The 55316-nt window shown below is 63.5% G+C and carries 56 protein-coding genes and 3 pseudogenes (2 of these 59 running past the window's edge); 28 read left to right on the forward strand and 31 right to left on the reverse strand.

What is annotated here, in order from left to right; all coding sequences use genetic code 11:
- Nucleotides 1–135, forward strand: the end of a protein-coding gene (locus tag GGD63_RS13760) for a LysR family transcriptional regulator (RefSeq protein ID WP_183242751.1). The gene continues 801 nt to the left of window position 1, outside the view; the window shows 135 of its 936 coding nt (coding positions 802–936); its start codon lies beyond the left edge, outside the window; it ends in the stop codon at nt 133–135.
- 116 nt (nt 136–251) lie between these two features.
- Here GGD63_RS13760 and GGD63_RS13765 read toward each other — a convergent pair whose 3' ends face one another.
- Nucleotides 252–509 (reverse strand): hypothetical protein, encoded by a 258-nt coding sequence (locus GGD63_RS13765; RefSeq protein WP_183242753.1) that lies wholly within the window; start codon nt 507–509, stop codon nt 252–254.
- Nucleotides 510–660: 151 nt separating this feature from the next.
- Here GGD63_RS13765 and GGD63_RS13770 point away from each other — a divergent pair, with 151 nt between their 5' ends.
- Nucleotides 661–1647, forward strand: a complete 987-nt coding sequence (locus tag GGD63_RS13770) for a tripartite tricarboxylate transporter substrate binding protein (RefSeq protein WP_183242755.1) — start codon at nt 661–663, stop codon at nt 1645–1647.
- Nucleotides 1648–1743: 96 nt separating this feature from the next.
- On the forward strand, nt 1744–2082 hold the full coding sequence (locus GGD63_RS13775; RefSeq protein ID WP_183242757.1) for a hypothetical protein: 339 nt from the start codon (nt 1744–1746) through the stop codon (nt 2080–2082).
- A gap of 6 nt (nt 2083–2088) precedes the next feature.
- On the opposite strand, the gene GGD63_RS13780 is transcribed toward GGD63_RS13775, so the two are convergent.
- The 8 genes from GGD63_RS13780 to GGD63_RS13815 all read right to left on the reverse strand — a co-directional run bounded on the left by GGD63_RS13780 (nt 2089) and on the right by GGD63_RS13815 (nt 11313).
- Complete coding sequence (locus GGD63_RS13780; protein ID WP_183242759.1) at nt 2089–2556, reverse strand: YbaK/EbsC family protein; 468 nt, start codon at nt 2554–2556, stop codon at nt 2089–2091.
- Between the two features lie 38 nt (nt 2557–2594).
- The gene (locus GGD63_RS13785) at nt 2595–3326 is read right to left on the reverse strand and encodes a haloacid dehalogenase type II (RefSeq protein WP_183242761.1); all 732 of its coding nucleotides are present in this window, start codon (nt 3324–3326) and stop codon (nt 2595–2597) included.
- A 136-nt stretch (nt 3327–3462) separates the two neighbouring features.
- A complete protein-coding gene (locus tag GGD63_RS13790; RefSeq protein WP_128943023.1) occupies nt 3463–3879 on the reverse strand; it encodes a RidA family protein in 417 nt (138 codons plus the stop codon).
- Between the two features lie 386 nt (nt 3880–4265).
- Entirely contained in the window at nt 4266–4493 is a 228-nt protein-coding gene (locus tag GGD63_RS13795; RefSeq protein ID WP_183242764.1) for a hypothetical protein, read from the reverse strand.
- 57 nt (nt 4494–4550) lie between these two features.
- A complete protein-coding gene (locus tag GGD63_RS13800; protein WP_183242766.1) occupies nt 4551–4730 on the reverse strand; it encodes a hypothetical protein in 180 nt (59 codons plus the stop codon).
- Between the two features lie 274 nt (nt 4731–5004).
- On the reverse strand, nt 5005–7893 hold the full coding sequence (locus tag GGD63_RS13805; protein WP_183242768.1) for an NHLP bacteriocin export ABC transporter permease/ATPase subunit: 2889 nt from the start codon (nt 7891–7893) through the stop codon (nt 5005–5007).
- Nucleotides 7890–10055, reverse strand: coding sequence for an NHLP family bacteriocin export ABC transporter peptidase/permease/ATPase subunit (locus GGD63_RS13810; protein WP_183242769.1), 2166 nt, complete (start codon nt 10053–10055; stop codon nt 7890–7892). Before GGD63_RS13810 ends, GGD63_RS13805 begins: the two co-directional genes overlap by 4 nt.
- Complete coding sequence (locus GGD63_RS13815; protein ID WP_183242771.1) at nt 10048–11313, reverse strand: NHLP bacteriocin system secretion protein; 1266 nt, start codon at nt 11311–11313, stop codon at nt 10048–10050. Before GGD63_RS13815 ends, GGD63_RS13810 begins: the two co-directional genes overlap by 8 nt.
- Nucleotides 11314–11553: 240 nt before the next feature.
- Between GGD63_RS13815 and GGD63_RS13820 the strand changes: the two genes are divergently transcribed.
- From GGD63_RS13820 to GGD63_RS13845, 6 genes and pseudogenes are all read left to right on the forward strand, one after another.
- Nucleotides 11554–12081: a hypothetical protein gene (locus GGD63_RS13820; protein WP_183242773.1), complete on the forward strand. Its 528-nt coding sequence runs from the start codon at nt 11554–11556 to the stop codon at nt 12079–12081.
- Nucleotides 12082–12285: 204 nt separating this feature from the next.
- Entirely contained in the window at nt 12286–12465 is a 180-nt protein-coding gene (locus tag GGD63_RS13825) for a hypothetical protein (RefSeq protein ID WP_183242775.1), read from the forward strand.
- A gap of 49 nt (nt 12466–12514) precedes the next feature.
- Nucleotides 12515–12742 (forward strand): hypothetical protein, encoded by a 228-nt coding sequence (locus tag GGD63_RS13830; RefSeq protein ID WP_183242777.1) that lies wholly within the window; start codon nt 12515–12517, stop codon nt 12740–12742.
- A gap of 132 nt (nt 12743–12874) precedes the next feature.
- A pseudogene (locus GGD63_RS13835) lies at nt 12875–13352 on the forward strand (cyclic nucleotide-binding domain-containing protein).
- 343 nt (nt 13353–13695) lie between these two features.
- Complete coding sequence (locus tag GGD63_RS13840) at nt 13696–14667, forward strand: dienelactone hydrolase family protein (protein WP_183242779.1); 972 nt, start codon at nt 13696–13698, stop codon at nt 14665–14667.
- A 357-nt stretch (nt 14668–15024) separates the two neighbouring features.
- The gene (locus GGD63_RS13845; RefSeq protein ID WP_183242781.1) at nt 15025–15768 is read left to right on the forward strand and encodes a protein-L-isoaspartate(D-aspartate) O-methyltransferase; all 744 of its coding nucleotides are present in this window, start codon (nt 15025–15027) and stop codon (nt 15766–15768) included.
- 215 nt (nt 15769–15983) lie between these two features.
- Here the strand turns inward: GGD63_RS13845 and GGD63_RS40585 are convergent, their stop codons facing one another.
- Nucleotides 15984–16259: a DUF1127 domain-containing protein gene (locus GGD63_RS40585; protein ID WP_312013244.1), complete on the reverse strand. Its 276-nt coding sequence runs from the start codon at nt 16257–16259 to the stop codon at nt 15984–15986.
- Between the two features lie 1001 nt (nt 16260–17260).
- Here GGD63_RS40585 and GGD63_RS13855 point away from each other — a divergent pair.
- Both GGD63_RS13855 and GGD63_RS13860 read left to right on the forward strand, forming a co-directional pair.
- The gene (locus GGD63_RS13855; protein WP_312013246.1) at nt 17261–17716 is read left to right on the forward strand and encodes an alpha/beta hydrolase; all 456 of its coding nucleotides are present in this window, start codon (nt 17261–17263) and stop codon (nt 17714–17716) included.
- A gap of 217 nt (nt 17717–17933) precedes the next feature.
- A complete protein-coding gene (locus tag GGD63_RS13860) occupies nt 17934–18860 on the forward strand; it encodes a dienelactone hydrolase family protein (protein WP_183242785.1) in 927 nt (308 codons plus the stop codon).
- A gap of 3 nt (nt 18861–18863) precedes the next feature.
- Here GGD63_RS13860 and GGD63_RS13865 read toward each other — a convergent pair.
- The 3 genes and pseudogenes from GGD63_RS13865 to GGD63_RS13875 all read right to left on the reverse strand — a co-directional run.
- Nucleotides 18864–19277, reverse strand: a pseudogene (locus GGD63_RS13865) (transposase); the annotation flags it as partial.
- Between the two features lie 39 nt (nt 19278–19316).
- Nucleotides 19317–19712: pseudogene (locus GGD63_RS13870) on the reverse strand (tyrosine-type recombinase/integrase); the annotation flags it as partial.
- Nucleotides 19713–19796: 84 nt separating this feature from the next.
- Nucleotides 19797–20678 carry a LysR family transcriptional regulator gene (locus GGD63_RS13875; RefSeq protein WP_183242787.1) on the reverse strand — a complete coding sequence of 294 codons (882 nt, stop codon included), beginning with the start codon at nt 20676–20678 and terminating at the stop codon, nt 19797–19799.
- Between the two features lie 150 nt (nt 20679–20828).
- On the opposite strand from GGD63_RS13875, the gene GGD63_RS13880 reads away from it, so the two are divergent.
- The gene (locus tag GGD63_RS13880; protein ID WP_183242789.1) at nt 20829–21476 is read left to right on the forward strand and encodes a hydrolase; all 648 of its coding nucleotides are present in this window, start codon (nt 20829–20831) and stop codon (nt 21474–21476) included.
- 417 nt (nt 21477–21893) lie between these two features.
- Here GGD63_RS13880 and GGD63_RS13885 read toward each other — a convergent pair whose 3' ends face one another.
- On the reverse strand, nt 21894–22265 hold the full coding sequence (locus tag GGD63_RS13885) for a helix-turn-helix domain-containing protein (RefSeq protein WP_183243079.1): 372 nt from the start codon (nt 22263–22265) through the stop codon (nt 21894–21896).
- A 148-nt stretch (nt 22266–22413) separates the two neighbouring features.
- On the opposite strand from GGD63_RS13885, the gene GGD63_RS13890 reads away from it, so the two are divergent.
- The gene (locus tag GGD63_RS13890) at nt 22414–23148 is read left to right on the forward strand and encodes an SDR family NAD(P)-dependent oxidoreductase (RefSeq protein WP_183242792.1); all 735 of its coding nucleotides are present in this window, start codon (nt 22414–22416) and stop codon (nt 23146–23148) included.
- Between the two features lie 65 nt (nt 23149–23213).
- Here the strand turns inward: GGD63_RS13890 and GGD63_RS13895 are convergent, their stop codons facing one another.
- A complete protein-coding gene (locus GGD63_RS13895; RefSeq protein ID WP_183242794.1) occupies nt 23214–24098 on the reverse strand; it encodes an amidohydrolase family protein in 885 nt (294 codons plus the stop codon).
- 342 nt (nt 24099–24440) lie between these two features.
- Here GGD63_RS13895 and ykgO point away from each other — a divergent pair, with 342 nt between their 5' ends.
- From ykgO to GGD63_RS13910, 3 genes are all read left to right on the forward strand, one after another.
- The gene (gene ykgO, locus GGD63_RS13900; RefSeq protein WP_006611362.1) at nt 24441–24566 is read left to right on the forward strand and encodes a type B 50S ribosomal protein L36; all 126 of its coding nucleotides are present in this window, start codon (nt 24441–24443) and stop codon (nt 24564–24566) included.
- 109 nt (nt 24567–24675) lie between these two features.
- The gene (locus tag GGD63_RS13905) at nt 24676–25317 is read left to right on the forward strand and encodes a tetratricopeptide repeat protein (protein WP_183242796.1); all 642 of its coding nucleotides are present in this window, start codon (nt 24676–24678) and stop codon (nt 25315–25317) included.
- A 123-nt stretch (nt 25318–25440) separates the two neighbouring features.
- The gene (locus tag GGD63_RS13910) at nt 25441–25707 is read left to right on the forward strand and encodes a hypothetical protein (RefSeq protein WP_183242798.1); all 267 of its coding nucleotides are present in this window, start codon (nt 25441–25443) and stop codon (nt 25705–25707) included.
- Here the strand turns inward: GGD63_RS13910 and GGD63_RS13915 are convergent.
- Nucleotides 25704–25886: a hypothetical protein gene (locus GGD63_RS13915; RefSeq protein WP_018648440.1), complete on the reverse strand. Its 183-nt coding sequence runs from the start codon at nt 25884–25886 to the stop codon at nt 25704–25706. The genes GGD63_RS13910 and GGD63_RS13915 overlap by 4 nt on opposite strands.
- A 328-nt stretch (nt 25887–26214) precedes the next feature.
- Between GGD63_RS13915 and GGD63_RS13920 the strand changes: the two genes are divergently transcribed.
- Nucleotides 26215–27171: an alpha/beta fold hydrolase gene (locus GGD63_RS13920; protein WP_183242800.1), complete on the forward strand. Its 957-nt coding sequence runs from the start codon at nt 26215–26217 to the stop codon at nt 27169–27171.
- 117 nt (nt 27172–27288) lie between these two features.
- Here the strand turns inward: GGD63_RS13920 and cycA are convergent, their stop codons facing one another.
- Nucleotides 27289–27699 carry a cytochrome c-550 CycA gene (gene cycA, locus GGD63_RS13925; protein WP_183242802.1) on the reverse strand — a complete coding sequence of 137 codons (411 nt, stop codon included), beginning with the start codon at nt 27697–27699 and terminating at the stop codon, nt 27289–27291.
- 229 nt (nt 27700–27928) lie between these two features.
- Between cycA and GGD63_RS13930 the strand changes: the two genes are divergently transcribed.
- Nucleotides 27929–29422: an FAD-linked oxidase C-terminal domain-containing protein gene (locus GGD63_RS13930; RefSeq protein ID WP_183242804.1), complete on the forward strand. Its 1494-nt coding sequence runs from the start codon at nt 27929–27931 to the stop codon at nt 29420–29422.
- Nucleotides 29423–29475: 53 nt separating this feature from the next.
- Here GGD63_RS13930 and GGD63_RS13935 read toward each other — a convergent pair whose 3' ends face one another.
- Complete coding sequence (locus GGD63_RS13935; protein WP_246785471.1) at nt 29476–29799, reverse strand: putative quinol monooxygenase; 324 nt, start codon at nt 29797–29799, stop codon at nt 29476–29478.
- 235 nt (nt 29800–30034) lie between these two features.
- Between GGD63_RS13935 and GGD63_RS13940 the strand changes: the two genes are divergently transcribed.
- From GGD63_RS13940 to GGD63_RS13955, 4 genes are all read left to right on the forward strand, one after another.
- On the forward strand, nt 30035–31273 hold the full coding sequence (locus GGD63_RS13940; RefSeq protein WP_183242808.1) for an FAD-binding protein: 1239 nt from the start codon (nt 30035–30037) through the stop codon (nt 31271–31273).
- Entirely contained in the window at nt 31270–32595 is a 1326-nt protein-coding gene (gene glcF / locus GGD63_RS13945; protein WP_183242810.1) for a glycolate oxidase subunit GlcF, read from the forward strand. The genes GGD63_RS13940 and glcF overlap by 4 nt, the downstream gene beginning before the upstream one ends.
- 84 nt (nt 32596–32679) lie before the next feature.
- Nucleotides 32680–33060 (forward strand): histone, encoded by a 381-nt coding sequence (locus GGD63_RS40125; protein WP_246785472.1) that lies wholly within the window; start codon nt 32680–32682, stop codon nt 33058–33060.
- Nucleotides 33061–33466: 406 nt separating this feature from the next.
- Nucleotides 33467–34480, forward strand: a complete 1014-nt coding sequence (locus GGD63_RS13955; RefSeq protein ID WP_183242814.1) for a TorF family putative porin — start codon at nt 33467–33469, stop codon at nt 34478–34480.
- A gap of 248 nt (nt 34481–34728) precedes the next feature.
- On the opposite strand, the gene GGD63_RS13960 is transcribed toward GGD63_RS13955, so the two are convergent.
- A complete protein-coding gene (locus tag GGD63_RS13960) occupies nt 34729–36492 on the reverse strand; it encodes an ABC transporter ATP-binding protein/permease (RefSeq protein WP_183242816.1) in 1764 nt (587 codons plus the stop codon).
- A 314-nt stretch (nt 36493–36806) separates the two neighbouring features.
- Here GGD63_RS13960 and GGD63_RS13965 point away from each other — a divergent pair, with 314 nt between their 5' ends.
- Together GGD63_RS13965 and GGD63_RS13970 are read left to right on the forward strand one after the other, a co-directional pair.
- Nucleotides 36807–38471, forward strand: a complete 1665-nt coding sequence (locus GGD63_RS13965) for an L-lactate permease (RefSeq protein WP_183242818.1) — start codon at nt 36807–36809, stop codon at nt 38469–38471.
- Nucleotides 38472–38610: 139 nt separating this feature from the next.
- Nucleotides 38611–39009, forward strand: a complete 399-nt coding sequence (locus GGD63_RS13970) for an META domain-containing protein (RefSeq protein WP_183242820.1) — start codon at nt 38611–38613, stop codon at nt 39007–39009.
- A gap of 125 nt (nt 39010–39134) precedes the next feature.
- On the opposite strand, the gene GGD63_RS13975 is transcribed toward GGD63_RS13970, so the two are convergent.
- The 3 genes from GGD63_RS13975 to groES all read right to left on the reverse strand — a co-directional run bounded on the left by GGD63_RS13975 (nt 39135) and on the right by groES (nt 42593).
- A complete protein-coding gene (locus GGD63_RS13975; RefSeq protein ID WP_183242822.1) occupies nt 39135–40346 on the reverse strand; it encodes a hypothetical protein in 1212 nt (403 codons plus the stop codon).
- A 199-nt stretch (nt 40347–40545) separates the two neighbouring features.
- Entirely contained in the window at nt 40546–42177 is a 1632-nt protein-coding gene (gene groL / locus GGD63_RS13980; RefSeq protein WP_183242824.1) for a chaperonin GroEL, read from the reverse strand.
- A 119-nt stretch (nt 42178–42296) separates the two neighbouring features.
- Nucleotides 42297–42593 carry a co-chaperone GroES gene (groES, locus tag GGD63_RS13985; RefSeq protein ID WP_025033779.1) on the reverse strand — a complete coding sequence of 99 codons (297 nt, stop codon included), beginning with the start codon at nt 42591–42593 and terminating at the stop codon, nt 42297–42299.
- Between the two features lie 315 nt (nt 42594–42908).
- Here groES and GGD63_RS13990 point away from each other — a divergent pair, with 315 nt between their 5' ends.
- Nucleotides 42909–43427, forward strand: a complete 519-nt coding sequence (locus GGD63_RS13990; protein ID WP_183242826.1) for a hypothetical protein — start codon at nt 42909–42911, stop codon at nt 43425–43427.
- 209 nt (nt 43428–43636) lie between these two features.
- On the opposite strand, the gene GGD63_RS13995 is transcribed toward GGD63_RS13990, so the two are convergent.
- Complete coding sequence (locus GGD63_RS13995; protein WP_183242828.1) at nt 43637–44422, reverse strand: protein phosphatase CheZ; 786 nt, start codon at nt 44420–44422, stop codon at nt 43637–43639.
- Between the two features lie 61 nt (nt 44423–44483).
- Nucleotides 44484–44699, reverse strand: a complete 216-nt coding sequence (locus GGD63_RS14000; RefSeq protein WP_183242830.1) for a hypothetical protein — start codon at nt 44697–44699, stop codon at nt 44484–44486.
- A gap of 39 nt (nt 44700–44738) precedes the next feature.
- Here GGD63_RS14000 and GGD63_RS14005 point away from each other — a divergent pair, with 39 nt between their 5' ends.
- Nucleotides 44739–45539 (forward strand): L,D-transpeptidase, encoded by an 801-nt coding sequence (locus GGD63_RS14005; protein WP_183242832.1) that lies wholly within the window; start codon nt 44739–44741, stop codon nt 45537–45539.
- 186 nt (nt 45540–45725) lie between these two features.
- Here the strand turns inward: GGD63_RS14005 and GGD63_RS14010 are convergent, their stop codons facing one another.
- The 6 genes from GGD63_RS14010 to GGD63_RS14035 form a co-directional block, all read right to left on the reverse strand.
- Complete coding sequence (locus GGD63_RS14010; RefSeq protein ID WP_183242834.1) at nt 45726–46550, reverse strand: DUF2076 domain-containing protein; 825 nt, start codon at nt 46548–46550, stop codon at nt 45726–45728.
- Nucleotides 46551–46687: 137 nt separating this feature from the next.
- On the reverse strand, nt 46688–47533 hold the full coding sequence (locus GGD63_RS14015; RefSeq protein WP_183242836.1) for a ChbG/HpnK family deacetylase: 846 nt from the start codon (nt 47531–47533) through the stop codon (nt 46688–46690).
- Nucleotides 47530–48591, reverse strand: coding sequence for a glycosyltransferase family 2 protein (locus tag GGD63_RS14020; RefSeq protein ID WP_183242838.1), 1062 nt, complete (start codon nt 48589–48591; stop codon nt 47530–47532). The genes GGD63_RS14015 and GGD63_RS14020 overlap by 4 nt, the downstream gene beginning before the upstream one ends.
- Before the next feature lie 87 nt (nt 48592–48678).
- Entirely contained in the window at nt 48679–49656 is a 978-nt protein-coding gene (gene hisG, locus GGD63_RS14025) for an ATP phosphoribosyltransferase (protein ID WP_183242840.1), read from the reverse strand.
- Nucleotides 49657–49659: 3 nt separating this feature from the next.
- Nucleotides 49660–50811 (reverse strand): ATP phosphoribosyltransferase regulatory subunit, encoded by a 1152-nt coding sequence (locus GGD63_RS14030; RefSeq protein WP_183242842.1) that lies wholly within the window; start codon nt 50809–50811, stop codon nt 49660–49662.
- Nucleotides 50812–50946: 135 nt separating this feature from the next.
- Entirely contained in the window at nt 50947–51702 is a 756-nt protein-coding gene (locus GGD63_RS14035) for a 16S rRNA (uracil(1498)-N(3))-methyltransferase (protein WP_183242844.1), read from the reverse strand.
- A gap of 211 nt (nt 51703–51913) precedes the next feature.
- Between GGD63_RS14035 and GGD63_RS14040 the strand changes: the two genes are divergently transcribed.
- Both GGD63_RS14040 and ubiA read left to right on the forward strand, forming a co-directional pair.
- Nucleotides 51914–52573 carry a hypothetical protein gene (locus GGD63_RS14040; RefSeq protein ID WP_183243081.1) on the forward strand — a complete coding sequence of 220 codons (660 nt, stop codon included), beginning with the start codon at nt 51914–51916 and terminating at the stop codon, nt 52571–52573.
- Nucleotides 52570–53502 carry a 4-hydroxybenzoate octaprenyltransferase gene (gene ubiA, locus GGD63_RS14045; RefSeq protein WP_183242846.1) on the forward strand — a complete coding sequence of 311 codons (933 nt, stop codon included), beginning with the start codon at nt 52570–52572 and terminating at the stop codon, nt 53500–53502. The genes GGD63_RS14040 and ubiA overlap by 4 nt, the downstream gene beginning before the upstream one ends.
- 30 nt (nt 53503–53532) lie before the next feature.
- On the opposite strand, the gene GGD63_RS14050 is transcribed toward ubiA, so the two are convergent.
- Nucleotides 53533–55316, reverse strand: partial view of a tetratricopeptide repeat protein gene (locus GGD63_RS14050; RefSeq protein ID WP_183242848.1) — the 3' portion only. It continues 1732 nt past the right edge of the window; 1784 of the gene's 3516 nt are visible here — the last part of the coding sequence; the start codon falls outside the window, past its right edge; the stop codon is at nt 53533–53535.

A 55316-nucleotide genomic window follows, 5' to 3' on the forward strand; every position in this document is an offset into this window, starting at 1 on the left:
GAGGGCGCCGTGCACCTGGTGACGCCGCCAGGCGGCCCGCGCCCCGCACGCGTCGAAGCGCTCGGCGATTTCCTCGCAGCAAAGCTGCCCGGCACGTGCAAGCGGCGGCCGCGCGGGAAGGTGAAGGGGGCGTAGAACGAGCTGTTTCAACAACCTCGTCATTGCGAGCATAGCGAAGCAATCCAGAGTATCACCGCGGAGGGATTCTGGATTGCTTCGTCGCAAGAGCTCCTCGCAATGACGGCGTTGGGCTACGACACCGTCACGCCGTCGATCGCAACGATGCGCAGGCTCGGCTTCAGGGTCCCTTCCAATCGCGCCTTCAATTCGTGGACCCGCGGGTCGGTCGAGTGGGCCGCGCAAACCGCGTATTGATGGACGGATTGCGCCAGGGCCCGCCGCGCTTCCGGTGTTCGCGTCACGTCCGGCTCCGAAAGCCGCAAGACGATCGCGGCGAGATTGACCAGCATCTCGTCCAGAGCGACGTCGATAGTCGCAAGGTTGCGCATCACTCCCTCCCGGGAAGGGCAACCCGCGGGTCCGCCGATGCGTTCCGCACCCGGGCCGGACATGGTTAAGACCTGGTAAACGACTTGTTCTTGCCGGTCGCCACGCTAGGCTGGGCAGCGAAACAAAGAAGATCAGGGGGAGGGCACCACCATGGATCGACGCGATCTCTTGCGCGCCGCTGCGGCATTGCCGTTGTTGCGGGCTGCCTGGCCGGACAAGGCCTTTGCGCAAGCCTATCCGGTGCGCAACATCACCATGATCGTGCCGTTTCCGGCCGGAGGCCAGGCCGATCTCGCGGCGCGCCCGGTGGCGATGGCACTGGAGCGGGTGCTCGGCAAGCCTGTCATCGTCGATAACCGCGCCGGCGGCGGCGGTGGATCGGTCGGCAATGCCGCCGCCGCGCGCGCCGAGCCCGACGGCTACACGCTGCTGATGACGCTGTCCTCGCTCGCGGTGCTACCCGAGGCCGACCGGCTGTTCGACCGCCCCGTTGCCTACGAGGTCTCGCAGTTCATGCCGATCGCGCGCGTGCTGGCCGATCCCACGCTGCTCGCGGTGCCGGCCTCGGCGCCATGGAAGACCGCGCAGGATTTCGTCGAGGATGCGAGGAAGCGGCCGGGCCAGATCACCTATGGCTCGTCCGGACCGTACGGCACGCTGCATGTGGCGATGGAGATGTTCGCAAACAGCGCCGGCATCAAGCTGCTGCACGTGCCGTTCCGCGGCGCAGGCCCCGCGCTCACCGCGCTGCTCAGCGGCACCGTGCAGGCGATCGCCGCCGCACCGGGAACGCTGAAGCCGCAGGTCGACGCCGGCAAGCTGCGCGTGCTCGGCAATTGCGGCGCGCAGCGCATCGCGAGCTTCCCTGACGTGCCGACCTTCCAGGAGCTCGGCTACAAGGACGTCGAGATGTACATCTGGGCCGGGCTCTTTGCGCAGAGCTCTCTGCCGGCGCCGATCGCGACCCGCTTGCGCGAGGCGATGGCGCAGGTGATGACGAGCCCCGACGTGCTCAAGACCTTCGAAACATCAGGCAGTCTCGTCGCCTATCAGGACGCGCCGGCCTTTTCCGAATTCGTGGCGGCCGACAGCGCGCGGCTGATCGCGGCGGTGAAGAAGATCGGCAAGGTGGAGTAGGTTCCAGCATCGCCTTCACATTTTGTTGTTGGTTCAGAACCTGCCCGCGTCTCATTGTTTGATGAGAATTCGAGAGGCTCGGGAAGGAATCGAAAGATGCGAACAGAGCGGATTGCGCTGGGTATGGCGCTTGCGATCGGCGGCATCGTCGCGCACAGCGCTGCCTCCGCCCAGGAATATCGCGGAACCATGGAACAGCAGATGGCCTGCACTCCGGATGTGTGGCGGCTGTGCAGCGATCAGATCCCGGACGTGAACCGTATCGTGGCCTGCTTGCAACAGAACACGCCGCAGCTCTCGAGCGGGTGTCGCGCTGTGTTCCAGTCGAACAACCAGGCTCAGCCGCAGCCGCCGAGCCCGCGCAATCGCATTGCGCCGCCCCCGCGCTACAATGCTCCGCCGCCTCCACCACGGCCTTACGACGAGGATGATTAGCGCCGCTCAGGGCCTGTGCTCGCAGACGTCGACCCATTCAGCCGCGGTCAGCTCGGCCATACGATCTGGCGTGATGCGCACGGCGCTGTGGGTCGAGCCCGCAGCCGGCACCACCACGTCGAACGCCTTCAGTGAGATGTCGCAATAGACGGGCAGCGGCGCCTTCAGCCCGAACGGACAGACGCCGCCGACCTCGTGGCCGGTGATCTCGGCGACCTCCTCCAGTCCCAGCATCTTCGGCTTGCCGCCGAACTGCGCCTTCACCTTCTTGTTGTCCATGCGCGAGGTGCCGGCGGCGACGATCAGGATGACGCGCTCGCCGATCCGCAACGACAGCGTCTTGGCGATCCGCCCCGGCTCGACACCATAGGCTTCGGCCGCCAGCGCCACGGTCGCGGAGCTGATCGGGGATTCGATGACGGAGATGTCGGGGGCGTTCTCGGCGAAGAAGGCGCGAACAGATTGCAGGCTCATTCCAGTCTCACGGGCGGGCGGCGATACCTGGATGACCCCTAGATGATACTCGGCAGCTCGGACAGCGCGCGGACGCGGTGGTCCGGCGCAAAGCCAAGCTCGTCCATCTGGGTGCGGATCGCCTTGAACATGGTCAGCGGTGCCACGAGTTCGTTCTCGACGCAAGCCAGCGCCATCGCTTCCGGCGTCACCCGCTCGATCCAGGCGACGTTGAGGCCGAACGATTTTGCGCCCGCGACGTCCCAGGGATTGGAGGAGACGAACAGCACCTCATCCGGTGCGGTGCCCAGCACCTCACCGATCAGCTCATAAGCCGCCGGGCTCGGCTTGAAGATCTTCTTCGCATCGACGCTGATGGTGGCATCGAGCAGGCTGTCGAGCCCGGAGTTGCGCACGAGCGCGTTCAGCATGTCCGGACTTCCGTTGGAGAGGATGGCGAGTTTCCGAGGCTTCAAGGCTCGGAGCGCTGCCGGTGCATCCGGATAGAGATCGAGATGCAGATACTTTTCGATCACGCGCTCGAATGCCTCGCTCTCATAGGCGAGCCCGAGCACACGCAGCGTATAGGCGAGCGAGTCGCGAGTGACCGCGCCAAAATCCTGGTAGCGCCGCATCAGCGAGCGCAACCAGGTGTATTCCAGCTGCTTGATGCGCCAGATCTGCGTGATGATCTCGCCATAGCCCGGAAACGCATCCTCGGTGATGTCAGCGACCGACTGGATGTCGTAGAGCGTACCGTAGGCGTCGAAGACGACGGCTTTGATGCTCATTGGTTGTCCTTCCGGGCCGTTGTGGTTCGCAAGAACTCCGATTGGGGAGTGCGCATGATCGTCAGCTTACCAGAGCAAAGCGGAAGTCTGCCACTGCAAGTGTGATCGGCGGCTTGTGACCCGCAAGAGACGCCACTCAGCTTCGGGCAACGAAGATAATTGACGGCTCAACCTCGATTAAGAATTCCTCTCGCGCTAGGCTCGGCACACCTATCCAAGTAGCACACGGTGGCCGGTCACCAAAGGTTTCCATCAGTGCATCGCTAATCGCCTTGCCTTGGTCGATATGGCTTTGCCGGATGTAAAGTCTTATTGCCCCGACTTGATCGAGCGTCGCGCCGACCGACGCCAACGCTGTGGCTAGATTCTCCAGACTTTTCTTCAGTTGAATGCCGATGTCATTCGCACCCACTATGTTGCGGTCCGCGTCCCAGGCTACCTGTCCCGAAACATGAACTGCATCGCCGAAGGGCGTGGGCACGATGGAGACCTGGGCGAACCCAAATGGCAGGCTATCGAATAGTGTTAGTGGAGACTGGACGGAACGTCCCATTGCATGTCCTGCGGTGTTGATTGATAGATGGCCTAGTTTAGCTCATACCCCAGCGCATTGTCCGTTTTTGGCCGAAGGCGGAGAGGCTCGGAAGCCGCCTTAGGTCCGGTCTCAAGGTCTCGACCGGATGTCGGTCTGGGCCGATCCGAACGGCGCTGTTGGACCCGAAGCTGACTTCAGTTTGTATCGGGGCTTGGAGTCTGAGCAGAGGCGCACAGTTTCCCAATTGAAGTGCCCTTGGGCAACATTGCGCACCTGCTCAGCTTCCAGACAACTGGAGCAACTCATCGGCAATCCAACCGACAGGTCTGGCGTCAGATGCGGACGGAGCTTTAGAGCCAAGCGGAAGAGGCCGCCGAACGCGGCGACCTCTTGGAAGAACTAGCTTACAAAGGCGGCTGCCCCGGCCCCGACCCCGGGCCAAACGGGCCGCGCAGGTTGCCCGGGCCCTGCAAGCCGCCAAAGATGAAGCCGCCGACCCACTGGACGGCGTCCTTGATGGCGCCGCCGATGGCGCGGAAGGCGTCGCCGAGCCAGTTGCCGCCGACGACTGTTTCGAGTTCCGCATCGTTCAGTTCGATGATTTCCGGTTTTGCATGTTCCAGGTTCAGCATGTTGGTCGCTCCTCTTCAGATCATGTATGTGATGAAAACGTTTGAACGTGTGGTTTCTCAGCGGTGGAAGATGCCACCAGGCAACCAGGGGTTCGGCCCCGCCGGCTGATGGGTCGTGATCTTTCCATCCACAATCCACGGACCGATGCAGCCTCCATCATTGATGAAGCCACCGCACACGGACTCCAATTCACGGTCGTCCAGCTCCTTACAGTCTCGATTGCTGCGCTCAGTCATTTGTGTCTCCCGCTTGCCAACGAGGGGCCATCCCCTCTCATCTGGTGGTCTCAGGAGTACTGCGGGCGGTTTGTTTAGGCTGTGATACCCATCACAGAGGCAAGCGGCTGCTTTTCTTCCGCGAAATGATGGCCAAGTTTCGCACCTGCACTGCGGTTCCAGAGCCTGTAGATAACGACTTAAGGTGCGGAAAACGTTCGATTTGAGCTAGCCTCCGAAGCCTAACCCGAGCTTGAGCTTTTTCTCGGAGCGAATGGATCGGGGGTTGCCGCCACTAGAGCATCTGCCGCTGCGCAAACGCCGAAAAAGCACCGGCAGCGGCGGTCAACTCCTCGAACGTGCCGCTTTCGACGATCTTGCCGTCGACCAGCACGATGATCCGATCCGCCCTCTTCACGGTGCTCAGCCGGTGAGCGATGACGATCCGAGTAACATTCAAATTTTCCAAGGCATCACTAACGATGGCTTGGGATCGATTGTCGAGCGAGCTCGTCGCCTCGTCGAACAGCAGGACGCGCGGGCGTCGCGCGATGGCGCGCGCGATCATGATGCGCTGACGTTGTCCTCCTGAAAGCGTACTGACGCCTTCGGATATCTGGGTCAACATGCCCATCGGCATGGCCTTGATGTCCTCTTCAATGCCGGCGAGCCGGGCGGCTTCCCAGACCTGATCGAGCGGCAGCCGAAGTCCGCCAGAGATATTCTCGTAGATGCTCCCGTTAGCCAGTCTGGCGCTCTGCAAGACAACACCAAGCTGGCGCCGCAAGGCGCTCGCATCCAGCGTCTCGATCGATTTTCCGTCGTAGAACACCGCGCCCGATTCCGGCCGCTCGAACCCCAGCAGCAGCCGGAACAGGGACGATTTGCCGCTTCCGGATGGACCGACGAGCGCGACGTATTCGCCCGGCGCGATCTTCAATGTGACGTTGTCGAGCACCAGAGGGCCGCTCGACAGATACCGGAACGACACGCGCGCAAGCTCGATCGAACCGGACAGTTCTCCCGGCGCCTTGCGCTCGTCTGAAATCTCCGTCGGGCTCGCGATCAGAGGCCGCAACCGGAGCAGCGGCGGTATTGCGATCAGCGCCTCACTCACACCGCTCGCCCAGGAGCCGACGGCCCCCATCGATTGCCCGAAGGCGGAAAAGAACGCGAAGAATGTGCCTAGATCCGTGAGCAGGTTGCTGTTCGAATAGGATGCGTAGGCAAAAATGATCAGTGTCGCGAGGGTTGGAAAGGCCGTCTCGAACGCGCCAAGGCCGTTGCTGGCAACTTGCGAGCAGACGAAATATTGCTTTTGCGTCGCGAACTGCTTCGACCAAATTCCGAGCGCGCGCCCGGTCGCTCCCGACACCCGCAACTTGCCGACACCCATCAGCAACTGGAGGACGAATCCGCTGACCTTGCCCTGCTGGGTGAAGTGCTTGTTCTCGTGATAGAGCCGCAGCAGGTTGGTGGAAATGATGGCGGCTGCCCTGACGAATGTCAGTCCAATCGCGAGCAAGGCCAGCTTCGGGCTGTAGTAGACCATCAAGCCGAGGCTGAAGATACAGAACAGGCCAGCGATCATGCCGCGCAACGCGTGGCCTGTCAGGGCACGCCGCGCGGCGTCGATGCCCATCGCGCGGTCGACCAGCTCGCCCGCCGTGAATTCCCGGAAGATCGCGGTGGGCAACCTGAGCAGGCGATCGATCAACGCCGACTGCAATCGCCAGTCGATCGTCGCTTCCATGCGGAGCATGACAAGCCCCTGCATGACTTGGACGCTGGCTACCGCCAGTGCCGTCAGGCCAAGCGCGAGAGCGCAGAAGACGAGCTGGTCGAGCTCCGATCTCGGGATGATCGAGCTGATCAGCAGGTTGGTGACAAAGGGAGTCACCAGCGACAGAAGCCCGATCACCACGACCGCCAATGCGATGCGCAGACCGCTGCCACGCGCATAGCGTAGGGCAAATTCAAGAAGATCCCTGAACTTCAGGGAGCGTGACGGCAGCGGCGGATAGAACATCGCCGCGTCCGGAGCGATCTGCGCCGCCACGGCGCGATTGACCGGCCAACGCGCTTTCGTCAGCGGATCGATCATGATGTAGCCGCGGCGCGGCTCGTAGACCAGGGCGACCGGGTCGCGCTTCTCGCCGAACCAGCCGACCAGTGGGCCGGCATCGGTTCGCCACCAGCGTGACCGCAGCAGAACCTGCCGCAGCCGAAGACGGGCATCGAGCGCGATTTGCGTCAGGCCAGCGAATTCCTGCCGGCTGCCGTCGATCCGACCGGAGACCGCAATAGGCGTGCGCATCGCGCTTCCGACAAGCTGGCAGGCGCCGGCCAGCCGGTCGGAATATGATGCATCGACCGCGTCATGATCAAAGCGACGCCCGATGATGCCGGACAGGCGGTCGAAAGCTTCCATGGACTGCGACGCCGCGAGAGCGTTCCGGCTCACCAGACGCTCGCTCTCGGCGAGCCTCTCATCCTCCAGAATGCGCTGGACGCAGGCGACGAAGCTCTGGTGGAGTTGATCGATTGCCGGCCAGACCGACGCCGGCGCAACGCTGGTTGCGATCACGCCGCAGCCTTCCGGGCCCGCCTCGACCCACAAGCCCGAGGTGAGCGGCAGCGGCCGGCTTCCGGCCGCATAAGAAAGGGCGACGCCCATCAGTCTGAGGTCGCCGCGCTCCACCGTCAGCCAGAGCAGCCCGCGCATGGGTCCCCGGGCGCATTCGTTCGGGGAAAATCGGGCTTCGCCCTCCGGCAACTCGGCCATCTGCCAGTGCGGCGCAGGTCCCGCGACGAAGCGCGCCAACCGCTCGATCCAGCGCGTGGCTTGAGCTGCCGACCTCAGATCCGACCTGGATCGCGCCGATGTGCGCGTGCCGTCGGTGCCGACTGCGATGAAGCTGATGCCGCGTCCTGCAGACGCCGCGAGCGCCGGGAGATCGGGGACAACATCGCCGCTTTCGATTCGAAACAGATGGTGTCTGCTTCCGTATTCGCCATCGTCGACGTCGACAGCGAAGATGTCGAGATGACCGGCGACAACCTCCAGCACATGGCCGTGGTGATCAAGCAGGACGGGCCTGCGACCATCGAGCGCCATGTCGACCGGAAGCTCCGCCGAGACGAGGCTCGCGCCCGACACAATGTTTTCAGCCGAACGGGTCATTCCTGGGACACCAGCCTTGCGTATTCGCCGTCAAGGGCGAGGAGGCTCTCGTGCGTCCCTCGCTCGACAACCTTGCCTTGCCGCAACACGATGATCTCGTCGCAATCCCTGATCGTGCTCAGACGATGCGCGATGATGATACAGGTGCAGCCGGATCGGCGCAGATTATCGTCGATCGTCTTCTCCGTGACCGGATCGAGCGCTGCCGTGGCTTCATCGAGAACGATGACGGAAGGGCGGCCGACGAGAGCACGCGCGATCTCGATGCGCTGACGCTGCCCGCCGCTGAAATTCGTTCCACCCTCGCTGACGTAAGTATCGTAATTGCCGGCCCTGATGGCGATCTCACCCTGGATCTGCCCGTCTTGCAGCGCCCTGGTCAGATCGACATCCGGCGTCGTCCGGTCCCAGAGCGTGAGATTGTCTCGCACCGTGCCCTCGAACAGGAAGATATCCTGGTCCACATAGGCTACGGAGTTGGCGAGGATTTCGGGCGGCACGTCCCCAAGCGGGGCTCCGTCGATCAGGATCTCCCCGGACCACGGCCTGTTGAGGCCGCAAATCAGGCGGCCAAGCGTCGATTTGCCACTTCCGGACGCGCCGACAATCGCCACCCGCGATCCCGGGCTGATGGCAATCGAAAGGTCGGAGATCAGCGGAGGCTCGAGCAGCGAATAGCCGAATTGTACATTCCTCAGTTCGACGCGTCCGATGAGCTTGGCGGGGAAACGCTTTTCGGATCCGCCATCCTTCGGCTTGTCGCCGAGCGGATAGTTGTAGACGTCTTCGAGGCGGTCGAGTGCGCCCCGGATCAATTGAAAGCCGCTGGCCTGATTGACGAGCGCCGAAACAGGCTCCGAGAAGCTTGCCATCAGCGCCTGGAACGCCACGAGGCTGCCGAGCGTCAGCGAGCCTTCAATTACCCGCAAGCCTCCAAAGCTGAGGATCGCCATCATGGTCAATCCGGAGATCAGCGTCGGGATCATGTCGAGCATGATCGACGACGAGGCGAGGTCGCGCTCTGCATTGAGAAGCTTGGCCTGAATGCCAGACCACTGCCCGAACGCCTCGTCCTCGAGGCCACTTGCCTTGATCGTCTCAATGCTCCTGACGATGCTGACCACCGCCCCCAGCGACTTTCCGCGCTCTTGCGAGAGCCCGCGGCTGAGATCCTCCCGGCGTCGGTGTGACAGGCGCAAGAACAGCACGTTGAGCAGCGACAAGGCAATACAGATCGCGGCAAGCCACAGATCGTAGACCGCCATGGCGAACGCAAAGAACACGACGGAGGTGAGGTTGAGCGCATTCGCAGCAATGCCGCCTGCAAGCAGTCGGGCAATCTGCTCGTTGGCAGCAACGCGCATCGCGATATCGCCGGCGTGGCGCTGGGTGAAGAACTCCATCGGCAATACCATCACCCGCCAGAGGAAGCGGCTGATCATCACCACCGACAGCTTCGTCTGCAGCCGCAGCAGCAGGGATTGCTGGAGCAACACCAGAATAGTTCGGATCAGTACGGTGGCGGCCATGCCGACCAGGAGAGGGCGCAACCATCCATCCAAATGCTGGATCAGGATGTCGTCGATGAAGATCTTCGAAAAGCTCGCGGCCACGAGCCCCGGAAGAACCATGACGAAGCTGAGCAGGAGAAGCAGCCCGACAGCTGCCTTCGATCCGCGCAGCTCACGGACCAGCAGGCGCACTCCGCCAGGCTTGCTTCCTTGCGCAACGAACCCGGCGGTCGGCTCCAAAACCAGTACGACGCCGGTGAAGCTCCTGTCGAGCTCGTCGAGCCCGATTCGCCTTCGCCCAAAGGCCGGGTCGTTGATGTAGGCAAACTTTCCATCGAGCCCCTCGAGAACGACGAAATGATTGAGGTTCCAGTGGATGATGCAGGGCGTGGGCGTCGCGCGCAGCGTCGTGACCTCCTGCCGAAAGCCCTTGGCGGACAGGCCGAAGCGGCGCGCCGCCCTGACGATGTTGCTCGCCTTGCTGCCATCGCGCGATACGCCGCATTCGACGCGCAACTGCTCGAGCGGCACCCACCGGCCATAATGCGCCAGCACCATGGCGAGACAGGCCGCGCCGCATTCCGCCGCTTCCATCTGCAGGACGGTGGGTGTCTTCTTGACCCCCGGAGCAGGCTTGGCAGGACTATCCATCGATCCCGGTCAGCTTCCTGATGAGAGGAACAACGAGATCCAGCGGACGCCGGTTTCGGGTGGTAATTTCGGCCTGGACGAGCGTGCCGCTGGTCAGATGAACCTCTGGTCCCTTGCCGACGGCCCATCGATAGCCGCTTGTCGTCGTCTCGTCCCGCTCCAGGGATACGGCGACGGCATAGGGCGCGCCGTCATGGGAGAACACCTTAACCAGCTGGTCGTTATGGAGCACCGCGGTCATGCCCTGCGGGGTGACGGGAAACTCCGACACGCTGGAGACGGTCCCGATCATCGTGCCGAACTCCTCGCGCTTGACAGTGCTGGGCGCGATGCGCACCTGCGAGCCCGGCTTGACGCTCTTGCCCTGCTCGGCGGGGATATAAACCACCGCCTCGAGCTTCGAGCCCTCGTCTTCAATCAGAACCACCGGGGTGCCGACGGCGAGCACCGAACCGGTCGATATCTTGATCTCGACCACGCGCCCCGCGATCGGACTGAGAATCTGCGAATTGCGCCCCAGGGTTCCGGCGAGTGCCTGCATCTCGCGGCGCGCATTGTTGGCCGCGAACTCGGCCTGCCGCAATTCACGCTCCCGCTGGGTTTGGAGATCGGATTTCTGTGCGTGCAGCTTGAGGATCTCGTTTTGCGAGTCCATCCGGCGCTGCTGCGCCTCGGTCAACTCGAGACGGCGATCATCCAGCGTCTTCCGCGTGGTCAGCCCCTTGGCCATGAGCTGCTCGAGATTCTTCACGTCGATATCCAGCGACTGAACGCGCTGCCCGGTCGCTTCGATGACCTTGTTGAAGGCGGCCTCGAGCTTTTCGAAATTGGAGGCCTTGGCCGCGAGCTCCGACCTGACGTTAGCGGCCATGTCGTCATGCTCGCGCTGACGCTCCTTGTAGGTCTCCACCGCATTTGCGTACTTCTGCTCGATGTCGGTCTGCGAGATCTGGGCAATCAACTGCCCGCGTTCGACATGATCGCCGACGGAAATGCTGAGCGAAGCGAGCCGTCCTTCCGCGGCGGAGACTGCATCGACGACGCGTCCGCTGCCGACCAGAATTCCCTGTCCCGACACGCGGGAGGGAATCCGGCCGTAGATCCCCCAGATCAGCGCCGCAACCAGTGCGACCGTGACGACGGCGGCCAGGATCCAGTCGGCGGGCTTGGTGATCGCGACAAGATGGTCGAGTTCGTCTGGAGACGCCGCGCGCTGCAACGCGCTTGCACGAAAAATACGTTCGGGACCATCGGTCATGCTTCAAGTCTCCGCAAATGATCTCGGCACAACCACTTTCTGTTCGTCAAAAAATAAGCTTGGAACTTCCAGAGTAGGCTCCGATGATACATAGGAGCGAATTTTCCTACAACGGGTCGCGACCAGTCCTGGCGTCTGAGGCGGGCGCTGGCGGAAATGCGGTTGAGCGATCTCTTGTGCGGCGCTAAGCTATCGCCGTGATGGCGACGGGACTGCCGGCGGAGCGTTCGAGTGCGTCAAATGATATCGCAACCGGATAGCGTGACACCTGCCGCGGCAGCCCGTGTGGTTGCAAATCGACTGGCGTTGCAATGCCTGGGGTTGCTGCTCGCGACGAAGATGTGCTTGGCCGGCATCCTCAGTCCCGCAGACCTGAAGCGAGTTGAAGATCTCAGGCCAATGTTCGCAGGCTTGATGGCGGACCTCGTCCAAACTTCCAAGCGGACCGACATACCCGCTGCGGACGCAGATTGCGTTAAAGCCACGGTCCAAAATCTCGCGGAGATTTCTCAAGAGCTTTCCAGTTTCGAATATCTGATTACGATCGAGAAGGAATTGACGAGCGTTGGCGACAACGACCCGACCCGCGATGTGGTGAAATTTGCCATCGAGCAGTCGACCAATATTCTGACCAGCCAGCGCAGAAAGATCGCGCAACTTCCCGATCAGTGCGCGAGGTCAGCTCTGGCCTTGGCCAAGTCCCAGCAAGCAGTGCAGGTTATCGACGCGACAACCGGGATCTTGAGTTCCATTCGTTCCCGGCTTTGAGGCGTCTGCGGGCTGGCCGCAATCTCCTCCGCAATATCCGCGAGAGTGGACGCCTATTCGAGCCGACGGCCGAGCCCCAACGCGCCGCCCGTCCCGCTCGGTAGTTCCTGTGACTCAAATCACGGTCCAAACAAACCGCCCGCGGTACTCCTGAGACCACCAGATGAGAGGGGATGGCCCCTCGTTGGCAAGCGGGAGACACAAATGACTGAGCGCAGCAATCGAGACCGTAGGGAACTGGACGACCGTGAATTGGAATCCGTGTGCGGCGGCTTCATCAATGACGGAGGCTGCATCGGTCCGTGGATTGTGGATGGAAAGATCACGACCCATCAGCCGGCCGGACCGAACCCCTGGTTGCCAGGTGGCATCTTCCACCGCTGAGAACTTCAAACGCTTTCATCAACACTTCTTCTGAAGAGGAGCGACCAACATGCTGAACCTGGAACATGCAAAATCGGAAATCATCGAACTGAACGATGCGGAGCTCGAAACAGTCGTCGGCGGCAACTGGCTCGGCGACGCCTTCCGCGCAATCGGCGGCGCCATCAAGGACGCCGTCCTGTGGGTCGGCGGCTTCATCGCTGGCGGCTTGCAGGGCCCGGGAAACCTGCGCGGCCCGTTTGGTCCAGGGTCGGGGCCGGGGCAGCCGCCTCTCTGAGCTTGATTTTTTCCTGAGCTGCTCGCAATTGGAGGTCGCCGCGTTCGGCGGCCTCCTTCATTTTTGGCTACGCGCAAGCCGTGCCGGAACGACGCCTTGATTGCCGTTGAAGCAGCGGCGTATAGTATTCTCATGGCTGTCAGCTCGCCCGATCTGAAAGCGTTCTTGCTTGCGACACCGTTTTTCGGCGGCCTTTCAGATACGAGTCTCGACTTGTTGCTCTCCATGCTGGTCGAGCGCAGGGTCCAGGCAGGCCAGATCGTTATCGCTGAAGGCGATCCCGGACGTTCGATGTTTGTCGTCCATTCAGGAGAGCTTGAGGTACGCCGGCAAGGACTTTCAGGCGAGCTCATTCACACGGCTGATCTCGAGCCAGGGGATTTCTTCGGCGAGATGACCCTGATCCAAATGCAAAATCGATCGGCCACGGTCATGGCAACGACGCCAGCCGTGCTGTACGAGCTGACAGCCAAGAGCCTGTACGCCTATTACAAGGCTGACATGCACGCCTATGTCATAGTGCTTCAAAATGTAAAACCGCGAGCTCTGTCGTCGCCTCCGTCGCGCAGATGAACATGTGGCGGAGCTGCTGCACCAGCTACGTCAATGAACGCGCGCCGATCGCGGGACTTGCAACCAGATCGGGCACGACGTCCCACCAGTGGAACTAACCCCCCGATGCGAACTCGCGTCACTCGAAGCACAAGCGCGCGTCGGTGCGCTCGTTTATACGGAAGTTCGCCTCTTGGCCCGAATGCGAAGTTCGGGCGGCGTCCTCAGTTGTCGGCTTATCGGGGTAGACCGGAAGCAACCGGCGGACCTTCCAAACGGCGCTCATGACCCAACTCGGACGTTGGCGCAGTAAGCTTGTCGCGACGCAGCATCATCGTTTTGCGTGGAGGGTTCCACTAGCCCATGATAGGGTCCGCTATGTCGGTTGGTGGGAGGGAGCAATGTGGAGGAATGCAGCGGGTATCATTGCGGGCTTGATGCTCTTTATGCCAATGGCGCATGCTCAGTTTGCTCGGCAGGACTTCATTCCGATACCGATTGAGGACATGACGGAGGCGGAATTCCTGACTGGGCAAAAGGGCAGGATCGTTACAGTCGCAGGGGCGCTCCGTCTCCCGAAAATCGGTGCGAAACTTCCCGTAGTTGTGTTGCTGCACGGTGGGAGCGGCATCGGGGGATCCAAGAACTATGTCGAAGTGTGGGCATCCGTTCTGAACACGGCCGGGTATGGTACGTTCACGGTGGACAGCTTCACCGGACGCGGCGCCTTTTTGCCTGCTGATGTGCGCATTCCGTTCGGAAAGGTTGCCCCGATCCCGCGGACTATAGACGCGTACCGCGCGCTCCAGGTTCTCGCGAAGCATCCGGGCGTCGATCCGACTCGGATCGTCCTCATGGGATTTTCGCACGGCAGTCATGCTGCCCTCTACGGCAATACCGAACGCTTCCAAAAGCAATATGGCTCGCCCGATCTCGAGTACGCGGCATACATTTCTGTGTACGGTATCTGTATTACCAAATTTCGCGGTGACGAGGGTCTGACGAAGCCACTTCTCATGCTGCACGGGGTCGCTGACGATTGGCTGCCGATCAGCAAGTGCCGCGAGTATGCAGCGCGGCTGCAGAAAGCCGGACGAAAGGTGAGCCTCATCGAGTACGCGGACGCACGTCATGCGTTCGACGCGCCGTTCCTCCCTGCCGAGGTCAAGGTTCCTGATGGCAACTCGGTCATCGACTGCTCGCTCGAAGAGGGCGAGAATGGAGTCATCTTGAACGCCGTCTCGAAGCAGCCCCTCACGCCGGAAGACCCGTGCGTGCGCAAAGGCCCGACGGCAGGCTACAACGAAGCAGCGATGAAGAAGGCGCATGAGGACGTGAAAGCGTTCCTCTTAGAGGTGTTCGCACAAAAATAGCCGGGGTTGAATGGGCCACGCCCTGCGAGGAACCATGGAGGCAGCTTGGTCTGTTGTTGGCCCGTTTGAGACCTTCCGACCGGCACTGAGGACGTCTGCTCACCAGGACTGGCCGGAAGTCAACGTGGCAGGGCCAAACCGACGCGAATGATCCGCAACGGACATTAGGTGAGGAACCCCGGTTGGGAGCAGTGAGGCGGCAATGCGTGTCCTGCCAGATGCAGTGATGGATCGTGACCGCTGGAGGACCCATGACTGTCATTCGCCGGACGCCGTGTTTCGCTGAGGTGATGCGTCGAATCGGCTCATTGCGGTCGAGCGGTCGACGTGAGCCCATTACGTCTCGGAGAGCGCACGATGAAAGCCTTGCTGCCGCTCGTGTTTGCCATGGTCGTCGTGGCCCGGGAAGCGACCGCTCAGGACGCACCAAAGGACGCGCAATGCGTCCGCGAGCGCGCCGCCATGGTCGAAACCATCCGGGCATACGCCCGATCCGCCGCCAGTGCCTTGGGACAGCAAGGCCTGTCGGAGGGTGTCCTTGAGGCCATGGAGCAAACGAAACGCCATCTGTTCATCCCCGAGCAACCTTGCTCCATCGCATACGCGGACAGACCGATGCCGATCGGCCTCGGGCAGACCATATCGCAGCCGTACATCGTGGCTTTGATGACCCAGTTGGTCGAGGTCGCGCCCGATCACGTTGTGCTGGAAGTGGGGACGGGTTCGGGCTATCAGGCCGCCGTCCTTGCCCATCTGGCGCGAAAGGTCTGCACCATCGAGATCATCCCGCAATTGGCCGAGACCGCCGCGAAAACATTAAGAGACCTTGCGTATGACAACGTGAGCGTCAAGCTTGGCGACGGATACGATGGCTGGCCCGAATGCGGTCCTTTTGACGCCATCGTCGTGACTGCCGCGCTCGGGCAGCCACCGCCGCCCCTGATTGAACAGCTTAAAGTAGGTGGCCGGCTCGTTATGCCGGTGGGACCCGGTTACACCACTCAACAGCTCACGGTCATCGAAAAAATCGCCCCCGACAAGACGACGACGCGCGCCGTCGCACTCGTGCGCTTTGTCCCCTTTACGCGTTCACAAAACTAAGCTCGCCAACGTTCCGTTGTCGCTGAGCCGGAATTTGGGGCGTCGAGGTGCCTGGCGCCTTGCCGCGAAATGGGCACGTTTGGAGCGGCGGCAATTGGCCATCGGCCAAGTGGCGGCCCTGAGGTCTTCGCATGTTGACCCATATCGGAAGTCGGCTCGTGCGAAATCGTGCACACGGCTCGTGTTCAGTCTCGGGCATCCATCGGCGCCGGATATCAGACGTTCCATCCTTCGGAGCAGATCCCACGTGGATCGATAACTCTGTTCGAGGCGACGTAGTCGATCTCGCCGCGCGAAGTGCCGATGTCCAGTAGCTCCCTGTCACTTAAGTCATGCAAGGTCGCCCGTAACCTCTGGCGTTCGAGCCGCTCATGATACGCACTCAAACATCTCTTGAAAAAGCTGGAGACGCGCCGCGTCACTGCTGCGGTCTGTCTCGACCCTATTGCACCATAGGTCGTGCTCATCGCAGCACCTCCCACTGGTCGCATTCCTGTTGAGATGAAAAGCCCGCGCTCAATATTAGCGCGGGGATGATCCTACGTTCGAACTTGAAACAGGCGTGTGAAGCCGTTCACACCCCGCGCCGCTTCGCTTAGCGTCGGCGGTCGCATTAGAATGGGAAAGCCGCAATGATTGGAGGGCGCAGTATCCGCTAACCATCATCCTCCGCGGGAGGCTCCGCGGAATCGAGGGCTTTACAGAAAATGACGGCTTCTGTGAAGGGTTTCGGATGCCGGCCGCATGAGGGGCGGCGCGGCGCATTCGGCGGCCGGCGTCCGAAAGCCTCCAAAGGAGGAAACCGCGCTGGGGGGACGTAGGACGATGCCGCGTGATCGAGCTAAGTCGCGTCAAACAACCTTCAGACGATCCGGAAGATCGCCTATGGGGATTAATGTTTGGCGGCACCTGTACTTTCAAGAGCTTGGTCGTAGCAAAAATACTACACCACACAATCTAAACGCGAGGACATCGAAATTCGAATCCCATGAGGCAAACTGATCTCTAGTGATCTGGAAAGCTCCCGGAGCTATCTGAGCCGAGACTGTTTCGAGTTGCTCGTCAAGAGCATCACCGCATCAGTTACTCTGCTTGCTTCGAGATTCCTGGACTGGGTGCAATTAGGGCGACGGGCATACAATCACGGTCGAGAATGCCGGGTTCGGGTTGGCTCTTGTGCAATGGTTGGTGCTCCGCCACGAACTTCCAGATCAGCACCTCCTCGATCATCGGATCATCGCCAGCTACGGGCCAATTGCCTCGTTCGTCACGATGAGCTGTCGCCCATGCTTCGCCGTGTCTTGTTTCGCCAGCCGCGGCGTTCTACCGCGCGAGCGGTTTAGTCCATTGACCCAAAGCGGACATGAGCAGCTGGGGCCTCGCCACACTAACCCATGAGCTTCTCGCCGCTCAGTTGCACTGCTTGGCCGTTAACCGTAAGCTACCCAGCGGGCTAGGCTTGAGGGAAGCCATGGTTGTCGAGACGCGCTATGTGACCAGCGGCGACGTCTTCGTCGCGTATCAAATATCCGGACAGGACGGTCCGGACTTGCTCATGACGCCGGGCTTTGTATCGCATCTCGAGCAGGCGTGGGAGAATCCCAACATCGCGCGCTTCCTCAACGACCTCGGCTCGTTCTCGCGACTGATCCGATTCGACAAACGCGGCACGGGTCTCAGTGATCGTGGTGTCGGTGTCCCGCATCTCGATGAAAGGATCGACGATATCCGCGCCGTGCTCGACGCCGCGGGTTCTAAGAGGGCCTATTTGTTCGGTGTCTCCGAGGGTGGGCCGATGTCTATCCTGTTCACGGCGACCTATCCTGGGCGGGTCGCTGGTCTCATCCTGTTCGGCACGTATGCGCGCACAGTGGGCGCCTCCGTCAAGGACGGGCCGAGCTTAAGGGTCTCGCCGAGCCCATGCGCCTATTCGCAGCCATCTGAATGAGATTCGGTGTCGCCGGAAGTCGCCCGGCGTAGCCATCGTCGATGGCTTGTGACCCCGAGCAGACATTCGGTCACCATTTTTGCGCCGACTGCCCAACGTGGAGGCTGAGCTGCAATACCGCATAACGCAATCAGAGCCACCAGTCAGCGAATTTATCAATAGCCGCCGACCGCATAGTTGTAAGTGCGTACCTGAGGCAAACAATCTGGGAGGGGCGATGCCTGCACTCAATGACTTGGTGGCGCGCACGGAATTGCGCCCGTTCGAAAGCCTAACACTGACGGATCAACAGTTTCTGACAGGCGACAAGAACGGAAAGGCCGTTACGCTCGCCGGCGAGTTGCGGCTGCCGCGAGGCGCTTCGGACCGCTTGCCGGCGGTCATCCTCGTACATGGGTCGGGAGGCACGGGGTCTCGCGAGGAATTCTGGGCGAAGTACTTCAATGAGATGGGGATCGCGTCCTTCGTAATCGACAGCTTCTCCGGACGTGGTTTGGTCGACGTAAATCCCGATCAGGAACAACTCGGACGGTTCAACATGGTGCTAGATGTGTACCGGGCCTACGACGTGCTCATCGGTCATCCCAGGATCGACCCCGCACGCATCGTACCGATGGGGTTCTCACGCGGCGGACAAGCCGTGCTCGCTGCCAGTTTTACGCGCTTCCAGCAGACCTGGCATCCAGGCATCGAATTTGCGGCGTACATTCCGTTTTATGCGTCATGCAGTATCGCGATCATCGGCGACACCGAAGTCAGCACGGTGCCCATCCGGCAGTTCCATGGCACGGCAGACGACTACAACCCGGTAGCTCCTTGCCGTTCCTATTTCGAACGCCTCCGCGCCACCGGCAAGGATGCCAAGCTGATCGAATTCCCGGACGCACACCACGTCTTCGATAATCCGCTCGCACCGAAGACACCGACCGTATTGAAGGGGGCGCAGACTGTACGTGCGTGTAAGTTGAAGGAAGAGCCTCTCGGCATCATCATCAATGTCGAGACCGGCCAGCCGTTTACGTACGCGGACCCTTGCGTACAGACCGATCCTCACATCGGCTACAACGAAACCGCCGCAGCTGCGGCCCGCGAGGCGGTGAAGGGACTCCTGCAAACAGTGTTCAGGCTCCAACGAGACCCCTAGTAAGGCTTCGAGGTCTGGAATTGTGAAGGGGTTGTCGGCGCAAGCGCCTTTGGCGAACAGGCCGTAGTGGCGGATGCGATGCAAGCCCTTGGGCAGCACGTGGATGAGGAAGCGGCGGGTGAACTCGAAGGTGGCGAGCGTCATGCGCTTGTAGCGATCGCGCCCCTTGATGCGATAGTCCTTCCATCTGAAGGTGACGCCCTGCTGGTCGCAGGCGATCAAGCGGCTGTTGGCGATGGCGACGCGATGGGTGTAGCGCGACAGATAAGCCAGTACCGCCTCGGGCCCGCCGAACGGCCGCTTGGCGTAGACAACCCATTCCGCCTTGCGCAGCGGTGCGAGACAAGCCGCGAAGGATTGCGCCTCGGCGAGATGGGCGTGATCGCCGAAGAAGCTCAGGCGGCCGGCTTGGTGCGCCCTCCACCAGGCGCGCAGCAACTCGAGCAGGCTCGGCTACAGCATGATGTTGCGGTCCTTGCCGCCCTTGCCCTGCTCGACGCGGATGACCATGCGCTTGCTGTCGATGTCGGCGACCTTGAGCGACACCACCTCGGCAGCGCGCAGGCCGGCGCCATAGGCCACGCTCAGCGCCGCCTTGTACTTCAGCGCCGGCGCGGCAGCGAGCAGCCGCGCCACCTCCTCGACGCTGAGCACCACCGGCAGCTTGCGCGGCTCGTGAATGACATGGGTGTGCTCGACAATCTCGCGGCGCTTCAGCGTGACCTTGAAAAAGAACCGCAGGGTCGAGACGGTCTGATTGATGGTCGGCACGCCAACGCCGCTCGCCGCCAGATGCAGCTGGTAGCGCCGCACGTCCTCGAAGCTCGCCGTATCGGGCGAACGCCCGAGAAACGCCACAGCAGCCTACCGCGCGAGCGGTTTAGTCCTCTGACCCAAAGCGGATTCATGGGCACGAGAAGTGCGGAAGCACGAATCTCACGCGAGGTACGGATTGTCTCCGAGACATTCGATCAGCAATTCGGTCAGGACCCGCACTTTCCGTGAGGGATGCTGGCCCGGCGGACGGACGACGTATGCGCCCGCCGACGGCGGTGGATGGTGTGTCATGATTGGAACGAGAGCGCCGGAGGCCACGAAGTCGTTGATGACACAATCGGGGAGCCAGGCGATGCCGAGTCCTGCTGCCGCAGCCACGGCGAGAGCCGTGCCGTTGTCCGCCTTAAAACGCCCTTGCGGGTGGACCGTGACGATCTTGTCGCCGTCCATCAGTTGCCAGGATTCGGTTCCCTGCATCAGGGCTTCGTGGGCGATGAGTTCGTCCAATGTCTCCGGGGCGCCGTGCGCTTTGATATATCCGGGGCTCGCGACAAGCTTGCCGGAGATCGGCCCAACGCGCCTGGCGATCAGATTGGAGTCCGGGAGATAGCCTACCCGGATGGCGCAATCAAATCCCTCAGTGATGAGATCGACGAAGCGATCACTATAAGCGGCATGGACGTGAAGTTGCGGGTGGCGTCGCGCCATTTCCGCGAGTACGGGAGCGAAGTGGGTCGGCCCGAAGGAAAGCGGCACGGCAATTCGCAAACGACCTCGAAGTTCGCCGGCGGGCAGGATTGTTTCCTTGGCTGCGTCGATCTCGGCGCGCACTTTGGCTGCATGATCTCGAAACGTGATCCCTGCTTCTGTGAGAGCAGCGCCACGGGTTGTTCGTGCAAGCAGCTGGACGCCCAGTTCCGCTTCGAGCCGGAACAGCCGACGGCTGATGATCGACTTCGAGACGCCGAGTCGACGAGCGCCGGCCGAAACGCCGCCAGCATCAGCAACTTCGACGAATGCAATCAGGTCTTCGACGTCCAATTCGGCGTTCCCCATTCTGCGACACAGCTTGGCACAATAGAGCGCTATCGTATCGCAAACGGGAATGACAGTGTTCGTGCTCTCAGGTTGCGCGGCAGTTCGGCGCATGCCTCGCGCAAACCACTCACAACTACAGCAAAGGATCTGTTGATGAGCTTTCGTAATGGGCTTGCTTCGCTTCTTCGTCCCCAAGACTCGGTACTTGTTTTGATCGACCACCAGCCTTACCAACTCGCGAACGTGAACAGCCACGAACCGCAGATGGTGATCAACAACACCGCGGGTTTGGCAAAGGCCGCCAAGGCATTCGGCGTTCCGACCATCCTGACGACCGTCATCGCAGAGCGGGGCGGCCTGCTCTTTCCCCAGATCACCGATGTGTTCCCCGGACAGGAGGTCATCGACCGGACGTTGATCAACACCTGGGAGGACCGGAAGGTGGTGGACGCGGTCAAGGCGACGGGCCGCAAGCAGCTGATCATCGCTGGCCTGTGGACCGAGGTGTGCGTCGCGATGCCGACGATCCAGGCTCTCGGTGAGGGCTGGGATGTCACTGTCATCACCGACGCGTGCGGAGCCGTTTCGGTCGAGGCCCACCAGGTCGCCATCCAGCGCATGATCGCGGCCGGCGCCAACATGATGACCTGGATGGCGTTGGCGGCCGAATGGCAGCGCGACTGGGCCCGGACCGAACAGGCCGTCAAGCTGACGGAAGTGATTACGCAGCACGCCGGCGGTAGTGGCATCGCGTTCCTGTGGGAGCAGCAGCTGCTCAACACGCCCGTGCCGACCACTTAAAGAGATCGAACCGGGGATGACGAGAAACCCGAACGATGCGTCGCGAAAGCTGACCGTCTATCGGGCCTCGTCATCCCCATCTACGGTGAGTTCGGGCCATATCTTGGATGCAGGTCATCGCGATCGACGAGCCGGGGATGCGGCACGCAGCGAGACCAGATCCCCTCACCCGGATCGCATCTTCGATGCGACATAGCCGAAGCTTCGCTTCGGCGTTCCTTTGAGAAAGGCCGCCAAGGGCGGCCTATGCCTCTCCCTACGGGCGAGGTAAATCGAGCCCTGAGCCCACATCGATTCAACCAAATCTCATCCCGCTCTAAAGCATGATCCGGAAAAGTGCGAAGCGGTTTTCCGGAAAGATCATGCGCAAACAACAACCTAAAGTGCGATGACGATTCATCCAAATCTCATCGCGCTTTAGACAGTCGGCTGACGTCCTCGCCGCGTCCAGGTCGCCCTTTCGGCGAACACCCGGCTGACCTCCGCCATGTGCTCCGTGCCCCACGCGCAGAGCGGCACGAGGGCCTGGGCGAGGCTGTGACCCAAAGGGGTGAGGCTATAGTCCACCCGCGGCGGCACCTCCTTGTGGTCGGTCCGCTTCACGAGACCATCGGCCTCCAGCTCCTTCAACTGCTGGATCAGCACCTTGTCGCTGACGTCGCGTATGGCGCGCCGGAGCTCGCCGTAACGGGTCGGTCCGTCCTGGGCGAGGAAGTACAGGATCAGCGGCTTCCACTTCCCGGCGATGACCCGCAGGGTCGCATCGAGGCCGCAGGTGAAGCCGGGCAAAGTCGGCGTGCAACTCTGGACCGGGGGTGGGGTCTGTGTCGGCGGAAAGGTCGGCTCTGACATTTTTTCGGTACTTACCAAAAGGTGCATACTTGTCGATAAGTGGGTAGGCCGCCAGCTCAGTGCAACCTCAATGAAGGAGCACATCATGAGCAGACTAAAGGGCAAGACGGCAGTGGTGACCGGTGGCGGAACCGGCATCGGACTTGGAGCGGCGAAACGGTTCGTCGACGAAGGCGCGTTCGTCTATCTGTTCGGGCGGCGGCAGGAGCCGCTCGACGCCGCCGTTGCCCAGCTGGGCCCCTCGGCGCGCGCCGTCAGGGGCTCGGTGACGGATCTGTCCGATCTCGATCGGCTGTATGCGGCGGTCAAGGCCGAACGAGGCAGGGTCGACGTTCTCTTTGCCAACGCCGGGACCGGAGCTTTTGCGCCGCTCGGTGAGATCACGGTCGAGCACTACGATCAGATCTTCGACGTCAACGTGAAGGGGCTGGTGTTCACGGTGCAGAAGGCCCTGCCGTTGATGACGAAGGGGTCGTCGATCATTCTCACTGGTTCGAGCACGGGTGTGATGGGCACGCCGCAGTTCAGCATCTACAGCGCGACCAAGGCCGCGATCCGCAATCTGGCGCGCAGCTGGGCGCAGGACCTGCGCGGCACCGGCATCCGCGTCAATGTGCTGTCTCCGGGACCGACCAAGACCGAGCTGGCACTGGAGGTCGTCGGCGAGGAAGCGTTCAATGCGCTCGGAAGCGGCACGCCGATCGGGCGTGTGGGCAATCCCTCCGAGACAGGGGCGGTGGCTGCGTTCCTGGCGTCCTCGGACAGCAGCTACATGACCGGCGGCGAGGTCTTCGTCGATGGAGGCCTAGCGCAGGTCTGAGTGAGCGTGAGGGCTTCGATCAACGGGATCGAAGCCCTCAACGCGCGGCTACAATGAGGACGCGCCTAGATCCCCAGCAACTTCCTCGCATTCGCCTTCAACACCTTCGGCCGGATCTCGTCGCGGATATCGATCTTGGCGAAGTCGGACAGCCAGCGGTCCGGCGTGATCACCGGCCAGTCCGAGCCGAACAGCATTTTGTCCTGCAGGATCGAGTTGATGTAGCGCACCAGGATCGGCGGGAAATACTTCGGCGACCAGCCCGAGAGATCGATGTAAACGTTGGGCTTGTGGGTCGCGACCGACAGCGCCTCTTCCTGCCAGGGGAAGGAGGGGTGGGCGAGGATGATCTTGAGGTCGGGGAAATCGGCCGCGACGTCGTCCATGTACATCGGGTTGGAATATTTCAGCCGCATGCCCATGCCGCCGGGCATGCCCGAGCCGACGCCGGTCTGGCCGGTGTGAAACAGCGCGATCGCGCCGCCATTGTTGATCTCTTCATAGAGCGGATAGGCTATGCGGTCGTTGGCGTAGAAGCCCTGCATGGTCGGGTGGAATTTGAAGCCGCGCACGCCGTATTCCTCGATCAGCTTGCGCGCCTCGCGTGCCCCGAGCTTGCCTTTGTGCGGATCGATCGAGACGAAGGGGATGAGGACATCGAGATGGTCGGAGGCGACCTCCAGCATCTCGTAATTGTTGTAGCGGCGGAAGCCGGTCTCGCGCTCGGCATCGACAGGGAAGATCACCGCGGCGATGTTCTTGGAGCGATAGTAGGCCGCGGTCTCCGGCACGGTCGGCGGATGCTTGTTCGGCGACTTGAAGTACTCCGCCATCTGCGCCTGGAAGTCGTCATAGCCGTCGTCGGGATGGCAGCCGCAGGGCTCCTCGGCATGGGTGTGGATGTCGATGGCGACGACATCGTCGATATTGGGCAGCTTCAGCTTCGGCATTGGTTTCCTCCCGACGGGTTGTCAAATTGATTATATGATATAACGAATTTGGCAAGGCGTCGCTGGGGGCAAAACCGCAACCGGCAAAAGTCTTTGCTGTGCACGACCTCTGGCTGGGTAGATCGGGCCGATCCGGCCGTTTCTACTGTGCATGGGGTTGTTTTCACCATTTTGCTGGGCCGGAACCGGGCGGTTAACATTGACATCACCTCCCGCCATGCCTTAAGAACCGCCCCGTCCCGGGCGGTCGGTCCGCCAGCGGGAAAGATCTCATTTTGCCACATTCGCGCGTGCCGAAACGGTAGTGCCGAACACGGCCTTTCGAACGTTCAGGATTCTGCCATGAAGGTCCGTAACTCGTTGAAGTCGCTGCGCGGTCGCCATCGCGCCAACCGCCTGGTCCGCCGCAAGGGCAGGGTCTACGTGATCAACAAGGTGCAGCGCCGCTTCAAGGCTCGCCAGGGCTGATCTCTGCCCTGCCGGTCGCCTTCGCGCGCCCCCGCAAGACCACGGTCTCACACGAGTTTGACGCCGCCTTTGCTTTGCAAGGGCGGCTTTGCGCGTTTAGACTTTCACCATGGCAGTGAGATTCCCTTTCGTGCGCACGCTGTGCCTGGCTCTGGTTCTGGGAGCCTCAGGTCTCGCTCCGGCCCTGGCGCAGCAGATTGAGCCGCCGCCCCCGCCCGGCAAGCAGAAGAAGCTTCCGGAGGCGCCGTCCAAGCTGCCCAAGGTCGACCGCAGCAAGAATCTCGATTTCCTGTTTGGCGCGCTGAAGGCGGCGCCTGACGAGGTCAGCGCCAAGCATGTCGAGGCGCGGATCTGGGCGATCTGGCTCCAGACCCCGAGCGACACCGCGGCGCTTCTGATGTCGCGGGCCAAGACCGCGGTCGACGCGCAGAAGATCGAGATCGCGATCAAGCTGCTGGATTCGGTGATCAAGCTCAGGCCCGATTACATCGAGGCCTGGAACCGGCGCGCCACGCTCTATTACATGCAGAACGATTACGGCCGCTCGCTCGCCGACATCCGCGAGGTGCTGATCCGGGAGCCCCGCCATTTCGGCGCGCTCGCCGGCCTCGGTATGATCATGCAGGAGGTCGGCGACGAGAAGCGTGCGCTCGAGGCCTACCGCAAGGCGCTCGCCGTCAATCCGCACCTCGAGAAGATCCCCGATCAGGTCAAGGCGCTGACCGAGAAGGTCGAAGGCCGCGACATCTAGCCTCGAACTCGATCATTTCTTGAGTGAATGCGGCGCCCGCGGATTAACCACAATGGCAAGCGCGGCGTTTTGGCTCTATTGCCGGCACCGCCACAGGCTTACCTGCATTGCAGGAGCAAAGCCATGAAGCGTTTGATCTTTGCGGGTAGCTTGCTGCTCGCGTCGGGAACGATGAGTTTTGCCGACGGACTGTTCTGGGTGGTAGGCAATCGCGCCACCGGCAAATGCGACATCGTGACCAGCAACCCGGTCATCATCGGCGATATCTGGTTCGGCGACGGTCCCTACAAGTCCATGGCCGATGCCAAGCTTGCGCGCTCGACGATTCGCGCCTGTCCCGCGCCCGCCCCCGACGAGGAAAAGGCCGAGGACAGTACGAACCAGGACTAATGCAGCACGCTGCCGCCGCGCTCGGCGAGGCCGCGATCGGCAGCCGCGGCGTAGGCCTTGGCAAGCTCCGCCTCGAGATGCTCATTGATCAGGAGCAGCGCCCGCACGGCACCGCGCAGGTCGCCGTTGCAGCTCGCGACAATCTCGTCGATCGCAGTGTCGTTCGATCTGAAGCTCATCGAAAATCCTCCGGTTCAAACCAGGACAAATCCTGCCGGTCTTTCCCGCAATCCCCGGGGTTGCGAGGAGGATCGGCGCCCACCCGGGCCTAAATGACGGAACCGACCATGGCGATTATATGGAAGCCGCGATGACGACCGCATGAAGCTGTTCCGAAGCTTCCGTGCCATCTTGAAATGCCTTGATTCCATTGATCTTTTCAGGTCGGCAATTATGCACATATCCACAGCCCCTCTTTTCCGGTGGAAGTGTTGAAATGCCCCGGGCGAAACTGCCACGTGCCGTATTCGTAATTGTGAAGTGCCCTGGATCGCCCGGATTGTCTCCATGATCGTGATGTCAATCGTGACGGCGCTGGTCCTGCTGGCGCTGGTCACGCAGGCCGGCATCATTGCCGTGCAGCGCGCCTTTCCGCCGCAGGGCGGCATGATCGAGGTCGACGGCGCTGTGCTTCACGTCGTCGACATCGGTCCGCGCGAGGCCGGCCTGCCGATCGTGATGCTGCACGGCGCGAGCTCCAACCTCGAAGCGATGCGGCGTCCGCTCGGCGACCTCCTCGCTCAGGATCATCGCGTGATCCTGGTCGACCGTCCCGGCCACGGCTGGAGCACGCGTGCGCGGCGGCAGGATTCGACGCCGCAGGTTCAGGCGCGGATGATCGACGAGGCGCTTCAAAAGCTCGGGATCGAGCGCGCGGTCTTCGTGGTGCACTCCTGGAGCGGCGCGCTGGGCGCGCGCCTCGCACTCGATCATGCGGGCCGGGTCGCCGGCCTCGTGATGCTGGCGCCCGTCACCCATCCCTGGCGCGGCGGCGTCGGCCGCTACAACGAGCTCATCGCAACGCCCATCGTCGGCGCGCTGCTCGCCTATACCATCACGCTGCCGCTCGGTTATTTCGTCGCCGAGTCCGGGGCGCGCAACGTGTTCTTGCCGCAAGTTATGCCGGATGGTTTTGTGCAGGACTCCGCGACCCCGCTGTTGCTGCGCCCGCGCGAGTTCATCGCCAATGCCTATGATCTGGTGACGCTGAAAGAGTCCGTGGCCGCGCAAGTCGCGCGCTATGGCGAGATCAAGGCGCTGGTCACGATCATCGCCGGCGAGCCCGACAAGACGGTGAAAACCGGCATCCACGCGCGCCCGTTTGCCGCGACGGTGCCGAATGCGAAGCTGATCGTGCTGCCCGATCTCGGCCACATGGTGCAGAACGCCGTGCCGGATCTGGTGAAGACGGAGATCGAGACGATGATCGGGAAAATCGTCCCGGCGCAGGCGGCCGCCGACTAAAGCGTTTCGAGCGCAGTGGACGCTGGTTCGCGTGAAGAAAACGCGTCAAAACAAGAAGCCCGAGCTTCGGTTCTGACTCAATCAGAACCGAAGCCCGGGCGGCCGTCGTTTGCGCGCTTACTGCTTGATCTTGCCGTCCTTGTCGAACTGCGAGATGAAGGTCCAGAGATTGTTGATCTCGGTCTCGTTCTTGATGCCGGCGAACGCCATCTTCGTGCCGGGGATCTTGGCCTTGGGGTCCTTGATGTACTCCTTGAACGTGGCTTCGTCCCAAGTGATGCCGGAATTCTTGTTCGCATCCGAATAGCTGTAGTCCGGCGCAGTTCCCGACTTGCGGCCGTTGAGACCGTTGAGCTCGGGGCCGACCTTGTTCTTGGCGCCTTCGCCGATGGCGTGGCAGGCCAGGCACTTGTTGAACGACGTCTTGCCCGCGGCGGCGTCCTGCGCCATCGCTTTGGAAGATATGGCGGTGGACGCTGCGGCAGTCATGGCGAGGCCAACCAGCGCGCCGAAAGTCAGTTTTGTCATAAGGGTGCTCTTCGTCTCTTCCCGGGTCAGATGGAGGGTCGTGGTTTTGGCAGGTCCGGTGCAAGTGGACAAGCCGCGAAACTTTGACAGGTTTCCTGATAGCAGACTTGCCCCAGAGAGAACTTGCGCTGCAACAAAGCAATGCGACCTTTGGAGGACCTACCCAAAGACGGCAAGACATGATTGATTTGCCGGGACAATTCCATCCGTTGGACGAAGGCTTCTTAAAATGGCCATCATGATGCCCGCAAGCGACCAGGCAGTGCTGGCGCGTCGCAGCGAGATCGTCGCCGCCTTGCGCGCAATCGTATCAGGCGAAGGCGTGATCGACAGTGCCGCCGAGATGCGGGCCTATGAATCCGACGGGCTGACCGCCTATCGGCAGCCGCCGATGGTCGTGGTGCTGCCCGATACGACCGAGCAGGTCTCGCTGGTCCTGAAATATTGTGCCGCGCAGGGTATCAAGGTGGTGCCGCGCGGCTCCGGCACTTCCCTGTCCGGCGGCGCGCTGCCGCTGGAAGACGGCGTGCTGCTGGGGCTCGGCAAGTTCAAGCGCATCCGCGAGATCGATTTCGACAATCGCGTCGTCGTCACCGAGCCCGGCGTCACCAACCTCGCGATCAGCCAGGCGGTCGCACATGCCGGCTTCTATTACGCGCCGGATCCGTCCTCCCAGATCGCCTGCTCGATCGGCGGCAATGTCGCGGAGAACTCCGGCGGCGTGCACTGCCTGAAATACGGCATGACCACCAACAACGTGCTCGGCTGCGAAATTGTCCTGATGAGCGGCGAGATCCTTCGCATCGGCGGCAAAGGGTGTGAGAACGCCGGCTACGATCTGATGGGCGTCATCACCGGCTCGGAAGGCCTGCTCGGCGTCATCACCGAGATCACGGTGCGCATCCTACAAAAGCCGGAGACCGCGCGCGCGCTGATGGTCGGTTTTGCGCAGGTCGAGGCGGCCGGCGAATGCGTCGCGCGCATCATCGGCGCCGGCATCATTCCCGGCGGCATGGAGATGATGGACAAGCCCGCGATCCACGCCGCCGAAGCTTTCGTCCATGCCGGCTATCCGCTCGATGTCGAAGCGCTGCTGATCATCGAGCTCGACGGGCCCAAGATCGAGGTCGACGAGCTCATTGCCCGCGTCGAGACCATCGCGAATGCCTGCGGCTCGACCACCTGCCAGATCTCGACCTCGGAGGCGGAGCGCAATCTGTTCTGGGCCGGCCGCAAAGCCGCATTCCCCGCCGTCGGTCGCATCTCGCCAGACTATCTCTGCATGGACGGCACGATCCCCCGCGGTGCGCTGCCGAAGGCGCTGGCGCGCATCCGCGAGCTCTCGGAAAAATACCAGCTCGGCTGCGCCAACGTGTTCCACGCCGGCGACGGCAATCTGCACCCGCTGATCCTCTACGATGCCAACAAGCCCGGTGAGATCGAGCGCGCCGAAGCGTTCGGCGCCGACATCCTGCGCGCCTGCGTCGAGTTCGGCGGCGTGCTGACGGGTGAGCACGGCGTCGGCATCGAGAAGCGCGACCTCATGCCCGACATGTTCACCGAGATCGACCTGAACCAGCAGCAGCGCCTGAAATGCGCCTTCGACGCGCAGGGCCTGCTCAATCCCGGAAAAGTGTTTCCGACCCTGCACCGCTGCGCCGAGCTCGGCCGCATGCATGTGCATGCGGGGAAGCTGGCGTTTCCGGACATTCCGCGGTTCTGACAGCCGTGGTGACGGTGCACCTTCTCCCGCAAGGGGAGAAGGAAGAAGACCACTCACAGCAGTCCGTACTGCGCCCGCTCGCGCTTTGCCAGCAGCGGCAGCGCCTGGCCGGCGATCCAGGTCTTGAAATGCGCGCTCTCCTGGTGCGCCTTGAAAGCGGCCTCGTCGCGGAACAGCTCGTAGAACAGGAACTGGGCCGGATTGTCCTTGCCGCGCGAGATCAGGAACAGCTTGACGCCGTCCTCGCGCTGCGCTTCCGGCAGGAAGCGGTCGAGGATCCCTGCGACCTTGTCGGCCTCACCGGGCTTTGCTTCCCATTGCGCAACGACCAGAAGACCGCCGCCGCTGATTGCCTGATGGATGGCTTGTTGGTTCATCGCCTGCTCGTTCATGTCGGAACTCCGTTGGGAAGAGGACCATTCGATCAGTAGCGAAAGTCGGGCCGTGATGGTTCGATGATGATCGAAGCGCGGATGCGCCGCAGCGGGCTGCACAAGCCGGTACTCGCGCTTGCGCCGCGGGTTGAAGAGAAGACGAGGCCTCCGTGAGGATGAGGGATACGAGCCTTGGTCGAATTGATTTCCTGCGCGAATTTCGCTACCGCCTTTTCCCGTGGATACGCTCAGGGTCAGAGACGCCAAAGACGTCGAAGAGGTGGTGCGCGCGGCGATTGCCAACGAGCAGCCGCTCGAGATCATCGGCCATGGCTCCAAGCGCAGCATCGGCCACGCCATGGCGACCAACGCCGTGCTCGACATCTCTGCGCTGAATGCCGTCACCTCCTACGAGCCCAACGAGCTGATCGTGACGCTCCAGGCCGGGGCGCCGCTTGCCGACGTGCTGTCGCTGATCGATGCCAAGAACCAGCAATTCGCCTTCGAGCCGATGAACACCGCGCCGCTGCTCGGTACGCCGGTATCAGGCACCATCGGCGGCATGATCGCGGCCGGGCTTGCCGGGCCGCGGCGCATCCGGGCGGGCGGGGCGCGCGATCACCTGCTCGGCGCGCATGCCGTGTCCGGTTTCGGCGACAGCTTCAAGACCGGCGGCAAGGTGGTGAAGAACGTCACCGGCTACGACCTCTGCAAGCTGCTCGCGGGGTCCTGGGGCACGCTGTCGGTGATGACCGAGGTCACGCTGAAGGTGATGCCGAAGCCGGAGGCCGAGCGGACGCTGCTGCTGCGCGGGTTGGATGATGCCGCCGCCAACAAGGCGATGACCGCGGCGCTCGGCTCGCCCTTTGACGTCTCGGGTGCCGCGCATCTGCCGAAATCCGCGTTCCGGACCAGGGCCGACGGGCTTGGCGACATTGCAGGCGAGGGGGAGGCGCTGACCGCACTGCGGCTCGAGGGCATCACCGCCTCCGCCGCCCACCGCGCCGGCTCGCTGCGTGAATTGCTGGCGCCGTTCGGAACCGCAATCCTGATCGAGGACGCAGCGTCGTCCGCGCTGTGGGCGACGCTGCGCGACGTGCTGCCGTTCGCGGCCGGCGGTGCGCTGGGGGCCTGGCCGATCTGGCGGATCGTCTGCCCGCCGGCATCGGGTGCGGCGCTCGGGACGCAATTGGCGCGCGAGACCGGCGGCGACGTGATCTATGATTGGGGCGGCGGATTGATCTGGGCCGCATTGCCGCCGAAGGGCGACGCGCATGCCCCGGTCGTGCGTGCGTGCGCGAATGCGGTTGGGGGTCATGCCACGCTGATCCGGGCGACCGAGGATGTCAGGCGCGATGTCGATGTGTTCCATCCGCAGGCACCCGGCATCGCCGCCCTGAGCGAGCGGGTGCGCGCCAGTTTCGATCCGAAGACCATTCTCAACCGGGGACGCCTGAGCCGGGGCGCTGCGGCATGAAGACCGAATTCTCGCTGGCGCAGCTCGCCGATCCCGATCTCGCGGAAGCCGACAAGATCCTGCGCGCCTGCGTCCATTGCGGCTTCTGCACTGCAACCTGTCCGACCTATGTGCTGCTCGGCGACGAGCTCGATAGCCCCCGCGGCCGCATCTATCTGATCAAGGAGATGCTGGAGAAAGACCAGACCCCGACGGCCGAGGTGGTCAAGCATATCGACCGCTGCCTGTCGTGCCTGGCCTGCATGACGACTTGCCCCTCGGGGGTGAATTACATGCACCTCGTCGACCAGGCCCGGGTCAGGATCGAGCAGCGCTATCAGCGTCCGCTGGCCGAGCGGCTGCTGCGCCAGGTTCTGGCCTTCGTTCTGCCGGACCCGCAGCGCTTTCGCTGGAGCATGGTGCTGGCGCGGCTGGCCCGTCCGCTCGCCGTGTTCCTGCCGACGCCGCGGCCCTCGGCCACGCCCGGCCTGATCCAGCGCATCAAGGCGATGCTGGCGCTGGCCCCACATCGGCTGCCGTCACCGGGCCCCCTCCCGGGCAGCGTGTTCGCAGCCCTCGGCAAGAAGCGCGGCCGGGTCGCGCTGCTCCAGGGCTGTGCCCAGCAGGTACTGGCGCCGCGCATCAACCAGGCCGCCATCAGCCTGCTCACCCGTCACGGCATCGAGGTCGTCCTGGTCAGAGACGAGCAGTGCTGCGGAGCGCTGACCCATCACCTCGGCAACGACCACGATGCATTGGCGCGGGCGCGTGCCAACGTTGCGGCGTGGACCGCGGAGGCGGCCGGCGAGGGGCTCGACGCCATCCTGGTGACGACCTCCGGCTGCGGCACGGTCATCAAGGACTATGGCTATCTGCTGCGCGAGGACGCTGCGATTGCCGCCGATGCGGCGAAGGTGTCCGCGCTCGCCAAGGACATCACCGAATACGTCGCCGGCCTCAGCCTCGCGACGACTGCGCGAGGCGACAACAACATCGTCGTCGCCTATCACTCCGCATGTTCGTTGCAGCACGGACAGAAAATCACGGGGCTTCCGAAAGAATTGCTTTCCAAGAATGGATTCGTGGTGAAAGATGTACCCGAGAGCCATTTGTGTTGCGGTTCGGCGGGGACCTACAACATTCTCCAGCCCGAGCTTGCGGGCCGGTTGCGCGATCGCAAGGTCGCCAACATCGCGAGCGTCAAGCCGGACATGATTGCCGCGGGCAATATCGGCTGCATGGTGCAGATTGCCAGTGGCACGTCAGTTCCGGTCGTACACACGATTGAGCTTCTCGATTGGGCTACGGGCGGGTCGCGGCCGGCACTGAACGCGCAAGTTTGAGCTTTCAGAGCCTGAACTTTCCTCCCGAGGTGACGACTGAAGGCGCCCGATCGACCATTGTTCGGCGGCAACAGGAGGACCACGATGGCGAAAGCGAAGAAGAAGAAAAGCAAGAAGGCCAAAAAGGCCAAGAAGGCTGTAGCGGCGAAGAAGACCGCGAAGAAGGCGACGAAGAAGAAGGCAGCCAAGAAGTCCGCGAAGAAATCTGCCAAGAAATCTGCGAAGAAGGCCGCCCCGAAGAAGGCTGCCAAGAAGGCAGCAAAGAAGGTGGCGGCCAAGAAGGCTGCACCGAAGAAGGCCGCCAAGAAGACTGCAAAGAAAGCGGCACCGAAGAAGGCGAAGGCAGCTCCCGCGCCGAAGCCGTCAGCGCCGGCGGCAGCCCCGGCTCCCGAGCCTGTCGCCGAGACAAGCTGGGCGATGCCTTCGTCTTCTGCGGAACCGACGCCGGCCGAGGGGCAGGGCTAGGCCTAAGGCCTTTCTCGATCCCTTGGAATATCCGCAAGCAGAAAGGCCGTGGCGGTGACGCTGCGGCCTTTTTGCATCGCCGCATGGGAGGCGGATGCTGCCGCTTCTTTGAGGTCGGTTGATTCGTGGCGCCGGCACCACGAGGCCGAAGGGTATCCGTACTTGCACGGCCCCCTTGTGCACTATGGAGTGCAAATAATGTGATCGAGAAGCCACACAGGCCGACAACCTTTCGTGGAAACGTTAAAACGCCTAAAAAGTCGGCAGATGCCCGCGCTTTTTGCTTCACCGTTCGCATCCCTCGCTCCAGATTGTCGCAGTAACGCAATTTTGCAAATAGGTCGCACGACCCCGGGGGGCTTCCGGGATCCGACTGGTAAGTAAGAACGGGTAGATGGGGATCGAAATGAAAAAAGTGGCTTTGTTGGCAACGGCGCTGGCAATGGTGACGTCGGGTTCGGCTTTCGCGGCGGACATGGCGGTGAAGGCTAAGAAGGCCCCGCCGGTGGTTGCTTTCGATCCCTGGGATATCGCCTTCGGCGGCGCGATCATGAGCGACTACATCTTCCGCGGTATCACCCAGTCGAACCACAAACCATCGGTCGCGGCCTATTTCGAGCCGCGCTACAACGTCACCAAGGACCTCCAGCTCTATGTCGGCGTGGCCGGTGAGAGCATTTCCTTCCCGAACCGCGCTGCGGCCGAGATCGACGTCTACGGCGGTATCCGCCCGACCTTCGGTGCGTTCGCCTTCGACATCGGCGTGTGGGGCTACCTGTATCCGGGCGGAACCTGCTACTTCGGCGGCACCGGCATCGACAACGCCGGCGTCTTCCAGGGCGCCGATTGCGCCGAGAAGGCCCTGCTCAACACCAACGTGATCAAGAAGGACCTGAGCTTCTTCGAAGTCTACGGCAAGTTCACCTACACCGTGAACGACAACTGGTCGTTCGGCCTGAACGAATACTACACCCCGAGCTATCTGAACTCGGGCGCCTGGGGCAACTACACCTCGATCGTCGGCAAGTATACCGCGCCCAGCACGGTGTTCGGCTCGAGCGGCGTCGGCATGTATGTGTCGGGTGAGTTCGGCCGTCAGTGGCTCGGCACCTCCGACAGCTTCTACGGCGTGCCGGCTTTCCCGAACGGCATCAAATATGCCGATTACAACACCTGGAACATCGGCATCGGGTTCACCTACAAGGTCATGACGCTGGATCTGCGCTACTCCGATACGGACCTGTCGAAGGGTGACTGTAACGCCTTCACCAGCGATTTCTCGGCACGCGGCAACATCACGGCGTCGAGCGGCACCTTCGTGACCCCGATCAATCCGACGGGTGTCGGCTCCAACTGGTGCGGCGCGGCCGGCATCGCCAAGCTGTCGTTCGACCTGACGGCGATGACCAACCTGAAGTAAGTTTCTTCCGAGACTACTTACGAGGGCGGCAGAGCGATCTGCCGCCCTTTTGCTTTGGGGTGTGTCGTACCGTCTGTGAGAGAGCTCGGCCTGCATGGTTCGAGACGCGCCGGAAGGCGGCGCTCCTCACCATGAGGGTCTAATACCTGGCCACCAGACGCGACCTCATCCTGAGGGCCCGCCCAAGGCGGGCGTCTCGTAGGATGTGCCGCAACATAGGGCTCAGGCTCCTGGCGGCCGCTGCCGCCTCAGCGCGCCGCGGTCGGCTCCTTCTCGGCCGGCGCGCCGGCGCTGCCGAGGACGTGGATCTCGCCGTCCTGCATCATCGCCACCTTGCGGGTGTGGAAGGCGTCGAGCGTTGAGCGGTGGCCGATCGAGACGATGGTGGCCTGCGGCAGTTTCTCTGCCAGCAGCCGGTACAGCCGTGCCTCGGACGGCTCGTCCAGCGACGCCGTGGCCTCGTCCAGGAAGAGATAGTCGGGTGCATGCAGCAGGGCGCGGGCGAGCCCAAGGCGCTGCTGCTCGCCGAGCGACAGCATCCGGTTCCAGTGACCGTCCTCGTCGAGGCGTCGGGCGAGGTTGGGCAGCCCGACCGCAATCAGCGTGTCCCTCACACGTGCAGCCTCGAACGTATCAGGCTTTGCCGGGTAGACCACGGCGTCGCGCAGCATGCCGACGGGGAAATAGGGGCGCTGCGGCAGCATCATCAGCCGGGCCTTTTCGGGGACGAGGATGGCACCGGTGCCGAACGGCCAGATGCCCGCGATGGCCCGGAACAGCGTCGACTTGCCGGAGCCGGACGGTCCGGTCACCAGCACGCGTTCCGAAGGCTGGATGACAAAGGCATCGGCGGCGACCAGCGGCGTGCCGTTGGGCAGGTTCACGCACAGCTGCTCGAGGCAGATGATGCGGCTGCCGCCCGCGGCCTCGAGGGCGATCGCAGGCTCATGCGCCGGCAGGTTTGCGGCGGAAGCGACCGACATCTCGAAGCCGTCGAGGCGGGCGACGATCGAGCGCCATTCCGCCAGCGACCGGTAAGCCGTGACGAAGAACGACAACGCACCCTGTACGCTGGAGAAGGCGGATGCGGTCTGCATCATGTCGCCGAGCTGGATCTTCTTGGCGAAGAACGCGGGTGCCACCAGCACATAGGGAAAGATCACGGCGGCCTGCTGATAGCTCGCCGTGAACATCGTGAGGCGCTTGGTCCGGCTCATGATGGCGTACCAGTTGCCGATCACGAAGCCGAAGCGATCCAGCAGCCGGCCGCGTTCGGCGCCTTCGCCCTTGAGCAACGCGATCTGCTCGGAGTTCTCGCGGACACGGACGAGGTTGAAGCGGAAGTCGGCCTCATAGCGCTGCTGCTCGAAATTGAGGTTGACCAGCGGGCTGCCGATCCAGTGCGTCAGCGCGGTGCCAAAGATCGCGTAGATCAGCGCGCCCCAGCACAGATAGCCGGGGATCATGAGGTCGGTGCCGAACAGGTGCAGCGGTGCGGCGTTGGAGAGGCCCCAGAGGATGATCACGAAGGAGAACAGCGTCACGATCGAGGAGAGCAGGCCCAGCCCGATCGTCAAGGTCTGCTCGACGAAGTTCTTGACGTCTTCGGTGATGCGCTGGTCCGGGTTGTCGGCCGCATCGCCCTTGAGCTGCATACGGTAATGCGTGGCGCTCTCGAGCCATTCGCCGAGATAGTGCCGGGTCAGCCATTGCCGCCAGCGGATCTGGAGCCATTGGTTCAGGTACAGCTTGTAGACTGCCAGCGCGATATAGGTGGAGGCGAGGGCGACGAAGATCCAGATCTGCGTGACGAAGGCGTCCCAGTCGCTCGCCTGCAGTGCGCTGTAGAACCTGTTCTGCCATTGGTTCACCAGTACATCGATCGCCACCAGCGCCAACTCCATGGCAATGACGGCGCCGAGCAGGCCGCGGCCGGCCCATTTGTCCTCGGATCGGAAATAGGGACCGGCGATTCGCCAGACGATCGCGAGCGTGGCGCTGATGTTCTTCACAGAGCAGGATCTCCTCGAGGGGATGTGCACAAATGCCCTGAGCCAAAGACTTGAGGCAACGGCGAAAACGGGCGCGCTTAGACTAAAGTCGCAAGCTGTGCAATTTGCGTTGGCTTGTCGCAGCTTGCAACCCTAGCATGGGTGCGACGGCGCGGGGCGGGGTGCTCTGGGAATTCGCGAGCTTGTGAGCGGAGGGGAACCGCCGCATTCGCGAGGAATTCGCATCCAGCTCGGGGGTTATCGCTTCCAGCGAAAAGCAGGACCGGCTCTCCACGCGGGCCGTCTGCCGCAAACATGCGTGGGGGAGGAAGACCATGTGGAATCAAATATATGATCCGCTGCACAGCCCTGTGCTGTCGACGATCGCGGCGGCGATCCCCGTCGTCACGCTGCTGGTCCTGATCGCGAGCGGTCGCGTCAAGGCGCATATTGCTGCCATCATCGCCGTGATCATCACCAACCTGATCACGATCTTCGTCTTCACCATGCCGGTGAACATGTCGATCCGCGCCTCGATCCTCGGCATCGTGACCGGATTCTTCCCGATCGGCTGGATCGTCCTCAACGTCATCTTCCTCTACCAGGTGACGGTGGCGACCGGGCGCTTCGAACTGTTGAAGCGCGCGATCGGCGGCGTCACCGAGGACCGGCGGCTGCAATTGCTGCTGATCGCCTTCTCGTTCGGCGCGTTCTTCGAGGGCGCCTCGGGCTTCGGCACGCCGGTCGCGATCACGGGTGCCGTGCTGATCGGGCTCGGCTTCTCGCCGCTCGCGGCCTCCGGCCTCTCGCTGATCGCCAACACCGCGCCGGTGGCGTATGGCGCGCTCGGCACGCCGATCCAGGGCCTTGCCTCCGTCACAGGGCTTGATCCCTACATCCTGGGTGCGATGGTCGGACGGCAATTGCCGTTCTTCTCGCTGATCGTGCCCTTCTGGGTCGTCTGGGCATTCGCGGGCTGGCGGGGCATGAAGGATGTCTGGCCGGCGATCCTCGTCACCGGCGTGTCCTTTGCGATCCCGCAATTCGTGATCTCCAACTACATCAATCCCTGGATCGTCGACATCGGCGCCTCGCTGATCTCGATGGGGGCTCTCATCCTGTTTCTGAAGGTCTGGCACCCGAGGCAGCTGTGGCTGTCGCCGGAGCTGCGCGGACACGACGAGTCGCATGCGACCATGGCGCCGGCGAAGCCGCTCGACAAAACTCCGCTCACGCAAGCCCAGCTCTGGAGCGCGCTCTTGCCGTGGATCATCGTCTGCGTCGTGATGCTGCTGTGGGGAAGCGGCTGGTTCAAGACCTGGGCGAACTCGATCTTCACCTTCAACTACGCGGTTCCCGAGCTCGACAAGATGATCAACAAGATGCCGCCGGTGGCGGCGAAACCGACGCCGGAAGGCGCAGTGTTCGCCTTCACCTACCTGTCCTTCACTGGCACGGGCATGCTGATCGCGGCGATCATCTCCGGCTTCCTCATGGGCGTCGGTCCCGGCAAGCTGCTCGTTGAATATGGCCGTACTATCCGGCTGTGCGCGATCTCGCTGATCACGATCTCGGCGATGCTCGCGATCGGCACCTTGACGCGGCTCTCCGGCGTCGATGCGACGCTCGGTCTCGCCTTCGCGGCAACCGGTGTGCTCTATCCCTTCTTCGGCACGCTGCTCGGCTGGCTCGGCGTGGCGCTGACCGGATCGGACACGTCGTCGAACATCCTGTTCGGCAATTTGCAGAAGATCACCTCCGAGCAACTCGGCCTGTCGCCGATCCTGATGGGCGCGGCGAATTCGTCCGGCGGCGTGATGGGCAAGATGATCGACGCGCAATCGATCGTAGTCGCCTCCACCGCCACCAACTGGTACGGCCACGAAGGCACGATCCTGCGCTTCGTGTTCTGGCACTCGATCGTGTTGGCCTGCCTCGTCGGTGTGCTCGTGACGTTGCAGGCCTATGTCTGGCCGTTCACGGCGCTGGTGCTGAAGTAGCAGGCCACGCCCGGTTTCGACCAAATCCCCGCGGGGCTTCGCCCCCCGCGGGGATTTTTACATTGCACGCAGGCGAACCTTCTCAATGACGCCACCGTCTTATAGAAGGTGCGGCAAATCAGGTCGGTCGAGAGGTGTCATGGTTTCGCTCAAGCAGATGGTGTGCGCGGCGGTTGCAATGCTGGCGATGTCCACGCTCGCGCGCGCCGAGGACGGTTTTCCGTTCGGCACCGAGATGACGCTGGAGGCGTTGCCGCAAGCAGGCTCGAAGCGGATTCCGAACATCGAGATCGGCGACAATGGCGAGGTCGTGCTCGAGCTCTGGTGCAAGGGCGGCAAGGGCCAGTTCTCGGTCGCCGGCAACACCGTGATCTTCGTCCCCGGCCAGATCCAGGATCGCTCCTGTCCGCAGGCTAAGGCCCAAGCCGACGATGAGCTGGTCGCAGCGCTCGGCAGCGTCGAGACCTGGAAACGCCAGGGCGATGTGCTGATGCTGATCGGCCCCAAGCCGCTGCGCTTTCGCGTGAACGGGAATTAGGTTTCTGTCATGCCCCGCGAAGGCGGGGCATCCAGTACGCCGCGGCCTATCGATTCTATCACTGCTGTCTCGGAGTACTGGATCGCCCGGTCAAGCCGGGCGATGACAGCGGTGGGTGCCTGCGCCTACTTCCACACCGACTTGTCGGCGTCCCAGCGCTGGCCCTTCAGCTCCTTGGCGAGCGCCTCGACCGAGCCGTTGTCGTCGGGCAGATCGCCTTCCTCGTCGGCCGAAGCGTCGTCCGAGAGGTTGAGCTTGGCGCCGCTGCTCTCATCAGCGGTCGTGGTCGCGGGGCTGCCGATCCACAGCATCAGCTTGTCGGTGGTGCCGGGCTTGTCGGGCGAGACGAGCCCCGCGACCTCGATCGTATCGGTGAGCTCGAGCGCCGGGTGATCCTGGTTCGGCCGCTTGAACACCAGCTTGAGCTTGCCGGTCGCCGGGTTGAAGTTTTGCGACACCGGCTTTGCCGCGAGCGTCCTGCTCAGCACGCCCGCAACGGCGGCCACGAGCTTGTCGCGGTTGATCTTGTCGCCGTCGCGCCAGTCGGCGGCGGGGAAACGGATGGTGCGGTCCATCTCGGTCATGCCCGCGGTCCAGCCTGCCGCGGTGACGCCCGGCATGGTCTTGAATTTTGCCAGCAGCGCGGCTGCGCGTTCCGGGTCGACCGACATGTTGATGGTCTGCTCGCCGGCGCGCAGCGCATCGCAGCCGACATTGAGGCTCGCCAGCGTCACCTCGACCGCCTGACCCTTCAGGCTCTTCAGGAACTCGGTCGCTGCATCCAGCTTGACCTTCACTGCGATCGCCTCGGGCGAGACGTCGGTGAAATCCTTCGGCTGCGGCGTGATGCCGTCGTCGGAGGTCTGGTTGTCCTGAAACTCTTTCTCGCTGAGATCGGAATTGTCGGGCGAGGTGACCTCGGTCACCACCTGGCCAATGCTGATCTGGCCGCGGAATTCGAACGTGTCGCCGGCCTGCTTGCGCAGCAGCTTGACGCTGACGGGCGCCTTCTCGCCGAGACTCTGCGTCGTTCCGGTCAGCGTCTGGCCGGCGACCTGGAGATTGACGACGAAGCGGTCCTTGCGCTCCGAATTCTTCGCGATGGGGTAACAGACGTCGAGTATGGCCGCCGTCACCGTCTTTCCCTGGCGCGTCTCTTTCAGGATCACGTCGGCATTGCCGTCCATCAGCCCGTCGATCGAGGTGAAATAGCGCGTCTCGGTTCCGCCCGGCGCCGTGGCCTTGGGCGACAGTTTCATCTGGGCGGAGGCGACTTCGGGCGCCACCGCGAGCAGAGCCGCCAGAAGGGCAGTCGAACAAACCAGGAGCGCGCGCATCGACGAAATCCTCGGGCAACGGGCATGATCCGGAAAAGTGTGAAACGGTTTTCCGAGAGGATCATGCCCAAACAATCAGAATCGGCGCCACCGTAGTGGGTTTTGGCCGCCGGTTGAATCGGAAAGCTTGGGGCAGCGTCGGCAAAAAAGAAGGCCGCCCGGAGGCGGCCTTCGCAATACTGCAAGATGAGGACGGCCTTTAGAAGCCGCCCATGCCGCCGCCGGCGGGCATGGCGGGCGGAGCTTCCTTCTTCGGCAGCTCGGCGACCATGGCTTCGGTGGTCACCAAGAGGCCGGCCACTGAGGAGGCGTCCTGCAGCGCGGTGCGCACCACCTTTGCGGGGTCGATGATGCCCTTCTCGACCATGTCGACATAGTCCTCGTTCTGGGCGTCGAAGCCGAAGGTCTCGGACTTGTTCTCCAGGATCTTGCCGACCACGATCGAGCCTTCCACGCCGGCGTTCTCGGAGATCTGGCGGATCGGGGCTTCCAGCGCCTTCAGCACGATGTTGATGCCGGCCTGGACGTCGTCATTGGCGTTGGACAGACGACCCACCGCCTTCTTGGCGCGGAGCAGCGCGACGCCGCCGCCGGGGACGATGCCTTCCTGCACCGCGGCGCGGGTGGCATTGAGGGCGTCCTCGACGCGGTCCTTCTTCTCCTTGACCTCGATCTCGGTGGCGCCGCCGACGCGGATCACCGCGACGCCGCCGGCGAGCTTGGCAAGACGCTCCTGCAGCTTCTCGCGATCGTAGTCCGAGGTGGTCTCCTCGATCTGCGCCTTGATCTGGCCGACGCGGGCCTCGATGTCGGGCTTCTTGCCGGCGCCGTTCACGATCGTGGTGTTCTCCTTGTCGATCACCACCTTCTTGGCGCGGCCGAGCATCTTCACCGTGACGTTCTCGAGCTTGATGCCGAGGTCCTCGGAGATCAGCTGGCCGCCGGTGAGGATCGCGATGTCCTCGAGCATGGCCTTGCGGCGGTCACCGAAGCCCGGCGCCTTCACGGCGGCAACCTTGAGGCCGCCGCGCAGGCGGTTGACGACCAGGGTGGCCAGCGCCTCGCCCTCGACGTCCTCGGCGATGATGACGAGCGGCTTGCCCGACTGCACCACGGCTTCGAGCACAGGCAACATGGCCTGCAGACCCGAGAGCTTCTTCTCGTGCAGGAGGATGTAGGCATCCTCGAGTTCGGCGGTCATCTTCTCGGCGTTGGTGACGAAGTAGGGGCTGAGATAGCCGCGGTCGAACTTCATGCCCTCGACGATGTCGACCTCGGTGTCGAGCGACTTGTTCTCCTCGACGGTGATGACGCCCTCGTTGCCGACCTTCTGCATCGCCTGGGCGATCATCTTGCCGATGGCGGCATCGCCGTTGGCCGAGATGGTGCCGACCTGGGCGACCTCGGAGGAGGCGGCAACGGGCTTGGCGCGCTTCTCGATGTCCTTGATGACGGCGGCAACCGCGGTGTCGATGCCGCGCTTGAGGTCCATCGGGTTCATGCCGGCGGCAACCGCCTTGGCGCCTTCGCGCACGATGGCCTGGGCCAGCACGGTCGCGGTGGTGGTGCCGTCACCGGCGAGGTCGTTGGTCTTGGAGGCGACCTCACGCACCATCTGGGCGCCCATGTTCTCGAACTTGTCCTCGAGCTCGATCTCCTTGGCGACGGTAACGCCGTCCTTGGTGATGCGGGGCGCACCGAAGCTCTTCTCGATGACGACGTTGCGGCCCTTCGGGCCGAGCGTCACCTTGACGGCGTTGGCGAGAATGTCGACGCCGCGCAGCATGCGATCGCGCGCCTCTCCGGAAAACTTGACGTCTTTGGCAGCCATGTCTGCAATCCCTCGTGTTTCGTGTTGTGCCTTGTTTCGGAATGTGGCCGGCGGAACGATGGATGCCCGGACCTCCGCGATCCGGGCATGACATTCAGCGGCCGTTCAGGCGGATGGCCTTAGGCCAGAACGCCCATGATGTCCGACTCCTTCATGATCAGGAGCTCTTCGTTGTCGATCTTGACCTCGGTGCCCGACCACTTGCCGAACAGCACGCGGTCGCCGACCTTGAGGTCGATCGGAATCAGCTTGCCGGTCTCGTCGCGGCCGCCGGGGCCGACGGCGACAACCTCGCCCTGGGACGGCTTTTCCTTGGCGGTGTCCGGAATGATAATGCCGCCCTTGGTCTTTTCCTCGGCGTCGATACGTTTGACCACGACACGGTCATGCAGCGGACGAAATTTGGATTTAGCCATGACGTTTCCCTTTGGAGGCTCGCTTCGGAAGTAGTGGAAGTGGGTGGGGCGGCGCTTCCGCCCACCCTCGTCCCGAGGATCGAACGGCGCGCTTAGCAATCGGGCTTTCCGAGTGCTAATAGTGCGCCCGGGAATATGGCTTGGCCGCGATCCTGTCAAGCAAAGGTGGTTAAGCGATTGGTGAGGCGGATATAGGATGGTGGCATTGGAAACTTGTTCGGGGCGCCGGCGTATCAAAGGACGTCATTGCCCCGGCAGCGGTTTTGCGCTTGGCTGCGTGAGGGGTGCGGCCATGGTCTTGTTCGGGGGAATGCCATGATCAGTTCAGCTCACGCGCGCACGGTCGCCAACCTGGCGGCTGCCTCTTGCCTGGCGCTGCTGCTCGGCGCCTGCGGCGGCGGCATGAACCTGCCGTCCTTCTCGTCGTCCCCGCCGCCCGAGGCGGAGCCCGGCACCGGTCCGGAAATGCCGGCGACCATCCGCGCCGACGAGATCGTCGGCCGCTGGGGCCTCGCCTCGTTCCAGAACCCGGCCGACCGCGCCCGCACCGAGGCGGCGGCGAGGGCTCAGTGCAAGAATCCTTACGTGATCACCGCCGGCTCCTCCGGCGGCGTGATCATGCATCTGGCCGACCAGGCAACGCCGCAGGAGCTGCGGCTGAAGGGCTCGCCCAGCGGCAAGAACTATATCGGGCCGGCCGGTCCCACCCCCGGCGAGCAGGACCGCGAGATCGTCTCCTTCGACGGCCGCGTCCTGATCACCCGCTTCATCGACAAGGACGCCGCCACCCGCTACGGCAACATGGTCTACGTCCGCTGCGCGCCAAGGGCGTAGTTTCTTTCCTCCGTCATGCCCCGCCTAGTGCGCAATTGCGCACGGGGGCGGGGCATCCAGTACGCCGCAGCTTCTCGACTCCAGCGTCGCCGTCTCTGGAATACTGGATCGCCCGGTCAAGCCGGGCGATGACAGCGGAGGGGATGGTGCCAAAACAAAAACGCCGGCCCCAGGGCCGGCGTTTTGCTTTGTCCGTATCTCGCGTCCGCTCAGTCGAACAGCGCGTCGATGTCGTCCTGCGAGGCGTGGCCGACGTCGCCGGCGAGCTTGGGGCCGTTGAGGAGCTTCTCGTCGTCGCTGCGCGTATCGACCGGCGCCGGCACATGGGCCTTGATCGCGTCGACGCCGCCCCAGATCTCCATCATCGCATTGATGTGCTGCTCGATGAACTTCATCGTGGTCATGACCTTGCTGATGCGCTGGCCGGTCAGGTCCTGGAAGTTGCAGGCTTCGAAAATCGAGATGACGCGTTCCTGGATGTCGTCGGCGAGCCGCTTCTGCTGGTCGGCCGAGTCCACCTTGGACATCGCGCTGGCGGCCTGGTCGATCGATTCCGCGGCTTCGAGGATCTGCTGGGTCGCCTGCTCGGTGCCGCCGACGACCGCGCCGAGCTCGCCATTGACCTTGGCCATTTCGCCGCCGTCGAAGCTCTTGCCGTGCAGCGTCGCGATTTCGCGCTTGGTGCGGTCGATGGCGTCGTGGATGAGGTCGAGCTCGACCTTCAGCTTCTCGCACTGCTCGATCTGCGCCCGGTAGGTCTCGAGCATGGTGCGCGCCTCGGAAAGCTCATGCGCGGTCGACGCGTCGATCGCCGCCATGGCGGCGCTGCCGGACAGCGGGGCAGCAGTGATGCCCTTCGCCATCTGGGCGCGGATCGCGCGCAGCTCGGCCATGATCTCGCTGTGCATCGGGGTTGCCTCTTCAGTCACGTCTAGAATGGGCATCTCGCCACCGGCGATATCCTCGACACGAAAACGCTTGCGGTGAACAGCCATCAGAATACTCCCCCCACCTCACTCACGCGTCTTTGTAGGCAGAAGCGATTTAACACGAAGTTCACAGCAGGAACTGTCGTTGCGGCCGCGCGCGACGGCGCGCAAAGAAGCGATTAACCATGCTCGCGCGGCGTTCATCGAAAATAAACGCTGATCGCCAAATTGCCGGCCCGCTCGCGACGTGGTGAATCGAAACGCCCGATACGTTTACCAAACAAAACGGCTTTTGCTTTTTATTGACCACGTCGCGGGCGCGGATCAGCCACCAGACCTGCATGACGCATGTGATCTAGACGAAACAGTACAGAGTACGTCGATGTTCAAGAAAATGTCTGTCGCGCTGCTTGGCAGCGCTTGCACCTTCATTGCCGGCGCGGATCGCGCCGCGGCGTTCGACAACACGGTGCCGAACGATCCACCCGCGGTGCTCTACCAGCCGCGCGTGCCGCCGGCGCCGGTGCGCGTCGCCTCCAATGCGAACATGGGCGGCGGCTTCATCGAGTTCTTGTTCGGCGACGGTCCGGGCCGCGGTCCGGCCTATGCGCCCGAGCGGCCGGTGTATCAGCAGCAGCCTGGCTATTACGACCAGCGCCGCCTGCCGCCGATGGGCGAGCCGCAGATGCAAGGTGCGTCTCTGCAGCAGGAGGCGATCGATCCGCGGCAGCGTCCGTTCGATCCGAAATTCGAGAAACAGGTCGTTGACTATAGCGGCAACGAAAGCGCCGGCACGATCGTGGTCGATACGCCGAACAAGTTCCTCTATCTCGTCGAGGGCAACGGCCGCGCGATGCGCTACGGCATCGGCGTCGGTCGTCCCGGCTTCACCTGGTCCGGCGTGAAGTCGATCACGGCCAAGCGCGAATGGCCGGACTGGACCCCGCCGGCGGAAATGCTTGCGCGCCGGCCCGATCTGCCCCGGCACATGGAAGGCGGCCCGGAAAACCCGCTCGGCGCCCGCGCGATGTATCTCGGCTCCACGCTCTATCGCATCCACGGCTCCAACGAGCCCTGGACGATCGGCACCAATGTCTCCTCCGGCTGCATCCGCATGCGCAATGAGGACGTCATCGACCTCTACGGCCGCGTCAATGTCGGCACCAAGGTCGTGGTGATGTGATGTGTTTGCTTCGCCTCTCCCCGCTTGCGAGGAGAGGCCGCATTGCATCGGAGATGCAATGCGGGTGAGGGGGAGTCTCCGCGAGTCCAACTCTCACTCATTTTGCGGAGAGAGCCCCTCACCCCGACCCTCTCAGCGCGAGCGAAGCTCGTCGCGCCCCCGTAAGGAGGGGGAGAGGGAGAAGAGTCACGCGTAATCGCTGCCGCCGTCGTCACCGCCGCCGAAATCGCTGTCGTCGGCCATGTCCGTGTTGTCGTCGCGATCGTCGTCGTAGTTCTGGTCGTTGTTGTCGCGGTCGTTTGAGGCCTGGTCGAGGACACCCTGGCGGGAGTCGCGGTTCGATCCGATGTCGTCGAGGCCGGCATCGCGCGCGAGCGAGCCGCCGGACTGGTCACTGCCGCCCCAAGGACTTCCACCAGCGCCGCGGTCGCCGAGGGCGTTGGTGTCGCCGAAGGCCTGCTGGTGCGATCCGCCCATCATGCCGCGGATGCTCGAGAGCAGCAGCGAGCCGCCGACGACGCCGGCCGCGGCTGCCGCCGCCGTGCCGAGGAACGAGCCGCCGCCACCGCCGACCGGCGGAGCGCCATAGCCCTGACCCGGGCCTTGGCCGTAAGCCTGTCCATAGGGAGGCGGTGCGCCGTAGCCCGGCTGCGTCTGCTGCATCGCCTGGCCGCTGTTCCAGACCGGCCGCTGCTCACGCGGCGGCACGTTCGGAACCGAGCCACGCGACGGACTCGACCCGAACAGCGTGTCGCGCATGGTATCGAGGAAGCCTCCGGACTGGGCCGGCTCAGGCGCATGGGCCGCTTCCAGCTCCTGGATGCGGGCATTGGCGCGCTTGAGGGCTTCATCCTGCACCAGCGTGGTCTGTACCAGCGCGTAGACCGCGCCCGGCGCCTTGCGCAGGCCGTCGGAGATCGCAGCGATCGCGTCTGGATCGCGCGGTGCATTTTCCAGCTTTGAAAGCCGGTCGAAAAGGTCGTCGACGAGCTGGCGTTCCTGCGGCGTCATGATCTGTCTCCTTCGCGCAAAACCAAGCGCGCAGGAGATGTAGGGTTCCATTGTGGCCCCAACAGTGCCGGCCGGATTAAATTTCGGTATGCGACAAGCTGCCTCTTAGCTGCCCCTTGGCCCGCTTTTCGCCGGTCTCATGCCAGTGTCACGTTGCTATCCGCCAGCAGGCGCGCGAAGGCATCGCCCGAGAGATAGGCGTGCTCGCGCTCGCGGACGTCCGTCATCGGATCGAGGCCGGCGAGGATGTCGTCGACGAATCCGGGATGGCACATCACGAGGCCACCGTCGGGCAGGCCTTCCAGAAACTGCCGCATCAGCGCGCCGAAATCGGCCGCACGCGTGAAATCATAGGCGCCGGCGAAGCCGGGATTGAAGCCGAGGCCGGCGCCGCCGGCGCGGCGGCGGAATTGCGCGCTGAGGATGTCGAGCACCATGGCTTTGGGAGAGGCCAGCCGCTGCGCCAGCGGCAGGTCGCGGCCGCCCTGGCGCACCCACGCCTGTGGCGCAGCTTCAGCGACCGCATCGACAAAGCCGTCGCGCACCTGCGGATAGAGCTGCACATGCTGATGGCCGTCGACGAAGTCAGGCGCGCGCCCGAACACATCCGCGAACGCCGCGAGCTGCGCCTTCACCTCGGCGCGAAAGAATTCGCGGTCGAGCCGCCGTGCAAGGCCGGCGCGCAGCAGCTTTGGAAAGGGCATGAACATGTCGCCATCGAGGGGACGGAAGTGCATGGTGAGCGGCCGGAACGGCGCCGACAGCGTGACATGCAATCCGATCGCGCAGCGCGGGCTGGCTTTCACTGAAGCCAGCAGCGCCTCGGCCTCGCTGCGTTCGATCGCAGCTCCCACCATCATCACCGACGTGGCGTTCAGGCGGCCGCGTTCGATAAGGTCGCGGATGGCGCGGTTGACGCCCGGGCTGATGCCGTAATCGTCGGCGCAGAGCCAGATCCGCCGCGGGCTCGCGGCGGCGCTCATTCGGCTGCCGTCCTGCTCGAGGCGTCCTGGCTCGAAGCATCCTGGGCATTGCCGGCCTCGAAATGCTTCTCGCTGTGCTCGGCGACGAAGTAGATCGGGCGCGCCTTCAGCTCGGAGAGGATCTTGCCGATATATTCGCCGACGATGCCGATCATGATGAGCTGCACGCCGCCGATCGTCATCAGGCCGACCACGAGCGAGGGATAGCCGGGGACCTGCTTGCCGGTGGTCCAGACCTCCCAGAGGATCGACAGGCCGAACAGGAAGGCACCGCCGGCGAGCACCACGCCGAGCAGGCTGGCGAAGCGCAACGGCGCCACCGAGAACGAGGTCAGGCCCTCGATCGAAAGACCAAGCAATCGCGCGGCGTTGAAGGTGGTGACGCCATGGGCGCGCGGCGACGGCTCGTAGTCGACCCGGATCTGGCGGAAGCCGATCCAGCTGGCGAGACCCTTGAAGAAGCGGTTGCGCTCCGGCAATTGCCTGAGCGCTGCGACCGCGCGCGGCGACAGCAGGCGGAAATCGCCGGCGTCCTCGGGAATCTTCTGGCGCGCGCCCCAATTGATCAGCGCGTAGAAGCCGTGCACGGCGAGGCGGCGCAGGAAGGGCTCGTTGTCGCGATGCGCCTTGGCGGTATAGACGACGTCATAGCCGTCATCGATCCAGTGCCGCACCAGCTGCTCGACCAGGGCCGGCGGATGCTGGCCGTCGCCGTCCATGAACATCACGGCGCCGAGCCGGGCATGGTCGAGGCCGGCCATCAGCGCCGCCTCCTTGCCGAAATTGCGCGACAGCGACACCACCTGGACGTCGATCGCATCGGCCGGCAGCGAACGCGCGATCGACAGCGTCGCATCCGCGCTGCCGTCGTCGACATAGACGACCTCGCAGGGCAGCCGATAGCGCTGCAGCAAGGTTTTTGCGAGATCGCAGATCCGCTGGTGCAGGGCGGCGAGGCCCGCCGCCTCGTTGTAGACGGGGACGACAATCGACAATCCCTTCGCGGCGGCGCTCGTCGCGGTGGTCGTCAGGCCGGAAACGTCAGAGCCCAGCGTCATCGATCAAGGTTCCAGAGGCGTTCAAGGTCATCGGAGCAGCATATGGTAGCTGCGGTTTGCTGTCGCTACGCTGAACGGACCTGAGGCTCACCGCCGCAGGAACGCCTCGAGCTTGGCGAACAGCGGGTTCTCCCGGTCGAACACGTAGTCGAGCGAGACCACCGAGACGGTCTCGGCGCCATGCTCGCGCAGGAAGCTCGCCAGCGCATAGAGCTGCCCCGGCGGGCAGTGCAGCGTCAGCATGCCCGACGAGGTCGGCCCGCCGAACGGGGCCTCGACGCCGAACCGGCTGTGGGCTTCGCCGAGCAGGGCGGCGTCGCACTGCCGGAAGCGGGTGCGGACCTCGCGGTATTTGTTGGCGCGCGCCCTTGCGGCGATGTGATCGAGGATGACGCGCGCGGTCTCGCGCGCCTGCGGCGACCAGTCGGCGTCCTTCGAGGCGACCAGATTGGCCTGGCTGCGCAGGATCACGCCGTCGTCGAGCACGCGGAGGCCGTTGGCGGCGAGCGTCGCGCCCGTGGTGGTGATGTCGACGATCAGCTCGGCGCTGCCGGCCGCCGGTGCACCTTCGGTCGCGCCCGCGCTCTCGACGATGCGGTAATCGGTGATGCCGTGGCTCTGGAAGAAGGCGCGGGTGAGGTTGACGAACTTGGTCGCCACCCGCATCCGCATGTGATGCTGCTCGCGGAAGCCGGTGGTGACGTCGTCGAGGTCGGCCATGGTGCGGACGTCGATCCAGGCCTGCGGCACCGCGACGACGACGTCGGCATAGCCGAAGCCGAGCCCCTCGATCAGCGACACGCGCTTGTCGGCGTCGGCGATATTCTCGCGCACCAGGTCTTCACCGGTGACGCCGAGATGGGCGAAGCCGCGGGACAGCTGCGCGGCGATCTCGCTCGCCGAGAGATAGGCGACCTCGACATTATCTAGCCCTGCGATGGTGCCGCGATAGTCGCGGGCGCCGCCGGCCTTCGACAGCTTGAGGCCGGCACGGGCGAAGAAGGCTTCGGTGTTTTCCTGCAGGCGGCCCTTGGAGGGAACGGCCAGAACGAACGGCGCGCTCATGACTTAAGCTCCCACCTTGCGACCGATCCGGTTCAGCGCGTCCACCCAGACCGAGAAGCCGACGGCAGGGATCGGCGCTGCCGAGCCGAGCTGGGTCATCAGCCCGTCATAGCGGCCGCCGGCGACCAGCGGCTCGGCGCCGTTGCCCCTGTGATGCAGCTCGAATTCGAAGCCGGTGTAATAGTCGAGCCCGCGCCCGAACGCGGTCGAGAAACGCGTCTGCTTCACGTCGATGCCGCGCGCGGCCATGAAGCCGACCCGGCTCTCGAACTGGTCGATCGCGGCCGTGAGATCAAGCTTTGCGTCAGTCGTGAGCGCGCGCAGCTCGGCGATGGCATCGTCCGGATTGCCCGTGATCGACAGGAAGCGCTTGAGCACGGCGATGGCCTCGCGCGGCAGCGCGCCGCCCTTCAGCGTCGATTGCTCGAGGAAGCGGTCGGCGATCTCGGCCGTGGTGCGGCCGCCGACATTGGTGGTGCCGGCGATCGACATCAGATCGGTGACGAAGGCGAGTGCCGCCTTGCGGTCGGAGCCGGCGAGCGCTGCCAGCACGCCCTCATATTCGCTGCGTGTCGCGGTGGCCGCGGCCGCCAGCCGCTCCAGATCCTGCTCCAGGCTGATCTTGCGGTTGAAATCCTTGACCAGGCGGCGGCGCCAGACCGGATAGAGGTTGAGCGCGTCGAGCAGCGCGTTGAACAGCGCGACGTCGCCGGTGCGGATCTCGACGTCGCGGACGCCGAAGGCGGCGGTCGCCTCCAGCGCCAGCGCCAGCATCTCGGCGTCGGCCGCGGCGCGGTCCTGGCGGCCGAACGATTCGATGCCGGCCTGCAGGAATTCGCTGGCCTGGCCGCTGCGGTAGCGGAACACCGGGCCGAGATAGCTGAACCCGGCCGGCTGGCCGGCCCGGCTGGATGCGAGGTAGTCGCGGGCGACGGGGATGGTCAGGTCCGGGCGCAGGCAGAGCTCCTCGCCGGAGAGGTCCGTGGTCAGGTACAGGCTCTTGCGGATGTCCTCGCCGGACAGGTCCAGGAACGGCTCGGCCGGCTGCAGGATGGCGGGCTCGGCCCTGACATAGCCGGCCTGCGCGAACGACAAGAGCAGCGTATCCGCCCAGGCGGCGGAGCCGGCAGCATTTGAGGTGGCAGTCGCGGTCATCTCAGGGGTCCATCGTCCCGGTGGAACCGGGCAGGGCAAGGGGAGGCAAGCGAATTGGCGCAGCCCTTAGCATGGCCCGACAGCGGTTTCGACCTCCAAAGGATCAATCGCTTAACGGGCGGGCAATGCACGGGATCAGGCGGTTTTGCCGCCCCAGTCGCCCAGCACCGCCTGCACCAGCGCCAGCGCGGCGACGGCGGCGGTGTCAGCCCGCATGATGCGGGGGCCGAGCGCCAGCCGCAGGATGCTCGGCTGCCGCAGCAGCAGCGCCCGCTCCTCATCGGCAAAACCGCCTTCGGGGCCGATCAGCACGTCGATGCCTTGTCCGGCCTCGCGCGCGCCTTGCAGGCCCTGGATGGGGCTTTGGACCTCCGCCGCCTCGTCGCAGAAGATCAGCAGCCGGCCCGCGGCGCGCTGGCCGAGGTACCGCTCCAGCGGCACCGGCTCGCCAACGGTGGCGATGCTGAGAATGCCGCATTGTTCGGCCGCCTCGACCACATTGGCGCGCATCCGCTCGGTGTTGACCCGGGAGGCCTGGGTGAAGCGGGTCAGGACCGGTTGCAGGCCGGCGGCGCCCATCTCGATGGCCTTCTGGACCATGTAGTCGAGCCGGGCATGCTTGAGCGGGGCGAAGACGTAAGTGAGGTCGGCCAGAGCGTCCTGGGGCCGGGTCTGCTGGAGGATGACGAGGCCGTCCGGCCGCTTGCGGCCTTCGATCGCGGCCTGCCATTCGCCGTCGCGGCCGTTGAAGGCCAGGACCTCGGCCCCGGCCGCCAGCCGCAGCACATTGCCGAGATAATTGCTCTGGTCGCGGTCGAGCGGGACCCTGGCGTCCTGGGCGAGGGGGGTGTCGACAAACAGGCGGGGAGCGCGAAAATCGTGGGATGGCATGGTTCAAAGGTCCGATTTGGGGCCGTTCTTAACCGAAACCAGTAGTTTTGGGGGTAAATATCATCGAATCGGTGCGTCCCAGCGCCGCGCTCTTGCCCTATTCGGCGGGTTGTTAAGCGCCGGTGGGAATCGTAAGAACGCGAACACGCTGGTTGCGCTTCAATTGGGAAGACGCCGAGCCCCGTAAGCTCCTGCCGGAGAGACTGCCTTGATGATCCGTCATCTGATGGTTCCGATCACCGTCGCCATGGTCACCATGGGTGCCGCGGGCGCTTATGCGCAGAGCGCCTTCCCGGCGCCGCTGCCAAACCAGGCCGCGAGCAGCTCGGCATTTCCGCCCGTGAACGGCTCGGCGCCGACTGCCTCCGTCGGCACGGCGCCGCAATCGTCGTTTCCGGTGAACGGCGCCGCGCCGGTCGGCGGCGCCGGCGCTTTCAGTGCGGCCCCGCCGACGCAGGCCCCGGGTGAGGACTGCATGAAGGCGTTCATGCCCCTGCGCGAAGAGGCCGAGAAGCGCGGCAAGGCGATCAAGGCCGCGAGCGACCGTCACGCGCCGCCGGACGAGGCCTGCAAGCTGATCCGCAATTTCAGCCAGGCCGAGTCGAAGATGATCAAGTACATCGAGGCCAATGCCTCGAAGTGCGGAATCCCGCCGAACGTCGGCGCGCAGATGAAGGACGGCCACAAGAACACCGAGGCCATGCAGACGAAGGTCTGCAACGTCGCGCAGCAGATGCAGAACCAGCCGCGCGGTCCGGCCGGTCCATCGTTGAGCGATGTGCTGGGTTCGGGCTCGGCGCCCGAGGCCAATGCCGGCAAGAAGGGCGGCAGCACGTTCGATACGCTCAACGGCAACGTCCTGACCCGATGAGCGACACCAGCGCCCGCGTTGCCGACTCCACCGGCAACTGGGTCGATACGCTCGCGCCGCCATGGGCGCGGCCGTATTTGCGATTGTCCCGCTTCGATCGTCCGATCGGCTCCTGGCTTCTCCTGATGCCATGCTGGTGGTCGGCGGCGCTTGCCGCCGGCATCGCGCATGACGTCAGCCGCCTGCCGCTCACCATCGTCCTGTTCTTCATCGGCGCCTTCGTGATGCGCGGGGCGGGCTGCACCTGGAACGACATCACCGACCGCGACCTCGATGCCAAGGTGGAGCGCACCCGCTCGCGGCCGCTGCCGTCGGGACAGGTGAGCACGAAACAGGCGCTGGCCTTCATGGTCGCGCAGGCCGTGATCGGTCTCGTGGTGCTGCTGCAGTTCAACCGCTTCGCGGTCCTGACCGGCATCGCCTCGCTCTTGATCGTCGCGATCTACCCTTTCATGAAGCGCATTACCTGGTGGCCGCAGATCGTGCTCGGGCTCGCCTTCTCCTGGGGCGCGCTGATGGGCTTTGCCGTCACCTTCGGCCGCATCGACGTGACCGCACTGGTGCTCTATGCCGGCGCGATTTCGTGGGTGATCGGCTACGACACCATCTATGCGCATCAGGATACCGAGGACGACGCGCTGATCGGCATAAAGTCCACCGCGCGCCTGTTCGGCGCGCACACGCACCAGGCGCTGATCCTGTTCTATGGGCTTGCGGTGGTGCTGATCGGCGTCGCGCTGGCCTCAGGCGACGTGCGCTGGCCGGCCTGGCTGGGCCTTGCGGCCTTCGCCGCGCATCTCGCCTCGCAGATCGTGCGGCTGAACATCGCGGATGGCGCGCTGTGCCTGCGCCTGTTCAAGTCGAACAAGCATGCGGGCCTGCTGCTGTTTGCGGGATTGCTGGCCGATGCGGTGATGCGGGCGAGCTAAACGTCGATCGATTGCCGTAGGGCGACGAACTCACAGCCACCTGAGCTGGGGCGGCCTGACAAGGGTCGTCTGGCCGAGAATCTCGGCTGCTGCGGCCAGGAGTGCCTTTGCCGAGGACTTGTCGCCAAGCTTCTCGTAGGCTTGCGCGGCCCCCAGCAGTGAATAGCCGACGCTCGGAGAATGGTCTCCATTCTCTCGTTTGAAAATCTCCAGCGCATCCGAAAAGCGAGCGATGGACTCCCGGAAACGATTTGCCCTGAGATAAACAAGTGCGAGGTTAAACGAAGTCTCGCCGACTGCGTGACTACGGCGTCCGCCGTACTTGGCTGAGATCTCCACCGCGCGAACAAGATCGGTTGCGGCAGCCTCGAAGTCCTTGCGGGTCGCACTAAGCTCTGCCCGCAATTGCAGAAAATTCAGATAGCCTTGCTTCCTTTCAGAGGGATCGGGACCCATCAGGTCGGTCGCCCGGTTCAGAATCTGGGCTGCCGCCTGCGTCTCGCCGTTGCGCAAGCGAAGGCGTCCGAGTTGAGCGAGATTGGTTAGGAGTGCCGGACTGTCGCGGCCATAATTGTCTTCGAGGATCTTGCGGATGCGCTCGGAAAACACGATGGCTTCGGTTGGCGAGGCTTGAGTGAGCGCGATCAATGCCAACTGATCAAGCGCGACGATCGTCGTCAAGACATGGCCCAGCGCTTCCCATGCCTTGCGCGCGGCATTGATCTCGCTTCGGGCTTCGTCGAGGCGTCCCATCCTGCGCAGCAGCGAGCCGAGCGCAACATGGTCGGTCGCGGCCTGGTCGCTCTGCGGCCCAAAGGATTGTTCGTCGATTACGAGCGCGCGACGGAGTAATGCAATTGCACCCGATTGGTCGCCGGAGCTGCCGGTCGTCGCCGCGAGCGAACGTAGCGCGACGGCAGTGGCGGGATGGTTCGATCCAAGCTGGGTTTCGGTCAGGGCGAGCTCGGCACGCTGGATCTGAACTGCTTCATCGAACTTGCCCTGCACAAAGAGCAAGCCGCTCAGCCGATCGACTGCGTTTCGCCTGTTCGGGACGTCAGGCTGGTAGAGACGCTTCGCCATCGCGAGCGCATCGCGAACGTGGTTTTCGGCGTCCGCCATTTGCTCTGATGTCAGTTCGACTTCGGCCTTCGCGAGCAGCAATTCGATTCTGAGTGCATGATCGGCGGGCAGCAAATTGTCGATAATGCGGGTTGCACGGTCGAGGTTGAGACGCGCGTCGTCCAGTTTGTCTTGTGCAAGATCGATGCGAGCCAGAAAGACGAATGTCGAGCTCAGGGAGGGGCGATCGGGGCCAACGTTGCGCTCGCCAATGCCTCGCACCCGACTCGCCAGCGCGCGTGCGGCATCGTAGCGTGCCTCCTCCCAGGACAGGTTGGCCGAGGTCAGCAGCGCTCCCGTGATCATGGGGCTTTCGTTGCCAAATCTATCGGCGTAGATCGCAAGCGCTCGTTCAACATTGGTTCTTGCTTCCGATCTCTTGCCGACGCGCCTCAACAGCTCAGCCAGGCTGGTCAGATCCGCCGCCACGGCTTCGCTTTGGGGGCCAAGGGTTTTTTCGTCAATCGCGAGCGCTTGCCGGTAGTGGTCCTCGGCCTGGCCGTTCCGTCGGCGCGCCATCTCGATCGAGCCGAGCACTTTGAGCGCACCGGCATAGCGCGGATGCTCAGGCCCAAGCTTGGCCTTGTAAAGGTCGAGGCTCACGCGACTGAAGGCTTCGGCCTCGTCGAGCTTTCCCTGGATCAGCAAATTTTCCGAGAGCAGTAGATTGTAGAGGGAGCCGGTGGTTGACT

The sequence above is a fragment of the Bradyrhizobium sp. cir1 genome (genome assembly GCF_014198245.1).
In the GTDB taxonomy this organism is placed as follows: domain Bacteria; phylum Pseudomonadota; class Alphaproteobacteria; order Rhizobiales; family Xanthobacteraceae; genus Bradyrhizobium.

Excerpts from the sequence above, each read along its gene's own strand:
- GGD63_RS13765 (WP_183242753.1), bottom strand. The coding sequence starts at position 509 with ATGCGCAACCTTGCGACTATCGACGTCGCTCTGGACGAGATGCTGGTC.
- GGD63_RS13770 (WP_183242755.1), top strand. The coding sequence starts at position 661 with ATGGATCGACGCGATCTCTTGCGCGCCGCTGCGGCATTGCCGTTGTTG.
- GGD63_RS13775 (WP_183242757.1), top strand. The coding sequence starts at position 1,744 with ATGCGAACAGAGCGGATTGCGCTGGGTATGGCGCTTGCGATCGGCGGC.
- GGD63_RS13780 (WP_183242759.1), bottom strand. The coding sequence starts at position 2,556 with ATGAGCCTGCAATCTGTTCGCGCCTTCTTCGCCGAGAACGCCCCCGAC.
- GGD63_RS13785 (WP_183242761.1), bottom strand. The coding sequence starts at position 3,326 with ATGAGCATCAAAGCCGTCGTCTTCGACGCCTACGGTACGCTCTACGAC.
- GGD63_RS13790 (WP_128943023.1), bottom strand. The coding sequence starts at position 3,879 with ATGGGACGTTCCGTCCAGTCTCCACTAACACTATTCGATAGCCTGCCA.
- GGD63_RS13795 (WP_183242764.1), bottom strand. The coding sequence starts at position 4,493 with ATGCTGAACCTGGAACATGCAAAACCGGAAATCATCGAACTGAACGAT.
- GGD63_RS13800 (WP_183242766.1), bottom strand. The coding sequence starts at position 4,730 with ATGACTGAGCGCAGCAATCGAGACTGTAAGGAGCTGGACGACCGTGAA.
- GGD63_RS13805 (WP_183242768.1), bottom strand. The coding sequence starts at position 7,893 with ATGACCCGTTCGGCTGAAAACATTGTGTCGGGCGCGAGCCTCGTCTCG.
- GGD63_RS13810 (WP_183242769.1), bottom strand. The coding sequence starts at position 10,055 with ATGGATAGTCCTGCCAAGCCTGCTCCGGGGGTCAAGAAGACACCCACC.
- GGD63_RS13815 (WP_183242771.1), bottom strand. The coding sequence starts at position 11,313 with ATGACCGATGGTCCCGAACGTATTTTTCGTGCAAGCGCGTTGCAGCGC.
- GGD63_RS13820 (WP_183242773.1), top strand. The coding sequence starts at position 11,554 with ATGATATCGCAACCGGATAGCGTGACACCTGCCGCGGCAGCCCGTGTG.
- GGD63_RS13825 (WP_183242775.1), top strand. The coding sequence starts at position 12,286 with ATGACTGAGCGCAGCAATCGAGACCGTAGGGAACTGGACGACCGTGAA.
- GGD63_RS13830 (WP_183242777.1), top strand. The coding sequence starts at position 12,515 with ATGCTGAACCTGGAACATGCAAAATCGGAAATCATCGAACTGAACGAT.
- GGD63_RS13840 (WP_183242779.1), top strand. The coding sequence starts at position 13,696 with ATGTGGAGGAATGCAGCGGGTATCATTGCGGGCTTGATGCTCTTTATG.
- GGD63_RS13845 (WP_183242781.1), top strand. The coding sequence starts at position 15,025 with ATGAAAGCCTTGCTGCCGCTCGTGTTTGCCATGGTCGTCGTGGCCCGG.
- GGD63_RS40585 (WP_312013244.1), bottom strand. The coding sequence starts at position 16,259 with ATGCGACCAGTGGGAGGTGCTGCGATGAGCACGACCTATGGTGCAATA.
- GGD63_RS13860 (WP_183242785.1), top strand. The coding sequence starts at position 17,934 with ATGCCTGCACTCAATGACTTGGTGGCGCGCACGGAATTGCGCCCGTTC.
- GGD63_RS13880 (WP_183242789.1), top strand. The coding sequence starts at position 20,829 with ATGAGCTTTCGTAATGGGCTTGCTTCGCTTCTTCGTCCCCAAGACTCG.
- GGD63_RS13890 (WP_183242792.1), top strand. The coding sequence starts at position 22,414 with ATGAGCAGACTAAAGGGCAAGACGGCAGTGGTGACCGGTGGCGGAACC.
- GGD63_RS13895 (WP_183242794.1), bottom strand. The coding sequence starts at position 24,098 with ATGCCGAAGCTGAAGCTGCCCAATATCGACGATGTCGTCGCCATCGAC.
- ykgO (WP_006611362.1), top strand. The coding sequence starts at position 24,441 with ATGAAGGTCCGTAACTCGTTGAAGTCGCTGCGCGGTCGCCATCGCGCC.
- GGD63_RS13905 (WP_183242796.1), top strand. The coding sequence starts at position 24,676 with ATGGCAGTGAGATTCCCTTTCGTGCGCACGCTGTGCCTGGCTCTGGTT.
- GGD63_RS13910 (WP_183242798.1), top strand. The coding sequence starts at position 25,441 with ATGAAGCGTTTGATCTTTGCGGGTAGCTTGCTGCTCGCGTCGGGAACG.
- GGD63_RS13915 (WP_018648440.1), bottom strand. The coding sequence starts at position 25,886 with ATGAGCTTCAGATCGAACGACACTGCGATCGACGAGATTGTCGCGAGC.
- GGD63_RS13920 (WP_183242800.1), top strand. The coding sequence starts at position 26,215 with ATGATCGTGATGTCAATCGTGACGGCGCTGGTCCTGCTGGCGCTGGTC.
- cycA (WP_183242802.1), bottom strand. The coding sequence starts at position 27,699 with ATGACAAAACTGACTTTCGGCGCGCTGGTTGGCCTCGCCATGACTGCC.
- GGD63_RS13930 (WP_183242804.1), top strand. The coding sequence starts at position 27,929 with ATGGCCATCATGATGCCCGCAAGCGACCAGGCAGTGCTGGCGCGTCGC.
- GGD63_RS13935 (WP_246785471.1), bottom strand. The coding sequence starts at position 29,799 with ATGAACCAACAAGCCATCCATCAGGCAATCAGCGGCGGCGGTCTTCTG.
- glcF (WP_183242810.1), top strand. The coding sequence starts at position 31,270 with ATGAAGACCGAATTCTCGCTGGCGCAGCTCGCCGATCCCGATCTCGCG.
- GGD63_RS40125 (WP_246785472.1), top strand. The coding sequence starts at position 32,680 with ATGGCGAAAGCGAAGAAGAAGAAAAGCAAGAAGGCCAAAAAGGCCAAG.
- GGD63_RS13955 (WP_183242814.1), top strand. The coding sequence starts at position 33,467 with ATGAAAAAAGTGGCTTTGTTGGCAACGGCGCTGGCAATGGTGACGTCG.
- GGD63_RS13965 (WP_183242818.1), top strand. The coding sequence starts at position 36,807 with ATGTGGAATCAAATATATGATCCGCTGCACAGCCCTGTGCTGTCGACG.
- GGD63_RS13970 (WP_183242820.1), top strand. The coding sequence starts at position 38,611 with ATGGTTTCGCTCAAGCAGATGGTGTGCGCGGCGGTTGCAATGCTGGCG.
- GGD63_RS13975 (WP_183242822.1), bottom strand. The coding sequence starts at position 40,346 with ATGCGCGCGCTCCTGGTTTGTTCGACTGCCCTTCTGGCGGCTCTGCTC.
- groL (WP_183242824.1), bottom strand. The coding sequence starts at position 42,177 with ATGGCTGCCAAAGACGTCAAGTTTTCCGGAGAGGCGCGCGATCGCATG.
- groES (WP_025033779.1), bottom strand. The coding sequence starts at position 42,593 with ATGGCTAAATCCAAATTTCGTCCGCTGCATGACCGTGTCGTGGTCAAA.
- GGD63_RS13990 (WP_183242826.1), top strand. The coding sequence starts at position 42,909 with ATGATCAGTTCAGCTCACGCGCGCACGGTCGCCAACCTGGCGGCTGCC.
- GGD63_RS13995 (WP_183242828.1), bottom strand. The coding sequence starts at position 44,422 with ATGGCTGTTCACCGCAAGCGTTTTCGTGTCGAGGATATCGCCGGTGGC.
- GGD63_RS14000 (WP_183242830.1), bottom strand. The coding sequence starts at position 44,699 with ATGCAGGTCTGGTGGCTGATCCGCGCCCGCGACGTGGTCAATAAAAAG.
- GGD63_RS14005 (WP_183242832.1), top strand. The coding sequence starts at position 44,739 with ATGTTCAAGAAAATGTCTGTCGCGCTGCTTGGCAGCGCTTGCACCTTC.
- GGD63_RS14010 (WP_183242834.1), bottom strand. The coding sequence starts at position 46,550 with ATGACGCCGCAGGAACGCCAGCTCGTCGACGACCTTTTCGACCGGCTT.
- GGD63_RS14015 (WP_183242836.1), bottom strand. The coding sequence starts at position 47,533 with ATGAGCGCCGCCGCGAGCCCGCGGCGGATCTGGCTCTGCGCCGACGAT.
- GGD63_RS14020 (WP_183242838.1), bottom strand. The coding sequence starts at position 48,591 with ATGACGCTGGGCTCTGACGTTTCCGGCCTGACGACCACCGCGACGAGC.
- hisG (WP_183242840.1), bottom strand. The coding sequence starts at position 49,656 with ATGAGCGCGCCGTTCGTTCTGGCCGTTCCCTCCAAGGGCCGCCTGCAG.
- GGD63_RS14030 (WP_183242842.1), bottom strand. The coding sequence starts at position 50,811 with ATGACCGCGACTGCCACCTCAAATGCTGCCGGCTCCGCCGCCTGGGCG.
- GGD63_RS14035 (WP_183242844.1), bottom strand. The coding sequence starts at position 51,702 with ATGCCATCCCACGATTTTCGCGCTCCCCGCCTGTTTGTCGACACCCCC.
- GGD63_RS14040 (WP_183243081.1), top strand. The coding sequence starts at position 51,914 with ATGATCCGTCATCTGATGGTTCCGATCACCGTCGCCATGGTCACCATG.
- ubiA (WP_183242846.1), top strand. The coding sequence starts at position 52,570 with ATGAGCGACACCAGCGCCCGCGTTGCCGACTCCACCGGCAACTGGGTC.